Source organism: Thalassomonas sp. RHCl1 (assembly GCF_947387555.1).
In the GTDB taxonomy this organism is placed as follows: domain Bacteria; phylum Pseudomonadota; class Gammaproteobacteria; order Enterobacterales; family Alteromonadaceae; genus Thalassomonas.
The window spans coordinates 461194-518864 of record NZ_CANDNZ010000003.1 but is presented as its reverse complement, the minus strand read 5'-3'; the positions used below and the strand labels follow the sequence as shown (position 1 = coordinate 518864).

Sequence of the window (57671 nt, the reverse complement as noted above, 5' to 3'; positions counted from 1 at the left end):
ATCAACCGCTACTTCAAATGTTTATTCATTTCCCCGATCTAAAGTTTGCGCAGAGAATGGGAGTTGTTATGGTGACATAAGCGCTAATACTGGCAGATCAAAAACCGTGCATGTTAAAGGGTACTATAGGAAAGATGGAACTTATGTTCGAGGCCATTATAGAAGTAAGCCCAGGAATTAAATATTTTGTTTAATATATGATGTATCACAGGTATGAGTTGTTCCCTTATACAGTAGTATTTAGACTGAGAAAAACTTCTAAGTTGTTGTTTTCCTTAATTTCCACTTTTTCATAAAATTGCGATTTTTCCACAGGAGAAAACAACCAAATTTAAGCTTAAGTATATGTTTTATAGCATAAATATGTGCTGATGCGCCGGAATCTTGAGGGGGCAGTGCCGTCTTGAAAACTGAGCATCTGTTAACCCCGGGGAATCAGATTTTGGCTGTCCGCCTTTGTGCTGATGACGGTTGAAGGGTCGGTAATGTTGTTGGTATCAGCCGGATAAGGTTTGTGGCCAAGACCAGCATCGGGAGTGCTTGAATAAACTATATCTTTTGCAAAATTCGATAAAGCTGCTCCAACTCTTGCTTATCTATATCTAATGACATATTCATTAAATAGCTATCACCTTCATTGTGAGCTTTGCCGCCTTCTTCAGTGATAGTGATGAAGACCGTTCGTTGGTCTTTTTCACATCTATTTTTAATTATATAGCCTTTATCAGAGAGTTTATTGAGTGCCCTGGATACATTGGGGCTTTCATCAATCATTGTTTGTTTGAGCTGGTTTACTGTTAATGTTTTTTTAGGGGCATGCGCTAAAGAGTGTAGCAACATTAACTGCACCATTGATAAATCTGTAGGCTTTAACAACCTTGATACTTCTGCTTTTTGCTCTTGAGCAATACATGCCAATAACCCAAAGACTTTTTGTTCAACAGATAAATCTGAATTAATAATAAGTTCTTTTTTAGCCAAATTTTTCTCCTACAAAACGCTGACAAGTATACACACCAACAGAAATCCATAATAGTCCTTATGGTAATCAAACTCCTTTGGCGCCAATTCTCTCCCTGTTTTATTAGATCTGGAATATTAACGTCTAAATTATGTGTCTTGACATTATATTCCATGGATCATATATTCGCCTGAAATTAAATTTCATATCCTCAACGCAAGAAATATCTGGAGGTATAAATGATTGTTGTACATCATTTGGAAAATTCGCAGTCCATCAGAGTACTTTGGTTGTTAGAAGAACTAGGGATGGATTATAAAGTCCAGTATTACAAAAGGGATGCCGAAACATCGCTTGCTCCTATAGAGTTTAAGGGTCTTCACATTGTTGGCACAGCCCCATGTATAACAGATGGTGAATTAGTCTTACCTGAAACTAACGCCATTTTGGATTACATAATAGATAAATCCGGAGGCAGTCAACTTCGACCGAAACCGGGGTCGGAGCAAAGAGTGAGATACCTTTATTGGTTACATGCAGCACAAGGAAGTTTTATGCCCTTGTTGTTAGATGCGTTGATATTTAAACGTATGATTAATAAAGTCCCATTCTTTCTAAAGCCAATCATGAAGTTTGTTGTTGGCAAAGTTGAAGTAGCCTATTTAAAACCAAGACTAAAAAACATGCTTACTCATATTGAAAATGAGCTAGGTAAAAGCACTTGGTTTTCAGGAAGCGAATTCACCGCTGCTGATATCGTGATGGGGTACTGTATGGATGTGGCCGCAGTGAGAGTTGGCATGGATGACAGTTACCCCAATGCCCAGGCATTCTTAAAAAGAATGCGTGAACGCCCGGCCTTTAAACGGGCCATGAAAGAAAATGGCGACTTTAAACCGTTTAGCGAATAGATTGAGGGAGTCGCGAAAGTTGGACAGCCAAACGCGAAAGTTGGACAGCCAAAAATTGAATTATACCGATGACAATATCATGAATATCAGCCAAAGTAACAAGGGAATTATATTTATTTTACGAACGGATGTTTGTCTTTCAAAAAAGAGGTAATCGAAGAATTTAGAACAAGATAGACCTTCACTATCAATTAGCGGGCATCGTTACTGTTAAAGCTTGAAGATTAGTGAAAGATAGCTTCCTGCTCTCGCTGTCCAGCAATCCATTTTTTCCCCATATGTTGGGCATAAAGGGATAATTCCGCTAAAGAGCCCACTGCCCGGTGATATTTTTTGCCAAAGTGCTGCGCTAAGTCTATCCAGTCATCACCAGAAAACCCTAGTTGCTGTAATAGCGGATAAGCATTTTCATCAATATAACCCCGCTTATCTTCTCTAATGACTCTACCGGTAGCTTCCACCAGCTCGAAGTAATCAACAAGTGAAAAAGCTATACCGTAGGGTTGCTCTTGATGTTCATTGCCAATAAAACCGAGTAAGGGCTTAACTTTAAACGGAAGCGTTGATGGATTGTCTTGCTTACTTGCTTTATCATGTGCCCGCTCGTATGCTGAGGTGTATTCCGATTCTTGTACGGTACTTGCCATTTTAGCGCGAATGGGGTTTAAATCGACATAAGCCATACAAGCGAGTAGCGCTTTTTCATCCAGCAAGGCTTGAGATTTAAATCTGCCTTCCCAAAAGCGCCCCTGGCAGTTATCTTCTTTATTTGCTTTACGGGCAATATACTCATTAAGACTGCGCATCAACCAGGAAATATCGCTGAGTCTGCCGCGCCATTCTTCGATAATCTCCAATGCTGCAGCCTTCTCAGTACTTGTTTTCGCTTCTCCGGATAACCAGCGCTCGACTAAAGGTTTATTGGCATAGAGTTGTAACCAGCGACGACAAACTTCTTCATGGCTTCAGCTATTGGCTTCCTGTTCATTAACATATACCACTAAGTGATAGTGATTTGACATCACCGCATAAGCGGCCACTTCAATCGCAAATACCGAGGTAAGAAAACGGATACGGTCAACCATCCACTGCCGCCTGTGCTCATAATTCTTGTTGGTGTATTCATCGTCACCGCACAGGAAAGCGCGGCGAATACAGCGGGAAACCAAATGGTAATAACAGGTATCGGAAAGGGAAATTTGAGAACATCGTGCTTGAGTCATAGTGAACACCATTGCCAGTAGAAATAACTGTGACACAAAGGTAGTTCAGCTTTTCACATTTACCAAAGTTTGGGTGTCCAACTCTGCCCAACTCTGCCCAACTCTGCCCTTCAAAAAATCCCTGCTAATTTCTTAGCAGGGATTTATATATAAGAAACAGAGTTATAATCTCTTTTATTTAATTAAAATAATTAGTTACATCCATCGCTGGTTCGGCAAATTCCGTTTATCTTAACATTGGTTGAATCTGTGACAATAATTTCTTTATGCTTACTGCCAGTTAAACCTATAAAGGAAATGTTGGATGCATCAACATTTTCTGTATCGTTAATTTCAATCCCAACTACATCTTTGTTATCTGTAGTAGCTTTTCCAGCATTTATTTGCATTCCTCCGCATTCGTTAGTTTTTCCTACAGTTACATTTTTGACTTTATATCCACCAGCTAGCTTATCACGGGTAAATAAGCCAATAGATTTCGCCCCAAACGCTTCCCAATAAAGATCTGAAAATGTAATATTTGCATCACAAATATTAATGCCATTGATGTCTGAACGCGCATCCTCATTGGTTTCAGCAGCAATACCTGCGAAACGGACATTTGTTACAGTTAACCCATTAATTTGTGCTGAAGCTGGCTCTATATTTGTTGAACCTGAACGTACGGCTTGAATTACAACGCCTGAAAGAACATCATCGGCTTTAACCTGGTTAATACTATTATTACTTCCTCTGGCTTTAACAATAGAACCGGCAAAGGTGTGTCCAACTACGTTCTCTACCGAAATACCGTAACCGCTGGAAATATACACGCAGTTGTCATAGATACTCGGAATAGGATCGTCATTCGGATTCGGATTCGGTTTACTGTAGTCTAAAGGTTGTTCGCTGGCATATTGCTCATTAATGTTACAGCGAATAGCGTTAACGTTAATCTCTTTACTAGAACTGCCAATAACTACCGCTGAACCTGAGTTTTGACTCCAAATATCCGAGATATCTCTAACAAATGAATAACCTTCATCTCTTATTGTAACTCTGTCTATCCTGACAGCTGATGTCCAATTTCCACCTACAGGTTCTTCATTACTAGCTCCTTTATTCGCATTACAGAATTTTTTATCTTCTGGTAACTTTCTTAATTCATCAAAACCATGTCGGCAAGCATAGCCATGGTCAAATACTTTAGTAAATGCATCCTGCTCTCCGTCTAACGCTCCTATATTAAGTAGCTGGTCCATGAAACCTTCATTTTTGATTTTCTTGATATCAAAACCTCTAATGCCATGAACATTAATAGGGTGAGTAAAACCACTACTATGAATATTTGATACACGGACAAAGCCAGCACTCTTTATATATAACAATGAGTGGTAATAATTTTGTTTGCAACTGTTGTCTTTACTACAGACTTCTTCACAGACTTTTTCACCGTCTTCTTTACAGAGTTTATCTGCATGCGTTTCATTAAAAGGTAACTTAATCCAGTCTTCAAAGGCATCTTTGCTACTGTCAGCAAAATAACCTACAGCATTTAAATACTGAACATCAACAGCTAAACGAGAATTGTTAATGTTGCCATCAAATATTGAGCCGATATTATCAGAAGAGTAGTCACACACTTTGATGGTTGCCCATTCGGGGGCGGTTAATGTATCACCATCTTTAGTTCTTATGTACAGGCCTTTTTTCTCAAGTTGAATCGGGCTATTTATGCAGTAGGTTTTTTTGCTCGCCAATAAAAGTTTAGAGTCAATATCGGTATAAGGTATATTACTAGTTCGACCTAGAACTTTACCAGATGAGCAGGATAACGCGGCTTTAAAAGCACTAGTGTCATCTATTATACCATCACCGTTGGCCCCAAACTCTTCTGGTGTAAGTATTCCATTTCGGCCTTCTCCTGTGCACACATTAAAATGAATATCGCTGGCAATTGGCACCCTTGAACCTTCACTATCTATCGCAACAAGATCGATTTTGTAGTGTCCAGGAGTTGATTCTAAGTCTCTTAGGTTAACTTCCCATTTATCGCCTACCTCCCTGGCATTTTGGGTGTGGTTATTACCAGTTAATACTGCTTCGACATTCGCTACATCGCCGCTTGTGTTAATCACTAATTTATCGTTTTCGTCAAATTGTGCGATGACATTAGTGCCAGGATAGAAACCTGATTCCACAAAGCCACTGGGAGGTGTGGTATTTTTTGTTACTGTTAGCGACACAGCACCACTAACGGTAGAGCCGGCCTTTTTGTTAGAAGGAACAGTTTTGTCTTGAGCCACTGCTTTAACGGAATAGGTACCAAGACTCGGGACTGTCCAGCTGAATGAGTACTCACCTGTTTGGGGGTTAGTGAGAGTAGCATTACCTTTGTAAACATCATCAATATAGAACTTAACGAGTTCAATACCTGCCAGATCGCCCTCATCATGATCTTGCGCTTGTGCTGTTAAAGTAATATTGCGTGAATCAGGAAGGCTGACTTCACCAGATGATAATACTTCAACAGTAGGTGGCGCATTGTATCTTATTTGGTGATAGCCCAGATCCTTATAGCCGTCAGGCTGACCATTGCTATTATAATCCAGCACAATAACACGATAGTTATTCGTTGCTTTACCTTTGTATTCTTCAGGTATATGGAAAACAAATTTACTACCATCACTTTGATCACATATGGCCTCACCTAAAGACTTATCGCCTGCACCGCCAATGGCACCATTACCATCGGCATCTAACCAGACACGTACTTTATTAATATCAGAGTCAATATCCTTGCATTGACCCGAAATGATGCCATTGTCCATTTCATTGATAGGCTGAAGGCTACCTTCGGGCTCATCATTTATAGGGTGAATTGTGACACTAACAGTTGCAGAAGCTGAATATTCACTATCAGTTACAGAGTAAGTGAAGGAGTCCGTTCCTGTGGCGTTACCATCTGGTGTATAGATGCGGTTAGAGCCACTACCTGAAACCTGGCCTTTAGAAGGCGATGATGTAATGGAATAAAACAGTGAGTCACCATCAGGATCACTACCAGATAAACCGACGCCAACAGAGCTGTCTTCATTTACCGTAACGCTTACATTAGCAGCACTTGGGGCTCGATTTGGCGGTGGAGGAAGCACTATAGTGGTGGATGCAGTATTACTATTGCCACTACAGCCAAAACTATTGCAAGCCTGTACTGTATATCGATATGTACCTGCAGCATATAATCTTCGAGCTATTGGACTTGAATACTTGGTTGTCAGGTGGGAACCATTCTCAAATAATTTGTAACTGGTAGCCCCTGATACTGCACCAAAACTAATATTAAATATCTGGCCTGACTCAGACTGAGAGGGGGCTGAAATCGAAGGTACCGATGGTTTGGAACCAATGGTTACTGACACAGTATTACTGTTAGAGCTACAACCAAAACTGTTACAAGCTTGTAGATTATATTGATATGTGCCTAGCGCATATAATCTTCGACTTATTGGGCCTGAAGATCTGGTTGTCAGGTGGGAGCCATTTTCAAATAATTTGTAACTGGTTGCGCCAGATACTCCGCCAAAACCGATATTAAATATCTGGCCTGACTCAGATTGAGAGGGGGCAGAAATAGAAGGGGTGGAAGGTTTCGCGCCAATCCCCACATAAACTTTATTACTTTCAGGGCCACATCCGGAACTATTACAAGCCCTGACGGTGTAGTTATATGAGCCATGTACTGTTAAACGACGACCGATTGGACTGGATGTTCTAGTGGTTAGATGGGACCCATTTTCATATAACCTGTAACTGGTGGCCCCAGGTACAGTAGAAAAGGAAATATTAAATATAGTGCCAGATAAGGCTCTGGCAGGAGCTGAAATAGAAGGGCTGCCTGTTGGCGCAGCCGCAAAAGCCAGATGGCTAAATAAAAAAATGATAAAAGCAAATCCATGCTTTAAATTAAAAAGTTTCAAAATTGTTACCTCATAAATGATCCGTATTATTTAAGGTAGATCTCTAGAACCAGGGGAAAATAAGAAATTTCCATATTTCCAGAATTCTTCCTCGTAGCGAAATCTAACATGGGCACAATAGACCATCAATTGTAGTGGTCGATAATATCCGGACAAAAGTGACCGATCTGAAACAATTTTTTATGTTACTTAATAAAAAGGTGATATTTCATTTGTGGTAGTAGTTTGCTGACTTTTTGTAATATTACGATAGCTAAAACTTTCGTGGCGTGATGGTAAGTTTTTGGGTGTCCGAGTTTGCTACGCTCCCTTATACAGTAATTTTTTAATATTACTAAATTGATAAGTGATTGTTTTCCTTAATTTCCACTTTTTCATAAAATAGCTATTTTTCTATAGTTAAAAAGCGTTGATTATTAACGTAAGATTATGTTTTTGTTATTAAAGGTGTATTATTGTGCCGGAATCTTGAGGGGGCAGTGCCGTCTTGAAAACTGAGCATCTGCTAACCCCGGTGAATCAGATTTTGGCTGTCCGCCTTTGTGCTGTTAGCGGTTTGAAAGTTCAACTTTCTCGTTCCGTGGCGACAAGCGGACATTCAATTACCATATAATTTCAGGGCCTGATGGTATAATGCCTGTAGGATTGATATGGCTATGAGAAATATAGTAATGTGCTTTCATATAAGCTATATCAACGGTCTCACGAATGCTTTCATTGCTTACCAGGTTCAGCATGTATCTATATAAGTTCTTAAACGCTTTTAATGGCTTTAAATTAGCTTTGAAGTGAACCTCATATACAGCTTCCATTCTTACCAGAGTCGGCAATAGAAAGAAGTCAGATAAAGTTATTCTATCGCCAAAAAGATATAATGATCTTTCCAATTTTTTGTCCAAGTTCTCTAGGGCAGAAAAGTAGTCCGAACTCGCTGTATCATAGTCCGTTTGATTTTTGGCAAATCCCACGTGGTAGACATTACGATTAATATGTTGGTGCAACCAGATATTCATTTCTCTAATCTCATGTTCAAGCGATGTTGGAATAAGGTTGCGGGGTTCTTTGCCAGTGCCAGCCAATTGCAAGCTAAGTTTTCAGCGATTAACGAAGAGTCATTCTCGGCAATTGTATTATGAGCCTTATCCCACAGGACAGGCACAGATACTCTTCCCGAGTAATCATTCTTTGCCTCTAAATACAGATCAATCAAACGACTTTTCCCATTTACTTTGTCAGGAAATTGTTCGTTGAATAGCCAGCCATTGTCGTAACGTTTTGGAGCAACCGAGGATACCGAAATGGCATCATCAAGACCCAAGTATTTAATAACCAACAAGGGGCGATGAGCGAAAGGGCATGCAAGCGACATATACAAATGATACCTGTTTTCCTCACTAATGACTTCAGAAGAAAATCTATCTTCAAATGCCAGTTCAGTTGCTTCTTTATTAATTTTCCAAATATCTTTATCTAAAACAGCCATAAGTTACTCCCGTTTATAAAATCAATGTGGCTAATCAGAAAGCATTGAACGAAGCATCCAGGCCGTTTTTTCATGCTCACGCATTCGATCAGATACCAGTGATGCAGATGATTCATCTTCCGCGCTTTGAGCAAGATTTAGAGCAATTCGGCAGGTTTTAACTATTTGCTTATGACCCAAAGTTAAAATCTTGACCATCTCACTCGCACCTGGAATGTCTTCAACCTCTGCAATAGAACTCAATCTGGTAAATGCTTTGTATGATCCGGGGGCTACTTCACCAAGAGAACGTATGCGTTCAGCTATTTCATCAACAGCAGTTGCCAACTCGTTATATTGCTCCTCAAACATTAAGTGCAATTCCCTGAAGTGCACTCCCGTTACGTTCCAGTGGAAGTTATGAGTTTGCAAATAAAGCGTGTATGAGTCTGCTAGCAAGTGCTTGAGTGATTGTGCAATTTCCACTCGTTTTTCTGCGTTTATTCCGATATCTATATTCATTTTTGTGATCTCCAATGAAAGGTTTAAAAGATGAATTCACTATAAAACCTGACCTGTAGTAGATAAACATCACATTGGTGATAGAATAGTTTACTGAGAGTTGATAATTGAGAAGTTCAATGGATAAATTAAGGGCTATAGAAGTATTCAGGCGAGTAATAGAACTTGGCAGTTTTAGAGCAGCTGCTGAGGACTTAAACTTATCTAAAGCCGCCATCAGTAAAAATATTAATGAGTTAGAAGACTTTTTAAAAACAGCTCTTATCAATCGAACGACACGAAAGCTGCATATAACTGAAAGTGGCCAAGTCTATTATGATCAGATTAAAGTCATATTAGATAATTTAGCCAGTGCTGATCTGTCGATGATCGAATCCTCTAATGTACTAAGGGGTTCAGTCAAAATTAGTATCCCAATGACATTAGGTGTTTTAAAAATAAACCCCATTATTTGTGACTTTATGAAATTGCATCCTGAAATTTCGATTGAAGTCGTCATGAGTGATAGTTACATAGACTTAGTAGAACAAGGGATTGATATCGCTATCAGGGGAGGAGGGCTACTCAAAAATTCCAGTTTAAAATCACGTAAGTTATTAGATATTGAAAGGGTGGTATGTGCCGCTCCGGAATATTTAAAAAATGCTCCTGAACTGGAAGTTCCTGAAGATCTCACCTTGCATAACTGTTTAATTTACACTCTCTCATCTTCAAAACATTGGACTTTCAAAAAAGGCGAAGAAACTCAATCTGTTGATTTAAACCCTGGTTCTTATGCTGTAAATAATGGTTTGGGCTTAAAACAAGCGATTATATCCGGATTAGGTGTGACATTAACGCCTAGGATGTTTGTCGACGATGCTTTAGCTAATGGTGATGTCGTTGAGTTACTTCAGGATTGGCAAGCTGAAACACATGCTCTTTATGCTATTTATCCATTTCATAAAGAGCAATCACCAAAAATAAGAACTTTAATCGATTTTTTAGTTGAACACTTGCCTGGCTAAGTCGACTTAACTTTGTTTGTGCTAACTTTTTGTAGATAAAATGTCGCGATAACAGAAAGTATGATACCGGGGTATATCGGGCTATTAATTGACTGTCCTTTTAAAACGAATTGCAGCAACATGACTAGCGCTGGCGTCATGAATACATAAGCCATTACTTTCGTTGGACCAAGTTGAACAGTGACTTTTTGCATTATCAGCGTGGAGAATAAAGTAGCAAATAAGGCTAAGTAAAGGATATGAAAATAATCTGTTTCACGGACCTTCTCTATTTCTAGTGGCTGTCCGATAAAAATCAATACCAGCGTCATCCAAATAGCCCCGCCTATTAGTGTACAGAAAACCATGGCTGGCATACTTTCGCCTTTATACAAAGTTTTCATAGCAATGGAGAATCCTGCCATCGAGAAACAGCCCATTAAAAAGTATAAGTCGCCATTATTTAGCGATAGAGCAAAGATAGTGTTGATATCTCCTTTAAATATTACCCACATAGCTCCGACTGTTCCTATTGCATAGGCGTTCAACATATACCCGGAGATGGTTTCTCTGAAGAAAACAAAGCACAAGACAGCAGTAATAAATGGCACCAGGGTATACAGGGCGGTAGTGTTTAGTGCCGTTGTTGTTTCCAAAGATTTGAACATACACAGAAAAAATACCGAGTAAAAAAGGCTGATAATTAAGCTTTTAGGTAATACTTTTTTAATCGCGGACCTGTGTTTTGGAATCATTAGTATTACCGGGGAAAATGCTATTACGGCACCAATAAATCTTAGCAGTGTTAAAGCAACAGGATGAATGACACCTGATAATTCAGCCGCAGATAAAAAAGACCCGGCAATGAAAAGAGTCATTAAAATGGCTAACCCATGAGACGTTAGATTTGTCATAACTACCTCTAAAACTGGCATAGAAAACGAATACCTGAAATTCTAAATATCCAGCATCAGTAGATAAACATAGCTTCAGTAACAAAACTGTTTACTCTTGGTTAATAATTAAGTTGAGTGATAGTAAATAAATGTAGTTTATTGAACGATATAGTCTACCTTCGGTGAACAGTAAGTTGACTGAAATCGGGTTTTTCTTTGATGTCTCTGCTCCTAAACTGCTCACTGTTAACCGAATCGCATCATAGTGATGCATTGACAGGAGCAAATTATGAACAAGTTATTAAACATGGTTTTTATAGCCGTACTTTCAACTGTGAGTGTGTCATCAGCGCTTGCAAGCCAACCTTCAAGCAAAGGTCAGTTAACCTTGTCATTTAGTGATGGTAGAGCTGATATAAACGGGGTCGAAGCTGTTAACCAATATCTGTTAAAAGTAGGTGTGAGAGTCAGTACTTTACCCTTGCCAGAGGAAGCAAAACCAATTCTTAAAGCGTCTACTAAGCGAGCAGTAACGCAAGAGGAAAGCGAGAAGTTATTGTCTTTGTTCTCGCTTCACAGAGGCCAGTTATTGGATGAAATCGAGAAGGCCGGACGCAAGCCTGAAGCACACCGTGGCGGTTACCTGTCAACTTCGGAGGTTGGTGTCGCACCTTACCCTAAGGTGTATGATATGAATGCAATGACAACAGAAATTAAATACTACTTACAGAAAAAATTTGGCAAACTCCACGTAAATAGCTCTAATGCCGGTGTTGGCATTGATGAAGTAATGACAATCGTTTCTGGTGGTTCCTGGACTTGGTTTTTTGTCTTACCTGATAATGTCGTGGGTAAATTGACTTTAGGTTACGTAGGTTTGGATAGCAAAGCTTGGCGTATTAGTTACCCCGGCCTGGTACCACATGGCGGCTACTTAGACTCTGATTATGGTTTAGTCGTTGCCTATGCTCACGGACCAAAAAACTTCGTCATGCGATATGAAGAGCCAAGTGTAGAAGGTACAGAAACTTTGAACGATAATCCTTGGATTGATTTTTCAGGTGACAAACCTAAGCTATTGAAAATGGCTAAGTAAATTATTGAAGCCGTTGCAAATAGAGACGGGCTGTCAACAAGCCCGTTTCTATTGTTTAATAAGCCGCCAATGTCTGCTAATGGCACTGAGCCGATTCTCAGGTTTGGTCTGAACTAATCCATATTAATGCTGTTTAGTTTGATGAAGCCAATAGTGTTTCGTTAACTGCTTCTCTTAACAGCCTACGGTTTAAGCGGCTGTAACCGGACTCGGTAGAGCGGGTAATTCTCTTTAACTTCGTCTTTACTTTGCTGTAGAGGTTTGAAGAGCCCTGATCCAGCTTCAAAGCTTTACTCAGGTAAACTTTATTTTCCCCCAGTTGCCAGCCGTCCAGCCCCAGCTCGCCATGTTTAACCGAAGAGGCGGCAGTAACCAGTAATGGAATATTCTCTTGCTGATGAAAATCATCAACAAAGGCTTTCACCTGATCCGAAGTACTGGAAGTGATATCCAATATAATCATCTTAAGCTCTGAATACTGGCTGTCGGTGAGCTTGGATGCCTTGGTCATAATCGGCGCATCGGTCGTGTTGACGCAGGGATTATTATCTATATGCAGAATAAGAGGTTTTCGACACCACTCGACAAAGGGCTGTAAATCATTAGGTAAGGCACCGATTAAGAATTCCTTATCTTCATCATCATCCGGCTCAGTAACTGTGCTGGTTTTCTTAAGCTCATCGATCAGACTGGTAATCGTGGGACCATAGTGCTCATTTACATATTTATAGGTATCATCACGATCAGTCTCTTTCTGCAAAGCGGCTTTATACATCATGTTTTCCAGGTGATCGAATAATAAATCGGCACGGTTAAAGTACTCGTTATCTAAGGTGCGGTTCCAGGACATAGATGCTTCAAAGTAGGAATATTTTAAGCAGCTATAGGGAATAGGCATCTGATCTTCATTTAAGTCTAAAGAGTCCATTGCTTCTTTTAGCGCTACCATAGGGCCAAAGAGGGAGCTCATGCCTGAGGGGCTGTAAAAATTTTGCTGGCCGCTCTCATCATCAGAGGTATCTTCAACATCGAAAAAGGGATTTTCCTGTACCGTTTGTACGACCATGTCATCGGCCATACGTTTAAGCGCCTGCGACAGGTTTTTATAGTCCGGATAAGTACGTTTTTTCTCCGGTGCGTATTTTTTTAATGCCGTGGTAAAGATATTAATCAGCAGTTCAAACAGCGCCTTAGGTTCCTGCTCCACGTCTAACTGGGTGAAGTCGTTGTCGAGCGGACTGTCATGTAGCCCTACATCATCGTCATCCAAATTGCCGGTAGCGTAGGTATTATAAGCTAACATAAACTCATCTTTATTCGCTTTAACACCAAAGCATCTATTGATATCTTCTATCGAAAGTACCTGACCTTTACTGCTGGCTTTTTCCTCTATCTTGGCCCGTAAGATTTTATGGCCACAGGCACAGGCAAGTCCTCCCCTGAATTTATCTAACACCATGTGTTTATATAACCCCGGGTGTATTTCTATTTCTTTCTCTGATAAATCCAAAAAGCGCGCCTGATGCGGACAGGCAGGATTATAATCGTTAAAAGTGAGCGAGCCTAAGGCTTTATCTGCATCGACAATGCCCTGGATCACACAGTCGATAAACTTCTGGTTTGGCGTAATACCCAGCGACAATCTGACTCCTGAATGGACATCGGTAATGGTGGGCGTAAGAAAGCCAAAACTCTGCCTTCTGGTGATGATCGGCCAGGCTTGTTCTGCTTGCAGGCGAAGATTGATATGAGCCAAGATCCAATGGGTAGCAAACTCAGGGTAGCCTTCGGGAATGTCTTTGCCACTACCGGGAATGTCATCAAAAAGGATGATCAGGCAGGGATAATTCGCATTCAGCTGATTATTGTCGATTTTGAAGAAGCGGTTTTCGTCGTTTTTGGGCTGAAAGCCGTTCACTATCTTCTCCAAGGTCGCCAGTTTATGATTTAAAAGACGATCGATCACCCCACGGATACTGCTATTATCGGCGCGTTTTTTCCGTCGTTTCTTATTTGCCGTGTGGTATCTGAAAACATCATCCATGGCGCTGGCATTGGCGCCAACATTATAGGCATAAACCTGGTCGAAATAGCTCAGGGTACGCTCGCCAAAAGCATTTAATCCTTGTCCATGGAAGTCATGCTGTTTTTGTGAGCGCCGGTAAACACCTTCGCTAAAAGGCTTACTGGAAGCCGCCTGTAAATCATAGGCCTTTACATCCCGTTCTCTATCCTTTGTTTTTTCCAACTTAGAGGTTTTAACTTTATAAATTTGCGTTTGATCATCGAGCATATTAAAGCCTCTAAGGGCCTTAAAGCTATCTCTTAGTTTTCGGTATGTCACATAACTGCCGCATTTTTTGACCGCTGTTTGGATAACGGAATAGTCTGCTTTTAACTGTTGCCAGCTACGGGACTTAGGTGATTTCGGGTTTTTCTGTGTTTGCAGCAGCTCGCGCTTAAAATCCTCACATTTACCGTAGAGGTCATTGGTTTTAGAAAGTCTTTCTAAGGTTGCATTTGACGGGTACATAGGGAGTCTGTTGATATGATCGACAACAAAGTTTTTATATTGTTTTTCAACTTCTTCCAGGCATTTTATAAATTCAGCACTCATATGGCTCTTCCTTATATTGGCGGCAGTTAAGGTGATAACGACGAATATTTGTTGGAGCTGATATGGTAACGGTGACTAAAATGACGAACTCGGCGATTACTCTGCTAAACCCGGTTATTTCATGTATTGAGTAATTTATTGTTTAGCTTGGATAAAATTACGATATTCTTTTGTGGGTAGCTATTTTATATTTAAGCTTTTAATCCAACCTTCTGATTTGAATTGCAACATCTCTGATTTTTACAGATGTCTTACCTGGTTTCTGTTTTAGTGTTATATCAGGCTTCCCATACGCTGTTAGCCCCTTATTTCTTGGTTATCATAAAGACTCTGCTTTGAAGTTACTTAATCAGCAAGGTGTATTAATCATGCAAATTATATATAAGATTATCAAAAATTTAGCTATGGACATTCGAGACTATATTTCGTAGTGTATAAATAATACTCAAGATTTATATGGATCATAAATGTTGTTTGATTTAATGCCAAAATGGACTAGTGAGGAATATGAAGACTTACTTACTGGTTGCCTGTCTACTTTTAATCGAAATTTGTCTTTATTGGAATATTCTAATTATGAAGAGGGATTTTGGTTAAGACACGATGTTGAGCTGGATATCGATTCCGCATTACTTACAGCCGAAATAGAGTGTGACTTAGGAATAAAGGCCTCATATTTTATTTGTTTTGAATCTCCTTTTATTAAGTGTGAAGATCTTGCCAACAAATTAGAAGTTATTAAATGTTTTGGGCATCATTTATATTGTCATTTGTTGGATTCACCTTCAAGAGAACATAAGTTAAAACTATTCAAAAATAAATACCAAATAATTTCAGAAGATTACGTTACATATCACTCTCCTACTACTCCTGTTTCCGAATTGGTTAATCTGAAAGGAGCGGGTGATATATATAGAGGTTTGGTAAATAAGGATGTGAGCTATTTTTCTGACTCTACAGGGAAGTGGAGGTGGGGGAACCCTCTAATAGACGAAAAAGAATTTAAAACAGTTCAAATTCTGACTCATCCATTTTGGTGGTCTAAAGGTAAGCTTTATAACTCTAAGACATTTGATCCAAAAGAAATTATAGATTTTTTACCTCAACTTGCGAAAGCAAATTATTTCTAAAGTAAACAGAATGAAGGAATTATTGAATGACTAAAATGACTGGATTGGGAACCTTTCCATTTACAAGCGCATTTTCACCGGTAGATTTTGATAAGGCAGCGAGAATACTTGATGCATATTTTGAAGCTGGTGGTAGATATATTGATGTTGCACCAACTTATGGTTTTGGATCTATTGAAAGTTTTCTTGGTGAATATTTAGCTGATAAACCAAGGGAGTCTTTTATAGTATCAACAAGTTGTGGTTATGTTCGAGATGGAGATTCTTTTAAGGTTTCCGGAAAGTATGAAGATGTGATGAAAGATTTAGAAGAAAGTTTAGATAGACTGAAATTGGATTATCTTGATATCTATATCTCACATATACCTGATTTGAACACCCCTTTTGGAGAAACGGCTTCTGCGCTTCAGAAAGTTATGGAAAACGGTAGTGCTAAAAAAATAGGTGTTTCTAATGTGACTGATGAGCAATTGATAGAATACGCTGAACATGCAGATATAAAAGTAGTTCAAAATAGACTTAGTTATATTAACAGATCAGTATCTCAGAGAATGCAGACAACATTAGACGAGATAGGGGCCGAGTTTGTTGCATATCAAGTGATAGAAAGAGGGCTTTTGACTACTAGAGGGCCTCGACTGAAAGCTGATAATGACTTAAGGCATAGAAAGCCTGAATTTGAAAAATCAGCAATTGAAGAAATTAGAAGTTTTGTAGTCAATGAATTGAAAGGTTTGGTTGAACCTTATGGAATGAGCACAGAAGAAATAGTTGTGCGTTGGGCACTTTCGCAATCATACGTAGGTATTGCTCAAATGGGAGCTACTGAAGTTGAAGACGCAATTAAAATTGCAAAATGGTCAGAGCCATTACCTAGTAAATTACTTAATGAAGTTGATGAACTGTATAAAATAGCCAATGAAAATCTGCAATTAAATGAGAAATCTGGCTTTAGACAAGTAATGGGCTTGGATACCTATGACGTCAGAAGTGGCAGTGCGAGTGGAAAATAGCTCTCCGACGTTTTTGAGTGCTAACCGTAGAGCTGTAGCTGTATTTGCAGGGATTCGATCTCAATACATGAAATTGGCCTCATTACAAAAAGCTTATTTTCAGTCAAGTGATTTGTCTTTGATTTTTATAGATACGGGACAACATTATGACGATGTTTTGGCGAAACAGTACATTGAAGAGTATCAAATACATTTTGACTATTCATTAAACTGTGGAGACAAAACTATGAGTTCTACAGAAGTTTTTGCAAGAATGATAGTCGAATGTGAAAATATCTTAAGAAAAATAGAGCCTTCTGCAGCAATTGTATTTGGGGATGCTAATTCGACGTTATCGGCAGCTTTGGCTGCTAGACGATTAACTATTCCATTGATACACGTGGAAGCTGGGTTAAGAACTAATTCTAGTACTAGTGAAGAGTTAAATAGAGTTATCGTAGACAGAATTAGTCAACTCCACATAGCATCAACTAAAAAAGACTATGCCCGATTGGTACACGAAGGGTATGAAGCGACTTCTGAGTATTTAGGAGATTTAGTAAAAGATCTCGCGGCGAATTATACCACTCAAAACTTGGATAAAAAGGAAAATAAAGTTCTAGTATCTATACATCGCGACGAAAACACTCGTAATTGTAATTTAATACTAAGTATTCTTGGTGAATTACTAGATAGTAATTTTTTTATTCATTTGATTACACATCCTAAGGTAGCTAAACGGAAAGAATTTCAAAACGCACACATTTTAAAGCACGAAAAAGTAACAGTGACTCCTTCACTTCCACATCATAAGCTTTTGAAATTAATGTGGAAGTGTAAGTTTTGTGTTACTGACTCTGGAGCATTGCAAAGAGAAGGTTTTTATGTAGGTACTAGAAGTATTGTGATTCAAGAATCGCCGTTTTGGCCAACTTTAACTGATGCAAAGTATAACATTAAAGTTAATCCGGGGGACTGCTTTAAATCTAAAATTTCAGAGATTGAGAAACCGTTTGATGGATACATTGATGATTTTGGAAGTGGTAATGTGGCTGAGGAAATATTGAACTTTGTAAATTTATGGGTTAATAAAAATGTTGAAAGTTAATGAATCTTTGCAAGCTGTCAATCTAGCGATTTCAAATATCTTATTAAACAAGCTCTCCCAGTCCTTTTTCATAAAAGAGTTAGATGCGGGAAGGTTATTGTTCCCTACATATTTAAATGTCGACCTAAGGACTCGTAATAATCAGGTCAGTGAATGGCGAGTTGTTTTTGACCCAAAGTCTGAAAGGGTCAAATTGCGACAGAATTACCTTCCTATAATATCAATCCAATCTGAAGAAATAGAGCGTCTAGTAGCTTCTGGGGCATTGGATAATATCATTGAACAATACGGTTCAACAGGGCTAAGAAAGAATGAAGCGGGTAAGAATAATTACATTGAGGTAATTGAAAAGCCTGAGCATGAAAGTGGGTGGAGGCAAAATGCTCTAAGTATAACGGCTCAAGATCTAATGATAGGTGACTCATCACTTTTGGTTGTTGCACCCGTAGGTAGCGGTAAAACGACTTTACTTCGCAGCTATGCTCTACAAAAAACTAAAATGTTTGATGAAAACCTTGTTAGTGCGCCGCCTCTTTATATTGAGTTAAGAATGGTTTCACGAAGACTTCTTAATATTATCAATAATGAAGGCAAATTATCTTTAAACGATATCTTTGAACATGGAATAAATCAAAATTTAGGAAGTGAAAACCAAGAAAAAAATGAGCTTCTTGTTAAATGTTGGCTAGATCGTAAACCTGATATTGTACTAGATGGTTTTGACGAGATATTTGTAGAACTATGCATAGCTGATAGCAATGTTCTCGTTGAAGAACTGAATAGAATTCTAATAAACCTCACCCAGCTAGGCTGTAAAGTAATAATATCTTCTCGTCATGAATTAAAAGAAAAATTAGAAAAACTAGAACTTTTGGAAGTTGAGATAGCTCCAATGTTACTTGATGAAGCTAAGCAGACATTAGTCGATATGGGAGTTACTCTTGCTTCAGATAAATTGATTAACCAATTTCTAAACACTGTAGATACTGACTTACGAACTAGGCCTTTATTTATTGCCCTGATAGCTCAATCCTTAAACAATTGTGGTGGGCTGGATGTGACATCGAGAAACGAAATTATCCGATGTGGTATCAAAGGGCTAGTAGATTATTCGATTAGTAAAAGTAAGTCTTATAACGATATTAGTGAGATGCTAGGAGTGAATTTTAGCGAGTTTCTAACTGTCATTCAAAAGCTCAGTTTTGATAGCTTATTGGGTGAATTAAGTAATGCAGGCTCCGAGTTAGACTGTTATACCATTTCTATAGGCGATATTCTCGTCGCTTTTGATAATTTAGAAATAGACGTAAACCCTAAAACGTTAAAGAAATTTTTAATTTCTAACTCTGGATTAATGTGTAGCGACGACTGTACAGCTAATTTTTCCCATAGAATATTTCATGAATTACTAGCTGCCGATTATCTAGTCCAAGAATTTAAAACAAAAAATAATCATGAGTCGATGCTAAACGCTTTTGAAAAGCTTCCAAGTCGTTTTATTCCCGTAGTAGACTTATATGCTGAAACTATCATGAGTGAAAGTGGTCATCGGGTTTTAATTGACCTTGCTTGTTGCTCATTGGAAAGAGCTGAATTGATTGATCAAAATCACCCATCTTACTATCCTCTAATTTGGTTAGCCTCGGCGACTATTAAAACAGCTCTAGATTCCGGTTATACAGTATCAAAGCGTGACTATTGGCTCGTTAATGAATATAAAAAGCTATCGGCAATAGCTTTATCTAACAGTAAGTCTTTAGACAATAGAAAGCGTCAAAATTTATCTGAAGTTCTAGGAATTCTTGGAGATGATAGAGTAGGAGTTGGAGTTGATGAAAGCGGACTTCCAGATATTCGGTGGGTTGATATTCCAAAGGGGCAGTATGAAATTGGGTTAGGTGAATACCAATTTATGGCTCTAGATTCTAATCGTTGTGTCCAGCTTCAAAGAGAAAGCCCACTTACTATATGTGAATTAGACAGCTATTCTATTTCTTTATATCCAGTAACATGGATGCAGTATGTCGTATTTGTTAAAGATGAATTTGGTTATAGAAATGATGATAATTGGGAATACATCAAACTATCACCTACAGAGAAAGATGAAAGAATTGGAAAGTTACTTAATAGCCCTTCGATTTTAAATGCACCTGTCACATCCATAAATTGGTATGAAGCTAAAGCTTATGCAAAATGGTTATCTAAAAAGATCGGCAAAATAGTTGATTTACCATCAGAATATGAATGGGAAGTTGCAGCTAGAGGACCCAATAACTTTATGTTTCCTTGGGGGAACGACTTTGAAGATAAAAGTTGTAATTGGAGCGGCGCTGGAATTGGTAGAGTCATGCCTGTTGGGTGTTTTGGACATGTTCAATCACCGTGGAGGGAAGGGCCTCAAGATATGTTGGGTAATATTTGGGAATGGACCAATAGTTATGCTGGTGAATTAGATACTACTGACTTTTATGACTACAAAAAGTCTAACTCTAATGAAAGTTTAAATCACCCGTTGAGGTTTGTAGTGAGAGGGTGTTGCTTTCTAAATGGAGTAACTATGTTAAGAAACACGTATAGGGGAAATGATTCAAGTTTATCAAGATTTGATCGGCAGGGGTTCAGGTTGATAAAAAAGGAGCAAATATGAATCACTTTACTTGCGTTGTAAAAAAGGGAAATGGTGTCGAAGCTAAAGATGGAGATACCTTAAGTATTCACTACAGGTATGCCAATAATCCTGAAAAATTGCTCTCAGATACTGAATCAATACACTCTACCTATCTTTTTGGCAAAGCGATATCCGTATCATTGAGTAATGAATATTTAAGAAAATCAGTCTATGAGGCTTTAGTCCATCAAACAGTGGGGTCGACTATTCAGATTCGTGATACAGAAAGAAACTGTTATTTAGAAATCTGGATAGAAGATATTGTAGACAAAAGCTCTGAAAGACAAATAATTTCTTATAGGAGAGTTATGCCTAACTATGACGTAACAAGTGAAATAAAAGAGAAAATTGCTCGAGCATTACGTTCTGCCCATAAGCAAAAACAGGGGGTTTGTTTGAATATTGCAAAAGCATTAAAAAGCGAAGTGGCAGAGTGGTTCTATAAGCAAGATATCTCTTTTAAAGAGTTAGAAGGTGCAGATGACAGTATGTTCACTTTGCTACTAGATCAAGATTCACATAATCGTTTGAGCAGTATTGTAATAAAGTGAGGCAGGCATGGAAAATATTATGGAGTTTTTGAACTTGGAAATGGATGCAAGTATTGCACTTTCTATTATTGGGTCTTCATTATCAGCAGGTAGCATTGTCATGGTGTATATAATGTTCTCACTTCAACGGTGGACGGAAAAGGTAAACGCGCTTTTAGAACAATCTATAACGATGTCTACACATTCTGCTCCAAAAAGTGTGGATAGAAAATTAATGACAAAGCGCATTAGTGAAATGAAAGGTAGATATCCACTTGTATCTGTTTTGCTATTTGCTGCAATTATAATTACGCTTTTTACCGTTGGTATAGTAGCAGCAATAAAAGCAAACACCAATCTTAGTTTCTTATTAACGGGGACACCCCAAATAGTATTTTTATTAGCATATATTGCTTCTTGCTTGACTGCTTGGACAAAGGGGCATTCAGATTTGGAAGAAGCGAGTGAATATTTGGGAGTTAAAAAATGAGTAATATTGCTCTAATTGGTTGCGGAAGCTGGGGGAAAAATATTGCGCGGGTTCTTAAAAGTTTAGATTCATTGTACTCCATTACAGATACTGACCAGTTAGCTACTCAAAATTTGAGTTATAAATATAATGTCTGCGTCAAAGATTTCAAAGATGTCCTGTCAGATCCCTTGGTGGACGGAGTAGTTATAGCAACTTCAGCAACAACGCACTTTGAACTTGCATGCAAAGTGATAAATAGTGGTAAGCACGTATTTGTTGAAAAACCTATGACTATTTGCGAGAACGATGCTGAAAAGTTGAATAATTTGGCGAATAAGAAGAAGCGAATATTAATGATTGGTCACTTGATGCACTATCACCCTATTTATAGAAAAATAAAGGCTTTGATTTCAACTGATTATTTAGGTCAATTGAAGTACCTCTATTCAAATCGATTGTCTTTAGGTCGAATTCGAAGCGAGGAGAATGTGTTGTGGTCTCTTGCTCCACATGATGTTTCTATGATACTTGATTTAGTTAATGAATTTCCAACTTCTGTTGAAGCTACAGGCGTTGGTTTTTTATCAGGTGAAAATTTAGATAGTGCGATTATTAATTTGGGATTTGGAGAAGTGTTAGGTGCTCACGTTCACGTATCATGGGCCAATCCGTTTAAAGAACAGCGCCTAGTGATTGTTGGTGATAAGGGAATGTTGGTATTTGATGACTGCGAAAGCTCATGGCAAAAAAAACTTGTTTTTTATGAGCACAAATATCATGTCGAAAAAAACGGAATTCCTATGTTTAATAAGGCCTCCCCAGTGTTTATTGAGGTAAAGCGTGAGGAACCACTTTATGCTGAAATTAAACACTTTATTGATTGTATCAAGGATAATGTTGAACCTATATCTAACGGAGAAGAAGCGTTCAGTGTTGTGAAAGTGTTAGCACTAGCTGATAAGTCGATTTCTAAAGCTAGACATTATTCTGTGGATGCCACCTGAACAATTGATAAATAGATTGATGGATTATGAAAATTGCTTTAATAACCTATGACGCTCCACATCATAAAACTGAATTTGTAGCAAGAAAGCTAGCTAACTATAAAGAGCTAGATATTTCTTTTTATGCCTTACCATTTGTTCCCAGAAAGACACGAGAAGTATTGTTTAACCATAGGCCAAATCAATTTGAATCAAAAAGCTCCCTTGAGGTTGCTCAAGAGTTGGGGGAGAAATGGAACAAAGTACAAGACATTTCAAGCCTAGAAACGAAGTTTTTTGATTATTTTATAGTATTAGGTGCTGGTATTTTACCTATCGAGTTTATTAAGAAAACTGGCTATAGAGTTATTAATTGTCATCCGGGTCTAATTCCATTAGTTAGAGGTCTAGATTCATTTAAATGGGCAATCTATTCCATGTTGCCCATCGGAAATACTATTCACTTTATTGGAGATGAAGTGGATTTAGGTAAAATTATTGTTCAAGAAAAAACTCCTGTTTATATGCGTGATACTTTGGCAAGCTTTGCAGCAAGACACTATCACATGGAGTTAGAGCTTTTGTCACAATTCCACTTGTTTTTAGGACGAGAAAATAATCAATTAGTTGTGCAAGAAAAAAGTGACTTTGTGAGTAAAAGAATGCCAATTGAAATGGAAGCCTTATTAGAGGCAAAATTTAGAACATACAAAGACAAATATTCAATAGAAAATGATTTCTAAATAATACTCAAGGAGTAAGGGTGTTGAATTCCACTAATATGAGAGAGATAAATTTTGCTTATGTTGCAAAACAGAAAAATATTCTGGCTGAGAAGATCAAGAAACGAATAGAGAAGGTTTATGCTCACTGCAAGTTTATAATGGGTCCAGAAGTTGAAGAATTGGAAGCTAAACTAGGAGAGTATACAGGAGCTAATTATGTAATCTCATGCGGTAATGGAACGGATGCTTTGACTATTTCATTAAAAGCACTTGGTTGCACCGTTGGAGATGCCGTGTTTTGTCCCGCCTTTACGTTTTCTGCTTCTGCTGAGGCTATAGTTCAAACTGGCGCAACCCCCATTTTTGTTGATGTGTGTAGGGATACTTTTAATATTTGCCCAGATAGTCTAATAGAAACGTATAAAGTTATTGAAAAACAAAAGCTTAATCCGGTAGGTGTTTTAGTTGTAGATTTGTTTGGAATGCCCGCTAATTATGAAAAAATATCTAAATTATCTGAGCAATTAGGATTGTGGATATTAGGGGATTCAGCGCAGAGTTTTGGCTCACTATATAAAGGTAAAAGTACTAACTATTATACTAGCCTAACAACAACTTCCTTTTTTCCATCCAAACCTTTAGGCGCTTATGGTGACGGTGGAGCCATTTTTACAAATGATGAACATTTGGCTAGTTTATGTAGGAGTTTAAGGGCGCATGGCACTATTACTGTTAAATACCATAGTGAATTCGTAGGTTTTAATTCGCGACTTGATACTATCCAAGCAGCTATCTTATTGGAGAAATTAAGTGTATTCCCATATGAAAATATAAAAAGACAAAAAATAGCGATGGCCTATAATGCAAGATTATCAGCTGTAGTACAAGTTCCTGTGTTAGACGAAACCTGTATTAGCAGCTGGGGGCAATATACAATAAAAGTCGGGGATAGCTCGGTTAGAAAAAAGTTGCAAGGACATTTATTAAAATTGGGTATTCCATCTGTAGTTTATTATCCTAAATGTATTCATGAGCAAAAAGCATATTGTGACTTTCCAATAAGCCCATCAGGCCTAAAAAATTCAGTTCAACTATCTAAAGAGGTGTTGAGTTTACCTTGCCATTCATATCTAACAGACAAGGACGTTGCTTTTATTATTGAGGGTATTCTAAGTTTTTTTGATTATAGGTAGGACCCTGTCACAAATTCTGTGCAACTGCCCGTTGTTAAACATGGTCAGTGAGTCGCTCTTCAAATTCAATCATAAAACGACTCATTGCTGCCCGCCAGTCCCTAACCGGCATTGTCCATTTCTTCGAAGCATTTTTTATTGCAAGGTAGATAACCTTTTTGGCTGAGTCATCATTGGGGAACAGCTTTCGTTTTTTTATCGCTTTTCGGACCAACCTTGTGTTTAACGATACGATCATTAGTATGAAGCATGAGGGTTACCTCTTCAGTTTTGACTTTTCGATTTCGCCACCTTTAATTAAAATTGGTAACCCTCTCTTTTTCAAGGAAAGTTGTCAGATTTGGTCTGAACTAATCCATATTAGTGACCTAACCGTACAATCGGTCAGGTCGATTCTTGGTGCTTTTTTAGCTGTTTATTTTAATCCAACCTACTGATTTTAATCGCAATATCCCTGATTTGTACCGGTGTCTTACCTGGTTTCTGCTTTAGTGCTTCTGCCATTTGCTCAATATCCTGTGCGGATGCTTCTAAAATTGACAGCATCTCCTTTTTACTGTCAGTAGAGGCGATTGCCATTTGACAATATTGCAGTTTTTCAGCTTTCAGCGCGGTTAGTTCGGCATGGTTTGAACTAACAAAGGGGTTGATCTGATCCAACTCCAGATTTTTGATCTTTTGTGCGGCCAGTTCATTAAGCTGGCGGCTGGCAAAGTGTTTTATACTGAGCAAGTCATGCTCGCGCGCCAGTACCCGGCTTGATTCTTTGAGCTTTTGCATCGGTGTTGAATGTTCAACCAGTTGATCCAACGAGATACTTTCACTGATATGGCTATTCGCGCTATGCTTGATCTTGCCTTTACCAAACCAGGTGCCGTCTATGTCGACGAAATCTAAGTTGTCACAGGCACGGTAAAGGGCCATGATGCCGGCGTTATTGCCTTGCTCTCTAAATTGCTCCAGCTTTTTATTGAGGTTGTCGATTATGGCTTGCGGTGATCTGTCAACCAGACCCGGCTTTACCCGCGCTGCAGTGGTTCGGCCTTGACGCACGCTGATGTCGAACAAATCTCCCCAGGTCTCTTGTGCTTCTTGCTGTGCTTCACTGAAACGTTGCGGGTTGGCAAGATAATGCTCCATGGTATCCAGGGTATGGCTGCCAACGTCTCTTAGTTCATCTTTGACTGACACGCTGGTAACAGCCTCATAGCCTTGTTGCATGACATCAACCACTTTATTCGCGACAAACTGGCCGGTAACGCCACTTAAAGAACCGGCAATATTGCCCATCCAGGTCGGCAGCCTGCCGCCGCTTAAGTTGTTTAGGCCAACGGCAACATTACGTACCATGAGTGCTTTACTGGCGATGGATTTACTGGTGTCCAATACTTCTTCCAATGCCAGCTTGGTAATTTGTACCGGATCGCTGTCAACCACCTGTTGGCTGATGTCTGATATCGTGCTTGCGGTGGTATGGGTGATGGCTTGTACAAATTCCGGGCAGGCATCATCTATCCGTTGTCCGGTTGATTGTGCGTATTGCGCAAGCCCGTACCCTAAGGCATTGATATTTTGTCCTGTGTTGGTGGCAAGTTGGGCAAGCGCATCCATGTTTTGCTGGCCAACTAATCGGCTGATATCCAGGGTCAGCAGGGAGACCCCTAATTCAATGCCTTTGCCCACCACTGCCTGGGTGGTATTTTTGACCATGGTGCCCGCTAAGCCTTTAAATTGCGCGCTGATTTGCTGCGCTGACTCTTTTGAGGCCGTTAAAAAATATTGGATCGATTCCGGGCTGGAATCATAGGCATAATCACCGGCAATACTGAGGTATTCGCCAAATTTTTGCGCCATAAACTCGCTTGTCACGCCTGCTTTTTCAGCGTAATGGCGGAAGCTGTCCCAATCACCGGTATCGGCATAATCACCCATTTCATGTTTTAATGCACTTAACAAACGGTGGTTTTGCAGTTTGTTCAGGAATGGATCCCGTTGGCTAAAGGTATCCTCCATTTGACTGTGGATCTGCTGCTCAAGCTGTTTACGTTTTTCTGTGATGCCAGAAACTTCTTGTTCGGCTTTTTCTGTAAGCGTAACACTATAGCTGCTATTAGATTCACTCTTGCTGACTTTGATATACGGATTATCCTCACTCCCGGACAGTAATAACTTAAAAGCAAACTCAGCCTTAGGGTTGTCTTTAAGTTCATTTAATTTCGTTTGCACCAGCAGTGCCAACTCGGTCAGTGAATGACTGCGGGCGGATCCCGGGTTGGTTAATATTTCAAGTTCATCACCTGTTTCATTGAGTTTTGCGTTAACTATACCTTTGAGATGGGTGTCTATTTGGGCAAATTGCTCACGGGGGCTTAGATTTTGCTCCATATGGATGTTGACCAAAGACAAACCACTACTTAGCGTATTGAGTACTGTACTGGCCAGTTGATTTTGCCAATGTGGCTCACTTTGCTCCAATGTGCTCTGAGCATAATTATCAAGGAAACTCTGATTGGTCTGTGACATTTGAATAGATTCATCCAGGTCACCATTGTGCTCATTCTGGATACTTCTTAAATGCGGTAAGTAATGGTCAAAGCGCATACGACTCCAGCCTATTTTCAGCGCTTCTGATTGGGCAGCTTCAATTCGGGTGATGACTTTGCTGTCATCAATATGCTCCAACATTTGGTCCATATGTCTGGTGCCAAATGTGGAGACGAACTGACGTACTTCATTATTGACGGCAGAATTTAGCGATATTATGCCTGTGCCGGTCATTGAAATAGCACTGCTGGCAAGTCTGGACAGCGTTGGGTCTGAACTGCTTTTGTGTTGGCTTTGGGCTGCTTTGGAAAACTTAGCATGTAAATCAACAATGCGATCGAGTTGACGGCTTAGTTTATCTATTCTTTGTTGCTCATTGCCCTTTAGTTTGGCTTTGGGGTCCTTCATTACTTCCACTGCGGCATCGCGCATGGCTTGTAGCGTTTTTATATTGCCCTCGATTCGTGCCAATAATTTACCTGTTGATGAAGGAATGCTGGTGTTGCGCTGAATTTGAGACGATCTAGATACGCTTGATGATTCCGTGGAGTCAGGCAAGCGTATATGTTGGCCTTGAATTGGGTTGCTGTTGCTCGACTCTACTTCAGATACATCAATGCTGTCAGTAGCAAGTAAACTGGGTGATGGTAACGGGTAAGTTTGCATAATGATTCTCCTATACTGATAGCATTAAATCAGCTGATTGAAATGAAGCGGGTTCTTCTGTTGCAGCGCTAGATTCAAAAAGAAAATCATTGCTGTGAAGTAACTGGTGGATCTGCCTTGCGGCATCAATGTAATTGACCAGGGTATTGACTTTGTTTTCATTAGATAATTGTCCATTGTCAAAAAACAATTTAAATGAAATCCAGCCAGATTCAGCGTCAAATGCAAGACTGGTATTGAATGGCGCATGCTGAAAATTCCATGCGAGTGCTTGTTGGAAGGTGGTGGCATTCCCATCATATTCGATGATGGGAATAACACCAATTAAAGTTGAATCATCCAGATGTAAAAAAACATCAAACAAATCATCGTGATTAAAACAACTCGATCCTGAATCATCAAACTGTAATGTCGGATCGTACTCAGATAACCACTGAATGTTTTGTACTGCCACTGTAATTCTCCTTAAAGTTAAAAGTGCCTATTATTTGAGTGACAGAAATTGTTTAAAAGTTATACGCCTCTTTAATAATAAATTGGCTTTATGAGAGGTTTTTGGCTTTTAATTTATCTTATATATATGAAATTAATAGAATAAATAAGCACCTTGCTTTGTTTGAAAATTGTTCGTTTTATTTACGTCAGAAAGTCCAAAAAAGGAAAAGTGGCTCAGGAACAAGGTGAGCAGTTTGAATGAGAACGATGAGCAGCATCCATGCGAATATGCATTAACGGCGAATCAATAATATTGGTTATTGTATTAAATAAGAACGGCGCTTGATGAAGGTTTTTGTCGCGAGCGCCATCAGAGGTATGAGCAATAAGGGAAATACTTTCCGGCAAAGACAATTATGCTGCTAAAGAATAATTCTGTTCCTATATCGTCTAATAAACAGGAAAAATATCCAGACTAAAACTGAAACTAACGGACAAAAATCCGGTTTTATTTTAACCGTTTGTGGCCAGTCTTTTTATTTGATTTTGGACACTAATTGACGAACCTCTTCAACAGATAAGGGCCGTACCAGACGCGCCACTTCCTTACCATGATGCAACAAGATCAAAGTAGGCCAAAGCTTTACCTTGAATGCACGCCCCAAGGGTTTACCTTTGCCGTCATAGATTTTGATATGAGAGAATTCCGGGTATTCCGTCAGCACTTGCTGTACTGCAGGAGTTGCTGCTTGGCAGTGTTCGCACCAGGGGGCGCCAAATTCAAGAATAGTGTCGCCGACTAACTCACTTATTTGTTCAAAGCTAGGTGCGTCTTCTGCATAATCTGGATTAAAGCCCGGGTGATCGATTTTCATGTTATTTATTTCCGATAATAAGTGATTAAGATACTTACTGCAGAGTTGTTATATCTGCCTTTGCAGCTTGATTAGCTTTTTGTTGCACTTCGCGATAGACAATGCCAAGCAAAGATTGCTTGCCTATAAGTGTAAAGTGGTTACTCGAACTTTCATATTGCGCCTGGTCGATACAAATAAAAGAGGGCAGCAAGTCAGTTAACAGCTCTCCCTTGATTTTATAATTACATGATCGTCTGCTACTTGAATCAACTTTTTCAAACTTAGCAGAGATACTATAGCCTGAGCCGAAGAATATGGTATATACGGCGGGAAAACTGTAGACAAAAGACAACCAGCAAAAAATAAAAACAATCACCGGGATGGAGGCGAAGCCAAGTATCTTGTTGATGCGGCTCTGGTGCACAACCTGGTAATGTTTCATCAATTTCTCAATATTGAAGCACATTCTGGCGAGGGTGAACATTACTGGCAGTAACGCCACTATGCTGGCGCTAATAAAAGTTTCTTTAGTTGGGGCAAAATCAACCCAAATGGCGAAAGGGGCGCCTGCCATGGTGAGTATCATGCCATGAACCATCAATCGTCTTTTTAACGACGGATTTTCCTTTCCAAAGTAAAAAGTATTCCATGCCATGATATATACCTAGGCGCCTATACCGTATTTAGCCGTTTTTCTGCTGTAATAGTTTGTTATTTGGTACTTTGTTTGAATACATTATTATTTTTAAAATATTCATCCAGGTAATCTTCACTTGAGCCTTCATCTATAAGCAACTTTTTATCCCAGCCCTTACTTCTGGCGATTGCCGCGACTCTTCCCTGGCCGTTGAATAAAACATCGGGAACGGTAGAAGCAATGGGATCTTCATAGGCCTCTTGAGGAGAAATAATCTTCCAGCCCTGCAAGCGGATATACTCAATCAAATCATCGATAAATAAAGCTGCCAGATCATTTTCGTGAAGCAACAACACATGTTTTGGCGAGCGCTTTAGCGCTTTACGGCCGATGTTATCGTAAAAAACAATGGATTCCCAAAGGGTGGTAACATAAGCCTTCTTTAGTGCCTCGTAATCTATTTCTTTATCGTTTGCTAAAGCTCTTTGCAGTAAACTGTCCATATACCAATCGTAGTTATCGACAGTAACGTAACCGTTTTTATAATTCATGTCCTGCAGATGCTGGCGAATACGATCTCGTGTTTGTCTATCCTTGCCCTCGTGCAGATACGGGTATCTGTAAAGGGGAACAAGATTGTCAAAAGCTTGCAATTTATTATGGGCCAGTGTGATGTCGGCAAGGTAGGTTTCAAGATCTTTTTTATGTGCGGAAAAATGGCTATGGCTGTGATTGGCAAGGTGGAATCCGGCTTCAGTGTAGGCTTCAAGGCGTTTCTTTGATTTTTCCGTGATGTGATTTGTGGTTACAAAAAACAGCGCATCAGGTACCTTGGCTTTTTTAAGGTTTGCAATCAGCTTTTGTGTTCTCTCTTCCCCGGAGAATAATCTTGAATCAGCGCGTGGCGCGTCGTCAATGGTAATGGCTATTTCTTGAGCGTGTGCTGAAATAGCAGTGAAAAAGGTCATCAATAAAACTAAAAGCCGGTACATGCTGCCTATCTCCTACTGGCTGGTTAATATTTTAAAATATGCCGCAAGCATCGGAGACTTGCAGGTGTGTGTTTTTGCTTGTTCTTTGCGAAAAGCCGCGACAGTAAGCATTTTTGCGTACGCCGGGCATAGGGAACAACATATGAGGCGAAGTTCTCTGCTGGAAGAACAATGTCTATGTTAACTAATTGTTATTAGACGATAAATGTCAGTTAATGGCAAGGGCTTATCCGTAAGGAACGCCAGGAAATAAACTTCGGACTTACTATAGCCTTGTTATAGCTAATATATCAGCTTGTTTTTCTTTGATTAATTGACAGGTGTTAAAACCTGAACTATATATTTTCCCTCTGAAACTTTACTTCAGATCACCTTTCGAAGGCGGTATTTTCCTATTGGGAATAACGCATCGATTACTTTTTTTTAATATGTGTATAGATATAAATTTTTCATTTTAGCGGTTTGATTGCGTTCGGTTGGCAGTAGGAGGCTAGATTTTAGTTGGTATGAAATAAGCGTTGGCACGACATCCTGAATCTATTGATTTGAAAAATATATAATAATAAGGATGAATTCATGTACAAAGGAATATTGAAATATACCTCTATAATAATGGCACTGGCATCCAGCACAGTGTTTTCGGCAGAGCCTCCCACTTCACCCATGTCGTTAAGCAGCGGACACACACTGCAAGCCGCTCCCCAAGTGACCATGAGCGCTTTGGATAATGAAGTGCTTCGGGCCCGTGACGCGAAACGGGCAGCTTCGGCAAGTGAACCTGTGTTGCAGTTTGCTGAGCCGATAGCGGTTTCCATTAAAGCCGAATCTGATTGGACATCTCTACCGGCCATTAAGGGGCAGGCAGCATACTCCCTTTGGCGCACCAAGATCAGCTCTCCCGGCGCCTTGTCTTTAAACCTTGGCTTTAAAGAGTTTTATATGCCTGAAGGCGGGGCGCTGTTTGTTTATTCGGCAGACGGCGAGCAGATCATTCGCCCGTTTACCGCTAAGGATAATGAAGATCACGGACAACTGTGGACGCCGATGATTTCCGGCGATGCCGTGATCATTGAAGTGAATATCCCGTCCGATAAAGTGGAGTTTTTAAGGCTTGAACTCACTTCCGTCAATCACGGTTATATCGGCAAAGATATTTACAATGTCTTTCAGGAATCCCGGTTGTTATCCGGATCGTGTAACGTTGATGTCGTTTGCCCCGAGGGGGATGACTGGCGCCGGCAAATTCGCTCGGTTGCCGCCTACAGCACCGGTGGTTCGCTGTTTTGTACCGGCAGCGCACTCAATAATACCGCCAATGACGGTAAAGGTTATTTCCTGACTGCCGACCATTGCGGCATTTCTGCAAGCAATGCCGCATCTTTAGTGACCTACTGGAATTTTGAGAACAGTTATTGCCGCGAGCCCGGCAGCGGCGACAGCGGCGGCAACGGCGACGGTCAATTGAACCAGTTTAATACCGGCGCTATTTTCAGGGCGGGTAACAGTAGTTCCGACTTTACCCTGGTGGAATTGGATGACCCGTTTGATCAATCCCATAATGTTTACTTGTCCGGTTGGAATGCCAATGCGACCTTGAATACTTCGGCGGTGGGCATCCACCATCCCAATGTTGATGAGAAGCGTATCAGCTTTGAAAACGATAATGTGGTGCGCACCAACTACAGCAGCAGTACACCAAATGCCAACGGCACCCATGTTCAGGTTATCGACTGGGATTTGGGCACCACCGAACCCGGCTCTTCTGGTTCGCCTTTATTTGATCAAAACAAACGGGTAATTGGCCAGTTGCACGGCGGCAGTGCCGCCTGCGGTAATAACTCACCGGACTGGTATGGCGCTTTATCTGTAAGCTGGAACAATGGGGCCAGTAATTGGTTAGATGCCGCCAATACAGGCTCTTTGGCTATTGACGGCATGGAAGGTAGCGGCAGTGATCCCGGGGTACCCAATGCCAGCTTCAGCTTCAACTGTACTGACTTAAGCTGTAATTTCGATGGTTCGGGCTCAACCGACAGCGACGGCACCATTACCGGCTATGCCTGGAGCTTTGGCGATAACGGTAATGGTAACGGTACTAACCCAAGCCATACCTATGGCGCTTATGGCAGCTATACCGTAACGCTCACGGTTACCGACAATGACGGCCAGCAGGACTCCGTCAGCAAAACCGTTGCTTTGGCCGATCCGGACCAGGGTAAATTAACCAATGGTGTACCGGTTTCAGGACTGGCAGACTCAACCGGCAATGAACAGGAATTTCACCTTGCGGTACCGGCAGATGCTACCAATGTCAGCTTTAACATGTCGGGCGGCTCAGGCGATGCGGATTTGTATGTCAGGTTCGGCGCCAAGCCAACCGAAAATGACTATGACTGCCGTCCTTATGCCGGCGGCAATAATGAAGATTGCAGCTTTAGCGCACAACAGGGCACCTACTATGTCATGATCCGTGCCTATAGCAGTTATTCCGGTGTCTCTTTAGTGGGCAGCTATCAAACCGGAGGCAGTGGCGATAGCGGCAGTAATCTTGATATCAGTTTAAGCTCAAAGACTTGGTTTCGTCATACCATTGAAGTCCCCGCCGGGACGGCCAGATTGACGGTAGAAACCAGTGGCGGCTCAGGCGATGCTGATCTTTATCTAAGATCTGGCTCAGAGCCGGGCACGAGCTCATATGATTGCCGTTCGTGGACAAGTTCTAATACAGAGTCTTGTGTTATCAACAATCCAGCAGCAGGAACCTGGCATGTTGGTGTGCATGCCTACAGTGCGGTCTCGGGTGTCGATGAGCAGTGGAGTTATCAGTAAGTTACCTGGTCATCACTGAAGATGGCCTGGTAATAGCGTTAAACATTTAAGTTTGCCCCTTGTTTGAAATGGTGTTCAAGCAAGGGGTTTTGTTTGTATGAGCCTCGTCAGGTTCTCTTTGCCTAATATCTTTATTAGTGCATAGTTTCTAAAGACATAGCGCTTAAACATGGCCTGATGTACTTCACACATCCAGATAAACAGGCAAATTTGGCTATCCAAGCATTAATTACAATGAAAGCTCAATCTCATCGTTAGGGCATATTTACTAACGCCAATATTTAAAAACAACCATAAAATGCTGAACAATTCCTATTTACCCCTTGGTTGATTATGAATAATGGTGTTTTACTAACAGTGATTGTACCGCTGGCGATGTTTTTGATGATGCTGGGGTTAGGAACCACCCTCACTACCCAGGCGTTGACTACGGCACTGCGCAATAAAAAAGTGCTGGGGCTGGGGTTGCTGGCACAACTTGCCATCGTGCCGGTTTGTGCTGCGCTGGTGGTGCTAACGGTTGATATGCAGGCTGAGTTCAAGCTGGGGATTATGCTGCTTGCCTGTTGCCCCGGTGGCACAAGTTCTAACTTATTTTGTCACCTGGGTAAGGGGAACCTTGCCCTTTCTATTGCCCTGACCACATTTTCCAGCCTGGCGGTATTGCTTACCATGCCATTGATTCTGGAAATCAGCGCTCAGGCTATTTTCAGCACTGCGATGCCGCTTGATATACCGCAGCTGGAAATATTAAAAAGATTATTTTTTATGACCTTGTTGCCTGTCATGATAGGCATAGCGATCAGTCGTTATTTTCCTGTTTGGGGCGAGAAAATTGCTGAGAAAACCGGTCCGTTCGGTCTTGCTTTTTTGATCTTTTTAGCGGGTTTGATTGTTATTAAGGAATGGCAGAATCTACTTACCTATTTGCCTGTACTTGGGGCAACCATAATGGGCATGACCTTGTTTATTCTGGCTTGTGTGATGCTTATGCTGAAAATGCTCTCTCCCTCAATGAGAGACCGCTTTACCATTTATATTGAAGCCTGCATTCAAAGTTCTGCGCTGGCAATGTTTATTGCGCTGACGGTCATGGAAAACGGCAGTATGGTTGCAATTCCGGCGGGTATGTATTCGCTGACCATGTACCTGATCGGCTTTTCCCTGGTATTTTTCTATCGTCGAAACCAAAACTCCTTGATGGAAAAGGGGATTAACCGCAACAAGCAACAAGGAATATCCGAGCAATTGGCAACAAACACGGACAACTAAAAAATTATCCATAACATGGATAACAGGGGCTCATTACAGGTTTTACTGTTTACCTGAGTCCCTTCTCAAATATATCGCGCCCCCCAAAAAAACTTGTTGTTTATCTACCTGTGTCAGGCGAGTTCGCTCATCAGCCAGAAGGGCCATTTGCCCGCCAATGTATCCGGCAAGTTAGTTTTCGGGTATCTGATTTTTCCAAAGGTTGATTCCCGGCTGTTAAAATTCAATTCGGGATAAGGGCTGGCATGTTCAGGAGGAATACCATAGCTAACTTGTTACAATTTATAACATTTTATTTTTTTCCTTTATCTTAATGTTTATGTTGTTTTTGTAAATAAAATGTAAAATAAGTTTTGGTGTTGAGTAGCCTGGTTACTCTTTTTCCATATTATGGTCGAAAATTCAGGATTTGGAATACACCAAAGAACATGGTTATTAGTATTTTTCTTTATTATTTTTAAAAGGAACCCATATGAATCGATTATTTATGATGATTTTGATTTTCATCACTTTCCCAAGTTATGCATTGGTGTTAAATGAAGGCGATACCTGGCAGCAAGCTGACGGCCAGTTCAATTCACGTCTTAGTATTACCATGGAACCGGGCAGTACTATTTTGAAACGCACAGATGGCTTTAACTCCAGCTTCTACACCGGGGATTTTGTCTTTAACGGTGGTGAGGTCTACGGTGGTATTTTCCTGCGCTCCATTAAAGGGGTTTCCTTTTCCGGGACCGTTTTTCACGAAAAAGTCACTGTTATGTACCCGGGTGAAGCAATAACCGTTAATGGCGGCAGTTTTGCTGAATTTTACGTATCGCCTATTAATGATGGTTTGACTATCTCAAACGGAGAATTCAGTGAGCAGGCGCACCTTATCAATATCTACGATAATGTCACGATTGAAGGGGGAGTTTTTAATAAAGGCATCAGGCTTTCCCCGGCAAATTCTGCAGATAAGGTGGCTCATTTAAAACTAGTGGGCACCAACTGGAGCCTGAACGGTGAAGCTGTCAGTTTCGCAAACGGTGTTGCTGATATTTCCAACGGGTTGGAAAATGGCGCCCAGGAGCGCGGTTATGCTATTTTGCAAGGTACTTTGGCTGACGGTAATGATGCAGAGATTTGGATCGATTATTCTGAGGCCAGCAGCACAGTAACCTTACATGAAAGCACAAATATCATGGGGGCGATCAGCGGTCTTGACCCTATCACGGTAGAATGCAGCAATGTAACAACCGGGCAGGTGATCAGCTTTAATAGTTATGAAGGTGATAAATTCGACTGTAAAATTAATGGCCTGGATACCTCTTCGGGTGATGACGTTATGATCAAAATAACCGGCCAGTCTAAATAACGTTAGGTTTTCATACTTGATATAATGTACGGCATTTTTAATGGGTGTCGTACATATTAACAGGGAAGGGCTGACAGATAATCGGTTTGTGAAAGTTTCTGTCAGGCCTGTTTAATCCGCTAGCCTTATATTTAAAAAATATTTGCGCCTTTTAGCTATTCATCACTGGCTGCTCCACTGTCAGTAGCTAAACCTTATGTCATTCAGGCTTAAGTCCTTTTTCTACAGATAACATCGCTATGCGCTGCAAGTAGTTTGCATTGGTTTTATAAAATGTTACCCGCAGGCACCGGTACATTTTTTGGGTATGTGTACGTGAACAGTGCCAATTTCAGGCGTATCTCTTTTTAGAATATATGTGCTCTTATTTTCCCCGACTAAGGTGCCGGATAGCGGAATATTTAATGCTCTGCCAAAGATATCGCTTGGAATGATATCGAACTTTTTCCCCAGGTTCGGTGAAGAAGTCATTTCATCAGGAACCGATTGAGGAGTATGCTCTTTTGCGATTGTTAAAGCCGTTATCTCGTCAACCTTTTGGTCTGCGCTTTTAAGGTGAGAGGACATGAATTCAAACCATGAAATAAGATTCTTGTATGGCTGAATCACCTTAGAATTTGTCAGCATATTTTGATACCAAATCATAGTGAAAGCAGCAAAGTCTGGTGCGGACGGCGATGAATTTCTGCTCAGGTATGAAGCAGCACTCAAGCATTCATTGAGTTTGTGCAAATAACTTTGGGCAACAGGCAAACTTGCTTTTCGGTCTCTGAGTTTTTTCAGGCTTGGATCCGTTTTGAGCAGTTTTTTCCTATCACTAAAGAATGCTATAGCGTCTTTTAAAGGAAGGTTTTTGAAATAGCCCTTTAAAAAATCAAAAATGGTAAAAGAGCTTAGGATGGCATTGTTCCCGATAGTTTCAATGAATTGATAAAGCTCTTGAGTTTTACCGTCAAGGGTTTGAGGGTGTAGTTCCTGCATCCCACTTCTACTGGCAATTTCTGTCATTATTCCATAAGCGTCACAATAGATATCTGCGCCTATTTGCAGTACAGGTATTCGCCGACTATAGCCACCAGATAAAATTTCCAGGGTTGGCCTGGGGTAATTTTTAGTGGTAAAACAAGAATTCCAGTCAAGACCGGCATAATCAAGTAACAACCTCGCTCTCTCGGCGTAAGGAGAGCCTAAATTTCGATGCAGAATGATGTTTGATGTCACGGGAAACCTCTACTGGGCTAATGGTTCGAATATGCCGTTTTTATCCATTGCTCTTTTATAGGCAGGTCTTTGCCGCATTTGTGTTAAAAATCGTTGAGCATTAGGATATCTATCATCCATACCAACCCTGACGTTGGCGACCTCCATACAATAACCCATCACTATATCAGCGGCGGTAAAGCTATCCCCCGCGAACCATTTAGATTCAGCAAGCCTTGATTCAATCTGCGATAACATCTTACCTAGTCGCATATCCAGATAGTTTTCTTTAACTTTTTTGACAACCAAACGAATAATCGGGCGTATGATCGCAGGTGCTTTATTGACCATGCGTTTAAAAATTAGTGATTCTAATAAGAGGGGCATAAATGAAGCCTGAGCGGCATGGTACCAGTACAAATAATTTGTTCTGAGACTGGATTGACAATCCGGCCGTAAAGCTGTCTCATCAACTTTGTCCATGATGTAATCGAGGATTGCATTCGTTTCGGGTAAAACCAGGGCACCATCGGTAATACAGGGAGAAGTTCCCATTATATGCAATGCTTTATAGTTTTCAGGAGCAAGGGAGGTTGCTGAGTCGCGCTTATAGTGCTGAATTTGATAGTCATACTCTAACTCCTCTAAAAGCCAAAGCACTCTGATCGACTGTGAATTTTCTAAATGATGTAGTGTTAACATATTTGTTTGCTCAATAAGTTGTATTCCGCGATATTATATTCCATGGAATATAATATCAAGTGAATTAAATTTTTGTTCTGGTTAACCAGAACTCGGGAGGAGCAGTCACATCAAGGTTATTGCAGGCATATAGAGCAGAATGAGACGCAAGTGGCGTTTGAGCAATTTGCTACTGGTTTTATTAATGCTCACTTAACCGGTGAGCACATAGCAACTTACCGATGATTAATCTCTGAATGTATAAATGAGCCAGAGGTTATCAATCACTTTTTTGAACAAGGCCCAGATGATACCCGTAACAGCTTAATTGAGTTCTTTAAGAATAAACTATTAGTTGATCAACCTGAATCAAGTATTCAATTGTGGACAGCCATGCTCATTTCAATAAGAGATAACGCGTTATTAGGAAAAGAGAAGCCGTCTAAAAAAGAGATAAAGAATCATGTGAAAGAGTGCAATAGGTGGCTTTTGGCAAGCTTGTAGTTGCCGGGGGGATAAAGAACTCGTTGTTAGGCGTGTGCTGAAAGATGTCAGATTAAAATGACACCCGCACTTCTCTTTTGGCACTGATGAGGCTGCTAGATCTTATCGAATTAAGCTTGCGGTTATATCTTTTTTAATAAGTGAAGTAGTGCTTCCGAATCTTCCCGGGTCAAGGGAGAGGCCAGCGAAAGCAGTTCCTTATCAGCTTCCACATGGGCATTTTCACCGGCTTGAGTGATATGAATATGTACAATCCGCTGATCTTCACTGCTCCTGACTTTTTCAATAAAACCAGCTTCCATGAGTTTATTTAATGCGCGAGATACATTGGGGCTTTCATCTGTCATCACCGATTTTATCTGGTTTACGGTAAGACGTTTATCCTTGGTATGTGACAATGCGTGCAATATCTCGAGCTGAATTAAAGACAGGCCGGTGTTTTTGAGCTTGCGTGTCATTTCTGTTTTTATTTCTTGGCCTATACAAGCAATTAGCGCCATTACTTTTTTAGGAGTATCGATATCAGCGTTGATTATCGCTAGTTTATTTGCCATTGCTTCTGCCTTTATTTAAAACACTGGGCCTTATCATTGAATACCGGTTATATTATCAAAAATTTATCCGCCAATACTCAAATTTATATCGAAATGCTGGTATTTTTCGGGGCTGTCCTGCCCCGAGGCAATATCAGATCTTCGCTCCATATTTTTTAGCTGAGCATTTCACGCAAGTTCGCCGAGCTGGGCGCTTAACAAAAGACAGGTATTAAATCACCTGCTCTTGCTGTTTTTTATACATTTGCTTAACGTGTTGCTTGATTTGTGAATCGAAATTTTTATATAAGGCTTTGTATTTTGGCCCCAGTATAGCCTTGGCTTGTGACAAGATTTCATTTTGCTTTTTATCCTTGTTATAACCGTCTTTTACCAGCTTCCAGACACCGGCTAACAAGTCAGCATCCCGTTTAACCGACTTGACTGTGGTTGCACTGCCGTGTCCGGTTAAGACAACAGCGGGGGCCAGGTCTGCCACGGCATAAAGGGTATCAATCAGATTCGGGATATTGGCATGCGGCGTCATGATCGGCATCCAGTCAGAATTTAAGACATCACCGCCAAAGACGATTTTTTGCTCCGGCAGCCACATTAATACATCTCCAGGAGAATGGCCGTCATTGGAAAAGATAAATTCAACCTCCATTCCGCCCAGGTTGCGTTTTTCCCTTTGGGCCAATAGCGATATCGGATATGTCATATGGGTAGTGCCGGTTGCTCCTTTGGTCATGCGGGAAAATGCATCGATATCTTGCTGCCCATACTTCTTCATGGTCGTTGCCGCTTGGCTACTGGCGATGATCTCGGCGCCGCTATTGGTAAACGCGGCATTACCCAGCCAGTGATCGGCATGACTGTGAGAATTAACCACCCATAATACAGGTTTATCCGTGACTGACTTAATGGCCTTTTTAATTTCTTTACCAATGGCTTCGGAGGAGCCGGTGTCAAATACCAGCACGCCTTTGTCGGTAACCACAAAGTGACTATTGGAATTCCAGCCTTTGTTTTCAGGTGTCGGCAAGCCAAATGAGGGAGCAACTAAGCTATAAACATTTTTGGCAATGGGGGTCACCGAAAAATCAAAGGCGGCTCTGGTTGCCTGCGCGCTGTTGGCCAATAAGCCCGTCAAGGCGAGGGGGAGTAGAATTTGTTTAAAGATTTTCAACATAACTTCCTATATTTTTAACCGCTTAATTTTTGAATCATCAAGTTATGACGCATTGATGGGCTTGTTTTTTTTATAACAAAGCACTGGCTTTAAACGAATGTCTTTGAGATGAACCTGTGGTTTTTTACGTTGAAAAAACATGCTGGTGTTAGCGGTTCGATATCGGATTTAAGCCGAAGCTGCTTGTGTTATTGGTTGTTGCCTAAAACTCGCTATGGTCCTTGTCGGGAGTTTTGATTGCGGTGGTCAATAGCGGTGAGCCGGAAAGGCTTAACGTCTCTTTGGCAGCGCCCTGCCAAAGGGGACTATGGCCCGGGACAGGGTTTTAACTCTAATGCTGGTCAAGCGCGCCGGAGCCCTCAACCCTCGCGATTTCTGCCTTGGCTATGTCGGGTTTATTCTCACGAAGATATAAAAAGTTATAACGAAAAACAGATGTTATAAAGCATCGAAGGCACTTATCGGGTGCCTTTTTATTTTACCTGTTCATATAAAATAACCGGATGCATGAAAACCAAGGCAGTACACCTTGTTGAGCTGTACACTGGGCTAGTCGTCTGATGTTAGTGTTAACACCACTTTGCCGACAGTTTTTCCCGATCTTAGACATTCGAGCGCCTGGTGTGCCTGTGAAAAGGCAAAAGTGTGACCAACATAAGGGGCTGCTATATCAATACGGCCCATCTGTGACACTAGTTCAGCCATTAAACCGGTTTCCTGCCACAACCAGATCAAATTAAATGCCATCACGGATTTATTTTCGCTGATCATTTCCATCACATCGTACTTGGGTCGCTTCAGGTATTGCCAGGCGGCTTTAAGATAATTCGGGCGATTTTTGCCGGGAGTAAACTCGGCTGCGCCAAAGACCACCAGGCGTCCCATAGGCTTTAAGGCATTGAAACTGGCGTATTGTACTTCGCCGCCGATGGCATCCAGCACCAGATCTGGGGTGATGTTAAGTTGTATTAACTGGCCAGCAAAAGGCTGCTTGCGGACAAAACTTTGCTCAAAACCCAGGGATTTTAACAAAGCTGCTTTTTCTTCACTGGAGACAAACCCCACGGGGTGGGCACCTAATGCCTGGCAGATTTTCATTGCTTGCAAACCGACACCGCCAGCTGCGCTTTGCACCAGTACCTGCTGGCCTTTTTTAATATTGCCCAGTTCTGTCAGGGCATACCAGGCGGTTAAGGTTTGTACCAGGTAGGCGGCGCCCTGTTCGAAACTCCAGTTTTCAGGTAACAACTGCAGGTGTTCAGGTTTAGTATCGAGTTTGTCGACATAGCCCCCGAAACGCGTAACTCCCATGATGCGGTCGCCGACTTTAAAATCAGTGACTTTGTCGCCAAGTGCCGTGACAACCCCCGAATACTCCAAACCGGGAATAAAAGCACCTTTCGGGGTGGCGGAATAAAGGCCGGTTAAGGCGAAGATATCGGCGAAATTTAAGCCAACGGCTTTGACTTCTATCCGGACCGAATCCGGAGCCAGCTTAGCTAGCTCTTCTGTGCTCGGCTTTAAGCGCTTAATAGCTCCGGCGTGGCTGGTTTTCCATACATTTCTTGTTGTTACCATAAGAGGATTCTTATCATCTCAGTCGATTTACGTAAATAACGTTTGCCCATCGTTTATCTGCTTAAGCCTGAGGTTAACTTCCGGGTGTCTGTAAATTTGATTTCTGCATATTCAGTGCACATTTCTTTTTTATCATAGGGAAAAATCATAACGCCAATTATTTTATCTTTTTAGTAAAACGGTAATCATCATTGAAACCTGCCGTCCGGGCAGTCAAAAAAAAAAACCGCTGAACAAGCACTAAGGTTGAATATGCTTGCAAATAAAAACCATTAGGCATTACATGAATAAATTAGCATTCTCATCTATGGAAAGTCATTCTGACAATGATGTCAATGTAGAAGAACTCCAAGAAAAACAAACTGCTGCAAAAGTCATGGCGAAGCCCTTGATAAATGCTAAAAGAGAAGCCCGGGCGCAAGCCCTCTATGTTTTATTTAACCGCGATAAAGAATCAAGGTAATAAATACTGCCCCTGAATGCTGTTGAAGGTGGTTGATGATTAAGCAAACCAAGGCAAAGTAAGCAGGGGGATATTAATAATAACGCTATGTTTAACATTAAGATACGAAAGATTAACATGCTAAGGAGGGGCGTCACTTGATGCGGTTTTTTCCAGAAGATAAGCCATTGACTAAAAATAGCGGGTTTGTTTAAATCCGTTTTTTTCTTTCGATACAGCCCGATGAAACGTTTCTCTTTTGCCACCTTTATACTGTTAGCAAGTCTCTCTTCGTTTACTTTTGCTGAGCATAGCCAGGAAACTTTGCAGCAGGCGATCGCGAAAATTTCATTAAAAGACGATGATGCCGAGCAACAGGCACTTGCCTTGCTGTCTTCGGTGCAGCAACAGCAGCAACCGGCATTAACGGCGCAAGCTATGTTGTTTGTGATGCGGGCACAGCGGAAAAATAGAGATTTTGACGGTGTTAAAGCGAGCTATCAACAGCTGGCGTTGATTGCAGAAGAAAATCAGTTATATAAAGCCCATGCGCAGGGGTTACTGCTGCTAGCAAAAAGCGAGCGCATGGTAGATAAAAATGATGTGGCATTAAAAATCATTGAACAGCAGTTATTGCCGCTGGCAAAAGAGTATGTCCCTGAGTTGTTGGGGAATATATACACCGAAGCGGCCAATAATGTTGCGTTGATCCCCGATCTCGAAAAATTTGAACCTTATTTTCAATTGGCGATTGAGACCCTTAAAAAAGAAAAAAACTTCAAAAAATCAGCCCGGATGTTGGCGATTAAAGCCAGTCATCTTTCCTCGTACGGTAATATTAAAGCCGCCTTACCGGCATTGACGTCAGCGATTAAAGAGCAATTGTTGCTTGATGACAAGTCCGGGTTATTTTTATCTTACACCGCCCTTGGCACCCTCCATCATGAAATAGGGAACTATCAACAAGCACAGCAATATTTTAAAAAAGCTCAGGGTTTAGGTCATGAATCAGCAAGAAGCCTGGCTTCTTTAAACTATAAAATGGCCTTTAACTATTACCGGTTACAGCAATATGATGACGGCATAGCTTATATGGACAATGCGCTGGGCTATATGGCGAACCATTCGAGCAAAAAAGATTTAGCCACAGTGCATTTGGGAAAAGTCTTAATATTCATTGAACAGCAAAATTTTACTGCCAGCCTCAGCACCTTAAATAAAGTAAAAGCCCTGGTTAAAGATGTTGACTCTAAACGGATTCATGAAGATCTGCAGACTTCATTTGCCAACTATTACCTTGCCGTAGGAGATATTCCATCGGCGGTAAAAAGTATTCAGGCTTCACTCTCCTTCGAGACTAGCCATATCGCCATGAATATCGAAAAATATGAAACTGCCAGTGGTATTTACGAACAGGCGGGAGATTATGCTAAATCACTACTTTACCTGAAGAAGTTACGAGAATTCGAACGTGAAAAAGCGAAAGTTAAAGATGAACAAAGCGTGCAACAGCAGCAAAATGAAATAAATTTACTTAATGCCCAGAAAAACACCGCGCTGGTCAAGCAACAGCTATTGGAAAAGCAAAACCAGGTGCAATTGCAGCAAGCTGAGCAACAAAGGCTGTGGTTTTATGCCGGTATGAGCGCACTTTGTCTGTTTGCTTTGTTTAGTTTTTTCTATTTACGTCAAAGCCAGAAAAAGCATATTGCCCTGGAGCAGTCGAAGCTGGCTATGGCGCTGATGGAGCAAAAAAATCAGTTTATCGCCAATGTTGCCCATGATCTGAAAAACCCGATCACTGTGATCCAGATACATTTAGAAGCCCTGAAAGACGGCATGGTAAAAAACCCCGAACAGGCACATGATATTCTCAATCAGCGCCTGGCGGAGCTGACCACTAGTATTGAGGATTTACGCCAGGTATCGTTATTGGAAATGGGGGCTTTGAGCTTAAACCCTGAGGCGCTGTTGTTTAAGTCTTGGCTGCAACAGGAAATAAATGCCTACCGGCCGCTGGTGGAGTCCAAAGGGCTGTCTTTTAGAACCTCGATTAAGCTCGAAGGCACGGCAATCGTGATTGCCGATCCGGGTCGTTTATCGCAAGTGTTTGCCAATATTATTAAAAATTCGCTGCGTTATACGCATCAACCGGGAAAATTAACTATTATTGCCAGGCAGCACCAGCAAACGGTTGAATTGCTTATCAAAGACAGTGCCCCTGCGGTGGCAGAAAGTGAGTTGAGTGATTTGTTTAATCATAGTTATTGCAGTATAACGACACAAGCCATGTCAACGGAAAGCAGTGGTTTGGGGTTACATATATGTAAGCAAATAATCGAAGCTCACCAGGGGCAGATCGGTGCGTCACTTTCAAACTTGGGGGGCTTGTGTATTAACATAACAATGCCGCTGGCGGATGAATAAACATGAACGGACAAATGATATTAATTGTTGAAGATGATCTTGATATTGCAGATATTGTCGCCACTTATCTGCAGGCGGCGGGCTTTATCACCAAGCATTTGAGTGACGGCAACGAGGTTGTCGGCTGGGTGAAAAGTAATACGCCGACGCTGATCATTCTCGATATTCACCTGCCGGGGAAAGACGGCCTGGAAATTTGTCGGGAGGTGAGGGCATTTTCCGAAGTGCCGATTATTATGGCCACCGCCAAAATAGAAGAAGTTGACCGCCTCATCGGCCTGGAAATAGGGGCGGATGATTATGTCTGCAAGCCCTATAGCGTTAAAGAAGTGGTTGCCCGGGTAAAAGCCAATTTACGCCGCTTTGGCAAGCTCGCTAATGCGGCGGGAAAGTTAATCCTGGACAGCGACAGTTTTTGTCTGAACTACCAGGGGCAGGCGGTAGAATTGACGGCGATAGAATTTGCCTTGTTCCATTTGCTTTACGCCAACCCAAGCCGAATTTATTCCCGTGGGCAAATTATCGATCTGGTTTATCAGGATTACCGCGATGTTTCTGACCGGACCGTGGACAGCCATATCCGAAATTTACGTAAGAAATTAAGCCAATTGCCGCTAGAGCATGATTTTATTCGCTCCATTTATGGTGCCGGCTACAAGTTCGAAGCCATATAATTGGTCATTTTATGCTTTATTTTTCGGTCAACTAACTGAAATAGTTCCCTTTCTGCATATTCACTGCATATTTTAATTGTATCTTTTGTTTGCCCCCCTAAGACCAACTGGCGTTATGCCAGTTGGTGCCGTGCCTATTGGCTTTATTGCCATTGGCCCCATAGTTTCAATACAAAAATTAGCGAGTATTTTGTATTAAGTGCGTCAACACGCATCAGGGTGCTTAACAAGCTTGTTGAGTGCCATACATTTAAGGAAAGCAACCAATGAATATACACTTAACAGTCAAGCAAAGTTCTATTCATATACTTATTCGTCTATTTCTCCCGTTGCTGTTGCTTATGTCAGCAGCGGGGCAGGCTGGTGAGACCAGCCCGCAACAATTGATCGTCAACACCCATTCGGCAAGTGAAATACACTTGTCCTGGCAAGCTCCGCAAGATAGCAGCGACGTGAAGAGCTACCGGATTTATCGCGACGGTAAAAAGGTTGGCTCGACCAAAGAAACCACTTTTCTCGATAGCGGGCTGAGTGCTGATAGCCGCTACAGCTACCATGTTATCACCTTGGGCAGTAGCAAAAGCAGAAGTGAACCGAGCAATACCGATACCGCCAAAACCCTGGTCAGTGATGACAACGATGGCATGCAAAACGGCGCAGGTTTCAGTCTGGGCGGTATGAGGCTAACCGATGCCTGTGAAGGTTACACTGACCGCGATCGACCGGCGCTGGCGGACATTCCGACAGAAAAGCTCGATGAATGCCTGGCCACGGCAATTGAACATTACCAGCTTAAACCTGGGCTTGAGAATATCAGAGCCTATGTTGCCCGCTTAAGACGCCAGGAAGATCCCGCGCTGATCGAGCTGGGCATGCGCCTTTTTCACAGTAAAACTTTAAGCCAGAACGATGATACCTCCTGCTCTTCCTGTCATCATCCTGCCCTGGGCTGCGGCAGCGACGGCCTGTCACTGCCGATTGGGGTCAGTGCCGATAATCCTGAGCTGCTTGGACTTGGCCGCAGCGACGGTAATGTTGTGCCCGAAGTTGGCCGTAACTCGCCGCAAATCTGTAATTCGGCGTTATGGGTTGAGAGCATGTTCTGGGATCAGCGCATCAAGATCGACAAATCCAACGCTCCCGAGCTGGTCGGTGTGTCAACTCCTGACAGAATTGTCACACCGGAAAGCGATGTTAGCGACATGGTTAATAACGAGGTTGATAATACCGATCCGTTAAGGCTGTTGATCGCCCAGGCGCACTTCCCGGTGACTGCCCCGGCAGAAATGGGCGACAGCAGTGACTTTGAATCGCCCCAGAGCTACCGCGAGTACATAGCCACTAAGTTAGAGCCGAACTGGAAAGATGAATTCAACCAGGCCTTTGGCAGTGAAGATATCAACTTTACCCGTGTCGCCCGGGCGCTGGCGGCCTATGAAGCATCCTTCCTCTTTATCGACAACCCTTTCTTCGACTACCTTGACGGTGATCTCGACAGCCTGAACGAAGATGAAAAGCGCGGTGCGCTGTTTTTCTATGCCGGTGCCGGTTGTGCCAACTGTCATGATGGGGTGTTTTTCAGCCCGGAAAGAACCCGCGGGCCTTTCTATCCGCAAATCGGCATCAATGCTGTGGCCGACGGCAACAGAGATGGACTTCAGTTCCGTATGCCGAGCCTGCTAAATATCGGTATCACAGGGCCTTACGGGGATAAAGGCGTGTTTTCCACCCTGGAAGATGTGGTTGAACATTATAATGATGCCACCGGCTCGTTGACCGCATTTTATGGAGACAAGGAAACCTGTCAGCTGCCCCAGTTTGCCCATTTAACCGAGCAGGAATGCGATACGGTTGTCGGCGGCGGCGGTGAATATCTGCTGGCGGCCAATGCCGAATCCGTGGCCCGTTCCGGCCGTGGACCGGATGCGCTGATCCGGGGCTTTACCCAGGAAGAGGTGAGCCAACTGGCGGCATTTCTTCGCACCCTGACCGATAAGAGTGCGCTGCCGGGCAGCAATGAGATCAATGTTTTGATCCCGCCAAGAGACGGCGGCCCGGACGGCAATCAACTTGATGCGGTAGATAAGGACGGTAACGTCTTATAGAACACTCGAATCAGGACAGCTTGCCGGCTTTTTCCTGGTGTGATTTAAAGAGGCTTCAACACAAGGGGTTGAAGCCTCTTGTGATCTTTAAGCTGTAAGTGCTTGAATTTTGACGTTTAAGCTGGAATGCTTTTTGCCTTATGGTATTTGCTCTATGTAGTGAAAGTTACTAATAATTTTATTAAGGATGTAAAAATGAAAAACGCTTTTATTTCGTGCATAACCATATTCATGTTTGCTTTGGGGTTTCAGGCCAAGGCTACGCTGCTGACCTTTGATGACATTCCCGGCGGCAGTATTCAAAATTCATATACTGAAATTTATTCATACAAAGGCTTTGTCTTTAATTATACCTTGAACTGGATTGATGTTGTCGACTCCCCATGGAACCACGGTGCGCACTCCGGTGAGTTTGCCATGCTAAACGACCATAAGGGCATGGGCATTATTTCCCAGGAGAATGGCGATGATTTCATTTTTGACGGTTTATGGGCAAAACAATATCCTTCGCCGCCAAATTCAGGTGGTCCCGATGGACTTTTTGGTACGATGAAAGGTTACAACAACGGCAATCTTGTCTGGGAAGTAGATACCGCGTTAAATGGCAGCTACAAGTATTTTGAAGCCCAGCAAGGGGCCATCGATGAGCTGCATTTAGATTTTGGTATCTGGTTTTTAGTGGATGATTTGTCGTTAACCGGTACCGGCGATAATAATGACCCGCAAGCCGTCTCGGAGCCGGCGCCTGCTTTATTGTTTGGTATGTCGATGTTTGCGCTGTTACTGATGAGGCGCAGAGAGTTTTTCTCTTAGTCTGCTTCTGGTATTTAAGTCTTTTGAGAAAAGGATAACTCCAAATGAGACATTCTTGAGCTTTGCTGCTTTTTCCAAAAGCTGACAGAGATGGAGCTTAAAAGATTTATCTCCTCGAAAATAAGGCACTTTCAACCTGAAAGTGCCTGATAATAATTCATTGAATTATTGGATTTCCAACAGTTCTACTTCAAAAATAAGCATGGAACCGGGCGCTATTTTTCCGGCGGCCCTATTGCCGTAGCCTAACTCTGCCGGGATGAAAAACTTAAATTTATCACCAACCACCATTAACTGAACCCCTTCGGTCCAGCCGCGTATCACCTGGTTTAGACCAAAGCTGATGGGCGTGCCGCGCTCTACCGAGCTGTCAAAAACAGTGCCGTCTATTAAAGAGCCATGATAATGCACTTTTACTTTTGAACGGGCAGTGGGATGCTCAGTTCCTTCGCCTTTTTGCAAAACTTGATATTGCAACCCGGAAGCCGTTTCAGTAACCCCCTCAATCGCCTTGTTTTTTGCTAAAAAGTCTTTGCCGATAGCAATGTTTTCAACCGCGACTTTCTTATTATTTGCGCTTCTGGTGAAATAAAATACCACCAGTGCAATAACGACAGCTAAAACAACATATTTCATAACTCATCCTATTAATTTTTTTGATGTGCGCATTCTAGCACCTGTCGCTTTTGGCGATAAACAAAATTGCATTTTTACGATAAGAATAATCAGCTATAAATTTGAGTTTTTGATGTATCGGGTGTTTAAGGCGTAATCATACGACAAATATGGCTTTTTTCGTTTATGAGGGGATAACGGCTCTGTTGTGTTATTAAATTTAATGCAAAACCAGCATTTATCTTCTTTACTTGATCTTGTTAGCTGTTGGGGCTTTAGAGCGCTTATGTTGTTTATTTTGGCTGAAGGCATTTAGCAAATTCCATCTGAAGAAAAAGAACAACATAAGTTTCTGCTGGTACTATGATGCAGTGGTTAATGCCGCGCTAATCATAGCCGGAGTAAAAGCCTAAAATGAGGTTGTACGCATGCATGGTTTTTTCTTTGGCCGAGTCATCAATAACATTACTTCCATTCTTTTTGTCTGCACATCTTGTTGTTATGCCAAGGCCAACTTATCACAGCAGTCCAGTGATGATGACCTGTTTAGTTTGAGTCTTGAGCAGTTATTGGCAATACCGATCACTGTAGCCTCTACGCAGCCGGAATCTCTGTTAGATACCGGGTCTACGGTATCGGTGATTACTGCCAAGGATATCCAGACTTATGGTTACCAATCGATTTCAGGTGCCATCAGTAAGCTTGCCGGCGTAGAAGTGATCCACAGCTATTTTCAAAAGAATTTAACCACTATCAGGGGAGTGTTGCAGGACAATTATGCCAACAAGGTACTGGTGATGATCAATGATGTGCCCAGTTGGGATGGGACTTATAGCGATAATAAACTCAACCGCATCAATATTCGTGATGTTGAACGCATTGAGGTACTTAAAGGCCCGAGTTCGGTATTGTACGGCACTAATGCCTATAGCGGTGTTATCAATATTAAGCTTAAAGATCAACGTCCGGCATACGCCAATGCTAATTTTCAGCTTGGTAATCATAGTCATCATGTACTGAATTATTCGCAAAATTTTGATGTGTTTGAACAAAGTAAACTCTTTCTTGCGCTCTCAAAAAAACGGCAGGCTAAACAGCAAAGAGATTTTACCGCTGAAAACCAAGAAACCGCTCAAGTCACCGATTTCATCGATAACGACAATATCAGTGCAGTGTTGACACACGGCAAGCATAAAATACTGGCCAATGCCTATGAAATTGATGAAAACTTTTTTGCTTTTGTTCCTTTTTTCAGTAGAGCCGGCGGTCCGCTGAAAAATGAAGGCTATATGTTCAGTTATGGCTATGAAAACGAGTTTGGGGAGCAAGGCAAACTCAACTACCTTTTCGCCTACGACAGAACCGAAAAAAGCTATTACCGCTTTGCCGACAAAAGAGAATCAAGCCGTAGAAAAAGCAGGAGAATACATCATCAGCTCAGTTTTAATAAGGTGTTAACCGACAGCTATTCTTTAGAGCTAGGTGTAGACTATGACACGCGCAGGAGCCTGGATTTTTCTAATTATGACTTTGCCGGAAACTTTATACTGGGGCAGAACATAACCGGCAGAAGTCTTTCTTCTTATGCTTTTTGGAGTCAATTAGGCGTAAACCACAGTAAGCATCATTGGCTGTTTGGTGTTCGAAACACCGAAAATGAACTTTTCGGCAGCAACCTGTCCGGGCGACTAAGTTACCGTTATGATTTATCAGCAAAACAACGGATAAAATTTATTGCGGCTCAATCATATCGTTCACCCTCCATCTTCGAACTTTTCTTTATTGATATCGGCGCAGGTGTTCATGGTAACCGGGAGTTAAATCCCGAAACCAGTGATTCTTTTGAAGTTTCTTATCTGTCTGTCGCGCCAAACTGGTCCTTGCAGGCAACAGCTTATTATGCCTTTTATGATAATAAAATATTCAGGCGAATAGGCGATCTCATACTCGAAGACGGCACTGTTGCCCCCAACGTAAATATTTACAATAACGGCGAAGAGTTTACCGGTTATGGCATAGAAATAGAGACCCGCTACCAGAGCCTGAACAATTGGGGGGCCATGTTAAGTGCTAATTATCTGGACGGTGACGATGGAGATAAAGCAGGCAGGGATGAGCATTATAATTTTAAGTTTGTTCCTAACTATTACCTCTCCCTGGGTTTGAATAAGCCCTGGCATAATGTCACCCTGGCAGCCATGCTTAGCTATCGCAGCAGCAGTCGTGGGCCTGAGTTTCCCATCAACTCCTCAATCACGTTAGATATCAATGCCAGCTATACACAGCGCCTGGCTGGCTATCAGTTATCTCATAATATCAAAGTGAATAACCTGACCAAAGAGCAAGTCAATATGGCCGAATACGTCAGGCGCCGTGGTGTTAACCAGGTGCCAATTACCCAAGGACGTTCAATAAGTTACCAGCTGAGTATACTTTTTTAAGCTATGAGCTTTCAGGGCAGGGTAAGCTGCATCCAGGCATGATGTGATTGATGCGCTTACACTAAGCTGTATTCCCTACTTATTTCTGTACGCTGAAAGTTAACGAGTAAAGTTCAGCATGCCTGTCCACAACTGCTACTATGAAGTGCCCGGCTTTTCTGCCTACGCTTTCAGTTCCTGCCTTGACGCTATGCGGTTTGTTGTTATACTGCGCGGCTCTTTTTACTCGCGATCTGCTATTAGCACAAGCAGGCAGAGCAATCCGTTGATAATTATATGCCCGAGGTTCTAAATGCCATTCTCAAAACTTGGATTATGTGATCCTATTTTAAAGGCCGTATCTGAGCTGGGCTATAAAGCGCCCACGGCCATTCAGGAACAAGCAATACCTGTTATCTTATCGGGGAAAGACTTAGTCGCCGCCGCACAAACAGGTACCGGCAAAACCGGCAGTTTTGTCTTGCCTGTGCTGGAGAAACTGAATACCGAGCGCAAGCTGCGCGGCAAGCGTATTCGGGCACTTATTCTTACTCCCACGCGTGAGCTGGCGGTACAGGTCGAGGCCAGTATTAGCCATTACGGTAAGCATCTGGAGCTGAGTTCAATGGCAATGTATGGCGGCGTAGATGCCCAACCTCAAAAACAGAGGTTGATCTGGGGCATAGACATTCTCGTTGCCACCCCGGGCAGGCTATTGGATATGGCGCATCAACGAGCGTTGCATTTTGATGAACTTGAAGTTTTGGTGCTCGATGAAGCTGACAGAATGCTGGATATGGGTTTTATCGACGATATTAATAAAATTATTGATCGCCTGCCTGAGCAGCGTCAAAACCTGTTATTTTCTGCGACTATTTCTGACGATGTTCGCCGGTTGGCGAAAACCGCCATCAGGGAGGCTGTTGAAATATCGATTTCTCCCGAACGTGCGACCACAGCAAAAATTGACCAGTGGCTGATCACGGTAGATAAGGGCAATAAATCTGCCTTGTTGAGTCATTTGATTAAGGAGCAGCAGTGGGATCAGGCGCTTATCTTTATTGAAACTCAACACGGCGCCGCCAAGCTGGCGAGCCAATTGGAAAAGCGCGGCATTAGAGCCGAGGCCATTCACGGCGGCAGAACCCAGGCGGTTCGTGAAAAATTACTGGCCGACTTTAAATCGGGGGAGTTACGCTTTCTAGTGGCTACCGGTGTTGCTGCCCGCGGCATTGATATCGATGAACTTCCTCGTGTGGTGAATTATGATTTGCCGGATCAGGCAGACGATTACATTCATCGCATTGGCCGTACCGGACGTGCAGGTGCATCCGGTGAAGCCATCTCTTTTGTGTCAAAAGATAATTTTAGAAACCTTTGTGCGATAGAAAGCCGTTTGGGACACATTATTGAGCGCAAAGAAATTGAGGGCTTTCCCGTGAAAAAGGTGGTGCCGGTTTCTATTTTAAATTACGTGCCTAAGCATAAGCGTAATAACCAGGAGCGGTGATTATTGCAGTGGTCAGTTTAATTTGGCCACGATTTTTAATAAAACAAAACCGGGACAGTTAAAGCCTGACTCAATTTTTATGTGCTAGTTACACGATATCCCGCCCCGTAACAATTTGATTATGAAACCTGCAAGTTTGTTTATATGGAATTAATATTTTTTGTATGGTTGCCAGTTTTGGTATTCCTGAGCCCATCCGGATATCAGTGACAGGTAAATTTGCTGTTTTTTCAGTTTATCAATACCTTTTTGCAGTGCCAGATCTATTTCGCCTCCGGCCCCGCCTGCGGGAAATGCGGCTTTAACATTCAGCCGGGCAAAAAAAGTTCGTCTGATATTATTTAATTTAAGTTTATCAATAACAGGGTCAACGGTTGCCGCCGCAAAAATAAAGCCATCAACCCTGGCATGCTGGATCATTTTGATCGCCCCTTCAATTTTAGGGACTCCTATCGTTGGAAAATCAAAAAGGTTTTGATGGGCCAGGCTGACAATAATTTTGTATTGTTTTAAATTATCCATTGCTAACGGCGGCCGGTCTGCAGCCGTGTACAAGACAAAAGGCAATTGCCAAAGCACGGTATTTGACAGCTCGTATTTTAAAGCCTTTTTATCGACAAATGGACTTTCAATGATAGGGACTTGCATATCATAGTTATCCATAGCGACCTGATTAAGGGATTGGGGAAAAGGGAATAAGTCCATCTGATAACTTATTCCACCGGCATCGAGTATGCTGGCTATGACATCGGGTAAAGGTCCGGACAGGGTTTCGGAAACGAAAGGAAGTTTTGCAACGGCGACTTTTATCGTTTTTTCATTTGCATTTATTTGCCCGGCTAATAATAACAGAAAAATAAAAGCATAGAGTTTCATGTTTACCGGCTGGTTTTTACGCAGATGAAGGGACTTTCAGTAAGTATAAGGCAATTCTGAAAAACAAGTTGCAGCCTGTGCCGGCAAATTAAGGTCCATTAACGGTAGTCTATAACAGGTATAAGCCTGATATGTGCGGGCTACCCATACCGTTATGCTTTTGAAAACAGCAAAACTGCAACAAGGCTCCTTTTCGCGATTCACCTACGCAGTATTATATGAGTTACCTGTCCGGGATTTCATCAAGGTATTTTTGCAATTCTTGCGGTATTGGCATCTTTTTCAATGGATTGACATTGGCCCCTCCGGTGTTGCCGACAGGCACCCAAACCCGGGAAAAAATAAGGGAGGCAATAATTCGGGTAACTTGTCCGAAAATTTCTTTATAATCGCCTGTTTTCCAGCCAAGCTTAAGCATCCACCAGTGAGATCTTGTGTGAGGGATAATGTATGACTGTCCAAGGATATGGGCCCTTTCCAGGTGGTGAAAACTCTGAGGGTAGTTACTCTTCTTATACGCCTCTTTTGCCAGTTGCATTTCCTGCTCGAATGCATTTTTGAGTTTACTTTTCATATTCAAACCTCTTTAACTGTTCAAGCTCATTAGCATTAACGATAACTTTGTGTGTGTCTGCTTATAATATTCAAGATATCTAAAGGTAACTTGAATAAACCGGCTAAATTTATTCCAGCCTGTGTTGATTTGAAGTCAGATCACACCTGCAACGGAGAATGAAGTCCGAATGAATCCGGGATAAGATAGTGGTTCATCTATAAACCTGTGGTCAATCCTGCTTGTCTGTTACACACGCTATAAAAGCCATTTGTAAAGATATCTGCGGGGGAAGTTGTGTGATCATGGAGCACTTTTTATATGGTGATTCAACAGGTTTTAACCAAAGTGTCATGCTAGGGAAAGACTTATTAAGTTTATGGAAATAGTATCGTGTAAAGCCGCTTTGTTCAGATTTTGATTGCAATGAGCTATTGCTGCTGTTTTTGCTCACGTCGCCAGGCCGCGGGTGTTTGCTGATGGAATTTTTTGAATTGCCGAATAAAATGAGTCACGTCTTGCCAGCCTAAGCTAAGCCCTATCTGCTCAACCTTTTCATCGGTATTTGCCAATAGTTCCATAGCCCGTTTTAACCTGTGCCTGATAATCCATTGACCCACAGTGTATCCGGTTGACTGCTTAACTTTAGTTGCCAGATAGGCCGGACTGATATGGAGTGCCGATGCGACGTCTTTCAGGCTAATGCCTTCGCAGCTATGTGACTGAATATATTGTATCGCTTTGCTGACTTTGGTTTCTGCCCCTAAATCCACAAGGGTAAGTTTCGATGCTTTTCCTGCTTCGTTTAATATCAGACAAACTAAACTCTCTAAAACCTTGCTTGATTTTCCTGCCGCCAATTCATTTTGGACTTCATTAAACAGGCTAACCACGTAATCGAGCCTTGCTGAGGGTAACTTGAAGATAGGCAAAGCACCTTTGCGTACCTGGGCAAAAGGGCGCATCAGTGCATGCTTCTCATCTAAGTGAACGGCATAGGGGGCAAAACTTAACCAGTGCACCTGCATATTTTTACCTTTAACTAAGGCGTGCGGCATACCTGACGGCACTAAGGTAAGCATGCCCGGCTTAATATTCACGCTTTGTTCGCCTTCAAAGGTAACGTAACCTGCTAGCATCAGGGTGATCACATATTCTTCATGAGCATGATGTTTTTCACTGTGCAGTTCGTCAATATGAGCGAAGCCGGAGTCAATAGGGAGATAAGAGTTCAAACCAATAAAAGCCAAAAATAAGCCGATTATAGCTAAAGTTTAGCACTGTGACGGTGTCTAAACCTAGGAGAAAATAAGCTCATCAAAACGAAACAGGTTAAATAACAGATGAATCACTGGAATGACGAGCACGCTTTATCTTATGACGAAAAATGGGGGGAGCTGGAGTTTCACCAACAAATACCTGCTCTGGCAAAGGTTTCTGCCGATTGTCGCATTGTCGAAGTCGGCTGCGGCGGGGGCTACTTAAGCTTATGTCTGGCTCAACATGCTGCCGGGGTTAAAGTGCTGGCCATTGACCCGACAGAAAAAATGATTGAGTTGGCCAGACTAAGGCAACAAAAAGCCGATTTATCGGAATCTCAGCTTCAATTTATTAAGTCGGGAGCTGAAGAGCTGGCAGTGGAAGATGCCTCGGTGGATTTAACACTGGCAGCTTTTTCGGTTCATCATTGGCGGGATTCCAAGTTAGCCATGTCGCTCATTTTTCAAGGATTAAAACCCGGCGGGCGTATTTGGCTGTGTGAAGATCTGAACACACCTGTTGACGGAGATATGCAAGTGGATAACTCATTAAAATCATTTAACGGCATTAAAACCTTGCTTGAACTGTCTGGCTTTACGGGAATTGACAAAAGTTTGCATACTTCATCCGAAGGTGAGTTTTTGGTCGTTGAGGCAGTTAAATCGTCTAGTTAAGTGCAGTATCTAGCTGGAGAAAATTTCGGCTCATTGGGTAACTCTGGGGGCGAACGCTATCAATATGGGGGGAGTATGCTGACGTGGGCTATTGCGTCTTTTGGCAAAAAGCGCGGTAGTGTATTCAACCCGGTTTGTTTGACCTTGAGACTGTGGTGAAACTTGTGTAACTGCCTATCTCGATTACTCGTTATAAGCGTTAAGGACAGGCAGATGCACAGCAATTTTTTGTTGTATAACGTTAATCAACGATACTTTGCTGATGTAATAAATTCACCGAAAGTTTCGCACCAAACAATAACAGTGTTGTATTTAGACGGATTAATATCGGGGGATACTTTCACTACAAAATTTTCAAAGGTCTTAACATCACCTACCTGTACCATAGTGCCCTTTAAGCGATTAAAGTCATCTTCTGTTTCTACGAACTTTGATGACAGATAGAGCTTATAGTCTGGACCAGGTGCAAGCTCCCCCATGAGAGTGATGAACTCTGAGCCAATAGAAACCTTACCCATACCCCAGTGAAGTGAATCACTGTCTTTAAGATCTCTTTTGAACTCCGCAGAATATTGCGCTTTAGAGGAAATGACTGATATTTCTGATGCCGTAGGAGAGGTGGGGGCCGTGATAATAGGAAGGACATAAATCCCCGCCGCAAATCCAATTGCTCCTACGGATAGGTGTGTCACAATAAGTGTTATTAAAGTTTTTGCTTTCATTACCATCTCAATATAGCACTCATCGAATGCTTTGCTACTAAGGCTTGTGCGCAGGTCCAGCCAGCTTTGCCTGCCATCGCGGTTCGACTTATCAGGCACATAAAAATGCTATCATTTGCCTAAACTTCTTTTTTCATTACTCCAGCGAATTCTAACCCGCCCTCGAGTTCACGAAAATCAACGTTTACAAGTTCCCAGCCTTCATTTCCTAAAGCGTTAAGATAATTTTCTACATCTTCTCGTTTTCTGCCTTTAAACAAGCCAGCAGTTTCTACATCTTTTGAATCGACAATCTTATATTCAAATTTTTTCATCATTTATCCATTGGTAATTTTCGTCGGATGCCTAACAGCTTTTATTCACTGAAAAGTGCCACATTAAATCCAATTCTTCGGATATTCATTTTTTTAATACTCGGGCTTGCTCCCGGATATTAAACATCTAATGTTCGCCTGAACCGAGGAACAAGTTGAATTTAATGCGTTTGTTAGATTACATTAGTCTTCAACCAGTGGCTAATTGATTTTGTCGTTGACTCAATTGATGCCACCTTTTGAATGATAAAATCGCTATCTTCACGGACTTGATTAGTGGACTCTATATATATTTCCCGAAAATACCCGTCATACATGGATAAATAGCCGGGAATGGAGTTTAACGGATCACCCGAGGGGTGTTTAATATGCCGCATAATCACACGCGACAGACAAACTTCCATAGGTTGATCTAGTAAAATCACGTAATCTACCAATGAAGAAATTGAGCCTCTGCATCTACCGAATGGTTCTTCGATAAAAATAAACTCGTTATCGCACTCTGCTTTTAAATGACGAAGAGAATCTATAAATTTCGGCGTTTTTATCTCTGAT

General features: G+C 41.6%; 50 protein-coding genes and 1 pseudogene (2 of these 51 only partly in view). 24 read left to right on the top strand and 27 right to left on the bottom strand.

The annotated features are described in order from the left end of the window. On the top strand, window positions 1-181 hold the 3' end of the coding sequence (locus tag QL234_RS12620) for a hypothetical protein (RefSeq protein ID WP_281558195.1). It extends 674 nt beyond the left edge of the window; 181 of the gene's 855 nt are visible here — the last part of the coding sequence; its start codon lies off the left edge, out of view; its stop codon occupies window positions 179-181. Between the two features lie 368 nt (window positions 182-549). Here the strand turns inward: QL234_RS12620 and QL234_RS12615 are convergent, their stop codons facing one another. Then, window positions 550-981 carry a MarR family transcriptional regulator gene (locus QL234_RS12615; protein ID WP_281558194.1) on the bottom strand — a complete coding sequence of 144 codons (432 nt, stop codon included), beginning with the start codon at window positions 979-981 and terminating at the stop codon, window positions 550-552. A gap of 219 nt (window positions 982-1200) precedes the next feature. Between QL234_RS12615 and QL234_RS12610 the strand changes: the two genes are divergently transcribed. Then, window positions 1201-1872 carry a glutathione S-transferase gene (locus QL234_RS12610; RefSeq protein WP_281558193.1) on the top strand — a complete coding sequence of 224 codons (672 nt, stop codon included), beginning with the start codon at window positions 1201-1203 and terminating at the stop codon, window positions 1870-1872. A 224-nt stretch (window positions 1873-2096) separates the two neighbouring features. Here the strand turns inward: QL234_RS12610 and QL234_RS31900 are convergent, their stop codons facing one another. The 6 genes from QL234_RS31900 to QL234_RS12585 form a co-directional block, all read right to left on the bottom strand. Further along, window positions 2097-2729 (bottom strand): hypothetical protein, encoded by a 633-nt coding sequence (locus QL234_RS31900; protein WP_348650712.1) that lies wholly within the window; start codon window positions 2727-2729, stop codon window positions 2097-2099. Window positions 2730-2837: 108 nt separating this feature from the next. Further along, entirely contained in the window at window positions 2838-3095 is a 258-nt protein-coding gene (locus QL234_RS31895; RefSeq protein ID WP_348650711.1) for a hypothetical protein, read from the bottom strand. A 191-nt stretch (window positions 3096-3286) separates the two neighbouring features. Next, on the bottom strand, window positions 3287-7054 hold the full coding sequence (locus QL234_RS12600) for an Ig-like domain-containing protein (RefSeq protein WP_281558192.1): 3768 nt from the start codon (window positions 7052-7054) through the stop codon (window positions 3287-3289). 602 nt (window positions 7055-7656) lie between these two features. Further along, entirely contained in the window at window positions 7657-8067 is a 411-nt protein-coding gene (locus QL234_RS12595; protein ID WP_281558191.1) for a glutathione S-transferase family protein, read from the bottom strand. Beyond that, on the bottom strand, window positions 8064-8537 hold the full coding sequence (locus QL234_RS12590; RefSeq protein ID WP_281558190.1) for a hypothetical protein: 474 nt from the start codon (window positions 8535-8537) through the stop codon (window positions 8064-8066). Before QL234_RS12590 ends, QL234_RS12595 begins: the two co-directional genes overlap by 4 nt. A gap of 30 nt (window positions 8538-8567) precedes the next feature. After that, a complete protein-coding gene (locus QL234_RS12585; protein ID WP_281558189.1) occupies window positions 8568-9038 on the bottom strand; it encodes a Dps family protein in 471 nt (156 codons plus the stop codon). Between the two features lie 119 nt (window positions 9039-9157). Here QL234_RS12585 and QL234_RS12580 point away from each other — a divergent pair, with 119 nt between their 5' ends. Continuing rightward, window positions 9158-10045 (top strand): LysR family transcriptional regulator, encoded by an 888-nt coding sequence (locus tag QL234_RS12580; protein WP_281558188.1) that lies wholly within the window; start codon window positions 9158-9160, stop codon window positions 10043-10045. On the opposite strand, the gene QL234_RS12575 is transcribed toward QL234_RS12580, so the two are convergent. After that, complete coding sequence (locus tag QL234_RS12575; RefSeq protein ID WP_281558187.1) at window positions 10042-10959, bottom strand: DMT family transporter; 918 nt, start codon at window positions 10957-10959, stop codon at window positions 10042-10044. The genes QL234_RS12580 and QL234_RS12575 overlap by 4 nt on opposite strands. A gap of 250 nt (window positions 10960-11209) precedes the next feature. Here QL234_RS12575 and QL234_RS12570 point away from each other — a divergent pair, with 250 nt between their 5' ends. Beyond that, the gene (locus tag QL234_RS12570) at window positions 11210-12016 is read left to right on the top strand and encodes a hypothetical protein (RefSeq protein ID WP_281558186.1); all 807 of its coding nucleotides are present in this window, start codon (window positions 11210-11212) and stop codon (window positions 12014-12016) included. Window positions 12017-12149: 133 nt separating this feature from the next. On the opposite strand, the gene QL234_RS12565 is transcribed toward QL234_RS12570, so the two are convergent. After that, window positions 12150-14633, bottom strand: a complete 2484-nt coding sequence (locus QL234_RS12565) for a hypothetical protein (RefSeq protein WP_281558185.1) — start codon at window positions 14631-14633, stop codon at window positions 12150-12152. Window positions 14634-15100: 467 nt separating this feature from the next. Here QL234_RS12565 and QL234_RS12560 point away from each other — a divergent pair, with 467 nt between their 5' ends. From QL234_RS12560 to QL234_RS12520, 9 genes are read left to right on the top strand one after another with little or no spacing between them, the layout of a single operon-like run. Next, complete coding sequence (locus QL234_RS12560; protein WP_281558184.1) at window positions 15101-15763, top strand: hypothetical protein; 663 nt, start codon at window positions 15101-15103, stop codon at window positions 15761-15763. Window positions 15764-15789: 26 nt separating this feature from the next. Next, on the top strand, window positions 15790-16776 hold the full coding sequence (locus QL234_RS12555; protein ID WP_281558183.1) for an aldo/keto reductase: 987 nt from the start codon (window positions 15790-15792) through the stop codon (window positions 16774-16776). Then, a complete protein-coding gene (locus QL234_RS12550; RefSeq protein ID WP_281558182.1) occupies window positions 16742-17863 on the top strand; it encodes a UDP-N-acetylglucosamine 2-epimerase in 1122 nt (373 codons plus the stop codon). The genes QL234_RS12555 and QL234_RS12550 overlap by 35 nt, the downstream gene beginning before the upstream one ends. Further along, window positions 17850-20510, top strand: coding sequence for an SUMF1/EgtB/PvdO family nonheme iron enzyme (locus QL234_RS12545; RefSeq protein ID WP_281558181.1), 2661 nt, complete (start codon window positions 17850-17852; stop codon window positions 20508-20510). The genes QL234_RS12550 and QL234_RS12545 overlap by 14 nt, the downstream gene beginning before the upstream one ends. Further along, window positions 20507-21082 carry a hypothetical protein gene (locus QL234_RS12540; RefSeq protein ID WP_281558180.1) on the top strand — a complete coding sequence of 192 codons (576 nt, stop codon included), beginning with the start codon at window positions 20507-20509 and terminating at the stop codon, window positions 21080-21082. Before QL234_RS12545 ends, QL234_RS12540 begins: the two co-directional genes overlap by 4 nt. A 7-nt stretch (window positions 21083-21089) precedes the next feature. Next, on the top strand, window positions 21090-21551 hold the full coding sequence (locus QL234_RS12535) for a hypothetical protein (RefSeq protein WP_281558179.1): 462 nt from the start codon (window positions 21090-21092) through the stop codon (window positions 21549-21551). Then, window positions 21548-22537, top strand: coding sequence for a Gfo/Idh/MocA family oxidoreductase (locus tag QL234_RS12530; protein WP_281558178.1), 990 nt, complete (start codon window positions 21548-21550; stop codon window positions 22535-22537). The genes QL234_RS12535 and QL234_RS12530 overlap by 4 nt, the downstream gene beginning before the upstream one ends. Before the next feature lie 26 nt (window positions 22538-22563). Further along, complete coding sequence (locus QL234_RS12525) at window positions 22564-23259, top strand: formyltransferase family protein (protein WP_281558177.1); 696 nt, start codon at window positions 22564-22566, stop codon at window positions 23257-23259. A 20-nt stretch (window positions 23260-23279) separates the two neighbouring features. After that, window positions 23280-24434: a DegT/DnrJ/EryC1/StrS family aminotransferase gene (locus QL234_RS12520; protein WP_281558176.1), complete on the top strand. Its 1155-nt coding sequence runs from the start codon at window positions 23280-23282 to the stop codon at window positions 24432-24434. Window positions 24435-24468: 34 nt separating this feature from the next. On the opposite strand, the pseudogene QL234_RS12515 reads toward QL234_RS12520, so the two are convergent. The 6 genes and pseudogenes from QL234_RS12515 to QL234_RS12490 form a co-directional block, all read right to left on the bottom strand. After that, window positions 24469-24663 (bottom strand): annotated as a pseudogene (locus tag QL234_RS12515) (IS256 family transposase); the annotation flags it as partial. A gap of 191 nt (window positions 24664-24854) precedes the next feature. After that, window positions 24855-27644, bottom strand: coding sequence for a hypothetical protein (locus QL234_RS12510; protein ID WP_281558175.1), 2790 nt, complete (start codon window positions 27642-27644; stop codon window positions 24855-24857). A 10-nt stretch (window positions 27645-27654) separates the two neighbouring features. Beyond that, the gene (locus QL234_RS12505; RefSeq protein WP_281558174.1) at window positions 27655-28098 is read right to left on the bottom strand and encodes a hypothetical protein; all 444 of its coding nucleotides are present in this window, start codon (window positions 28096-28098) and stop codon (window positions 27655-27657) included. 517 nt (window positions 28099-28615) lie between these two features. Next, window positions 28616-28954, bottom strand: a complete 339-nt coding sequence (locus tag QL234_RS12500) for a thioredoxin family protein (protein ID WP_281558173.1) — start codon at window positions 28952-28954, stop codon at window positions 28616-28618. A 34-nt stretch (window positions 28955-28988) separates the two neighbouring features. Further along, window positions 28989-29591, bottom strand: coding sequence for a hypothetical protein (locus tag QL234_RS12495; RefSeq protein WP_281558172.1), 603 nt, complete (start codon window positions 29589-29591; stop codon window positions 28989-28991). A gap of 56 nt (window positions 29592-29647) precedes the next feature. Beyond that, window positions 29648-30565 (bottom strand): polysaccharide deacetylase family protein, encoded by a 918-nt coding sequence (locus QL234_RS12490; protein ID WP_281558171.1) that lies wholly within the window; start codon window positions 30563-30565, stop codon window positions 29648-29650. Between the two features lie 576 nt (window positions 30566-31141). Here QL234_RS12490 and QL234_RS12485 point away from each other — a divergent pair. The 3 genes from QL234_RS12485 to QL234_RS12475 all read left to right on the top strand — a co-directional run bounded on the left by QL234_RS12485 (window position 31142) and on the right by QL234_RS12475 (window position 36023). Continuing rightward, window positions 31142-33394, top strand: a complete 2253-nt coding sequence (locus QL234_RS12485; protein WP_281558170.1) for a pre-peptidase C-terminal domain-containing protein — start codon at window positions 31142-31144, stop codon at window positions 33392-33394. Window positions 33395-33727: 333 nt separating this feature from the next. Next, complete coding sequence (locus QL234_RS12480) at window positions 33728-34666, top strand: hypothetical protein (protein ID WP_281558169.1); 939 nt, start codon at window positions 33728-33730, stop codon at window positions 34664-34666. A gap of 472 nt (window positions 34667-35138) precedes the next feature. Further along, window positions 35139-36023 (top strand): hypothetical protein, encoded by an 885-nt coding sequence (locus QL234_RS12475; protein ID WP_281558168.1) that lies wholly within the window; start codon window positions 35139-35141, stop codon window positions 36021-36023. Between the two features lie 276 nt (window positions 36024-36299). Here QL234_RS12475 and QL234_RS12470 read toward each other — a convergent pair whose 3' ends face one another. From QL234_RS12470 to QL234_RS12450, 5 genes are all read right to left on the bottom strand, one after another. Then, window positions 36300-37244 carry a glutathione S-transferase N-terminal domain-containing protein gene (locus QL234_RS12470; protein ID WP_281558167.1) on the bottom strand — a complete coding sequence of 315 codons (945 nt, stop codon included), beginning with the start codon at window positions 37242-37244 and terminating at the stop codon, window positions 36300-36302. A gap of 9 nt (window positions 37245-37253) precedes the next feature. Next, on the bottom strand, window positions 37254-37925 hold the full coding sequence (locus QL234_RS12465; protein ID WP_281558166.1) for a glutathione S-transferase: 672 nt from the start codon (window positions 37923-37925) through the stop codon (window positions 37254-37256). Between the two features lie 605 nt (window positions 37926-38530). Beyond that, window positions 38531-38962, bottom strand: coding sequence for a MarR family transcriptional regulator (locus tag QL234_RS12460; RefSeq protein ID WP_281558165.1), 432 nt, complete (start codon window positions 38960-38962; stop codon window positions 38531-38533). Between the two features lie 211 nt (window positions 38963-39173). Next, a complete protein-coding gene (locus QL234_RS12455) occupies window positions 39174-40133 on the bottom strand; it encodes an MBL fold metallo-hydrolase (protein WP_281558164.1) in 960 nt (319 codons plus the stop codon). Between the two features lie 549 nt (window positions 40134-40682). Then, a complete protein-coding gene (locus tag QL234_RS12450) occupies window positions 40683-41711 on the bottom strand; it encodes a zinc-binding dehydrogenase (protein ID WP_281558163.1) in 1029 nt (342 codons plus the stop codon). Between the two features lie 283 nt (window positions 41712-41994). Between QL234_RS12450 and QL234_RS12445 the strand changes: the two genes are divergently transcribed. The 5 genes from QL234_RS12445 (at window position 41995) to QL234_RS12425 (ending at window position 48172) form a co-directional block, all read left to right on the top strand. Beyond that, window positions 41995-42174: a hypothetical protein gene (locus QL234_RS12445; protein WP_281558162.1), complete on the top strand. Its 180-nt coding sequence runs from the start codon at window positions 41995-41997 to the stop codon at window positions 42172-42174. Window positions 42175-42396: 222 nt separating this feature from the next. Next, window positions 42397-44580 (top strand): ATP-binding protein, encoded by a 2184-nt coding sequence (locus QL234_RS12440; protein ID WP_281558161.1) that lies wholly within the window; start codon window positions 42397-42399, stop codon window positions 44578-44580. A gap of 2 nt (window positions 44581-44582) precedes the next feature. Continuing rightward, entirely contained in the window at window positions 44583-45254 is a 672-nt protein-coding gene (locus QL234_RS12435) for a response regulator (protein ID WP_281558160.1), read from the top strand. A 266-nt stretch (window positions 45255-45520) separates the two neighbouring features. Beyond that, window positions 45521-47359, top strand: coding sequence for a cytochrome c peroxidase (locus tag QL234_RS12430; protein WP_281558159.1), 1839 nt, complete (start codon window positions 45521-45523; stop codon window positions 47357-47359). Between the two features lie 195 nt (window positions 47360-47554). Next, a complete protein-coding gene (locus QL234_RS12425; protein WP_281558158.1) occupies window positions 47555-48172 on the top strand; it encodes a hypothetical protein in 618 nt (205 codons plus the stop codon). 165 nt (window positions 48173-48337) lie between these two features. On the opposite strand, the gene QL234_RS12420 is transcribed toward QL234_RS12425, so the two are convergent. Further along, the gene (locus QL234_RS12420; RefSeq protein WP_281558157.1) at window positions 48338-48808 is read right to left on the bottom strand and encodes an FKBP-type peptidyl-prolyl cis-trans isomerase; all 471 of its coding nucleotides are present in this window, start codon (window positions 48806-48808) and stop codon (window positions 48338-48340) included. A gap of 407 nt (window positions 48809-49215) precedes the next feature. Here QL234_RS12420 and QL234_RS12415 point away from each other — a divergent pair, with 407 nt between their 5' ends. Together QL234_RS12415 and QL234_RS12410 are read left to right on the top strand one after the other, a co-directional pair. Next, window positions 49216-51228: a TonB-dependent receptor gene (locus QL234_RS12415; protein ID WP_281558156.1), complete on the top strand. Its 2013-nt coding sequence runs from the start codon at window positions 49216-49218 to the stop codon at window positions 51226-51228. A 292-nt stretch (window positions 51229-51520) separates the two neighbouring features. After that, a complete protein-coding gene (locus QL234_RS12410) occupies window positions 51521-52717 on the top strand; it encodes a DEAD/DEAH box helicase (protein WP_281558155.1) in 1197 nt (398 codons plus the stop codon). A gap of 150 nt (window positions 52718-52867) precedes the next feature. Here the strand turns inward: QL234_RS12410 and QL234_RS12405 are convergent, their stop codons facing one another. The 3 genes from QL234_RS12405 to QL234_RS12395 form a co-directional block, all read right to left on the bottom strand. Continuing rightward, window positions 52868-53593, bottom strand: a complete 726-nt coding sequence (locus QL234_RS12405) for a hypothetical protein (RefSeq protein WP_281558154.1) — start codon at window positions 53591-53593, stop codon at window positions 52868-52870. A gap of 223 nt (window positions 53594-53816) precedes the next feature. Further along, window positions 53817-54167: a DUF3703 domain-containing protein gene (locus tag QL234_RS12400; RefSeq protein WP_281558153.1), complete on the bottom strand. Its 351-nt coding sequence runs from the start codon at window positions 54165-54167 to the stop codon at window positions 53817-53819. A 410-nt stretch (window positions 54168-54577) separates the two neighbouring features. Further along, the gene (locus tag QL234_RS12395) at window positions 54578-55381 is read right to left on the bottom strand and encodes an AraC family transcriptional regulator (protein ID WP_281558152.1); all 804 of its coding nucleotides are present in this window, start codon (window positions 55379-55381) and stop codon (window positions 54578-54580) included. A 108-nt stretch (window positions 55382-55489) separates the two neighbouring features. On the opposite strand from QL234_RS12395, the gene QL234_RS12390 reads away from it, so the two are divergent. Continuing rightward, window positions 55490-56080 (top strand): class I SAM-dependent methyltransferase, encoded by a 591-nt coding sequence (locus QL234_RS12390; RefSeq protein ID WP_281558151.1) that lies wholly within the window; start codon window positions 55490-55492, stop codon window positions 56078-56080. Between the two features lie 245 nt (window positions 56081-56325). Here the strand turns inward: QL234_RS12390 and QL234_RS12385 are convergent, their stop codons facing one another. The 3 genes from QL234_RS12385 to QL234_RS12375 form a co-directional block, all read right to left on the bottom strand. Continuing rightward, window positions 56326-56802, bottom strand: coding sequence for a DM13 domain-containing protein (locus QL234_RS12385; RefSeq protein ID WP_281558150.1), 477 nt, complete (start codon window positions 56800-56802; stop codon window positions 56326-56328). A 119-nt stretch (window positions 56803-56921) separates the two neighbouring features. Continuing rightward, window positions 56922-57119 carry a DUF4177 domain-containing protein gene (locus tag QL234_RS12380; protein WP_281558149.1) on the bottom strand — a complete coding sequence of 66 codons (198 nt, stop codon included), beginning with the start codon at window positions 57117-57119 and terminating at the stop codon, window positions 56922-56924. A 170-nt stretch (window positions 57120-57289) separates the two neighbouring features. Then, window positions 57290-57671: the 3' portion of an AAA family ATPase gene (locus QL234_RS12375; protein ID WP_281558148.1), read on the bottom strand. Its footprint extends 173 nt past the window's final position; the window shows 382 of its 555 coding nt (coding positions 174-555); its start codon lies off the right edge, out of view; its stop codon occupies window positions 57290-57292.

What these genes read in the sequence shown, in the direction of transcription:
- QL234_RS12570 (WP_281558186.1), top strand. Translation starts at nt 11,210, where the DNA reads ATGAACAAGTTATTAAACATGGTTTTTATAGCCGTACTTTCAACTGTG.
- QL234_RS12530 (WP_281558178.1), top strand. Translation starts at nt 21,548, where the DNA reads ATGAGTAATATTGCTCTAATTGGTTGCGGAAGCTGGGGGAAAAATATT.
- QL234_RS12390 (WP_281558151.1), top strand. Translation starts at nt 55,490, where the DNA reads ATGAATCACTGGAATGACGAGCACGCTTTATCTTATGACGAAAAATGG.
- QL234_RS12545 (WP_281558181.1), top strand. Translation starts at nt 17,850, where the DNA reads ATGTTGAAAGTTAATGAATCTTTGCAAGCTGTCAATCTAGCGATTTCA.
- QL234_RS31895 (WP_348650711.1), bottom strand. Translation starts at nt 3,095, where the DNA reads ATGACTCAAGCACGATGTTCTCAAATTTCCCTTTCCGATACCTGTTAT.
- QL234_RS12465 (WP_281558166.1), bottom strand. Translation starts at nt 37,925, where the DNA reads ATGTTAACACTACATCATTTAGAAAATTCACAGTCGATCAGAGTGCTT.
- QL234_RS12575 (WP_281558187.1), bottom strand. Translation starts at nt 10,959, where the DNA reads ATGCCAGTTTTAGAGGTAGTTATGACAAATCTAACGTCTCATGGGTTA.
- QL234_RS12565 (WP_281558185.1), bottom strand. Translation starts at nt 14,633, where the DNA reads ATGAGTGCTGAATTTATAAAATGCCTGGAAGAAGTTGAAAAACAATAT.
- QL234_RS12435 (WP_281558160.1), top strand. Translation starts at nt 44,583, where the DNA reads ATGAACGGACAAATGATATTAATTGTTGAAGATGATCTTGATATTGCA.
- QL234_RS12430 (WP_281558159.1), top strand. Translation starts at nt 45,521, where the DNA reads ATGAATATACACTTAACAGTCAAGCAAAGTTCTATTCATATACTTATT.
- QL234_RS12500 (WP_281558173.1), bottom strand. Translation starts at nt 28,954, where the DNA reads ATGAAAATCGATCACCCGGGCTTTAATCCAGATTATGCAGAAGACGCA.
- QL234_RS12585 (WP_281558189.1), bottom strand. Translation starts at nt 9,038, where the DNA reads ATGAATATAGATATCGGAATAAACGCAGAAAAACGAGTGGAAATTGCA.
- QL234_RS12560 (WP_281558184.1), top strand. Translation starts at nt 15,101, where the DNA reads ATGTTGTTTGATTTAATGCCAAAATGGACTAGTGAGGAATATGAAGAC.
- QL234_RS12380 (WP_281558149.1), bottom strand. Translation starts at nt 57,119, where the DNA reads ATGATGAAAAAATTTGAATATAAGATTGTCGATTCAAAAGATGTAGAA.
- QL234_RS12610 (WP_281558193.1), top strand. Translation starts at nt 1,201, where the DNA reads ATGATTGTTGTACATCATTTGGAAAATTCGCAGTCCATCAGAGTACTT.
- QL234_RS12450 (WP_281558163.1), bottom strand. Translation starts at nt 41,711, where the DNA reads ATGGTAACAACAAGAAATGTATGGAAAACCAGCCACGCCGGAGCTATT.
- QL234_RS12540 (WP_281558180.1), top strand. Translation starts at nt 20,507, where the DNA reads ATGAATCACTTTACTTGCGTTGTAAAAAAGGGAAATGGTGTCGAAGCT.
- QL234_RS12510 (WP_281558175.1), bottom strand. Translation starts at nt 27,644, where the DNA reads ATGCAAACTTACCCGTTACCATCACCCAGTTTACTTGCTACTGACAGC.
- QL234_RS12590 (WP_281558190.1), bottom strand. Translation starts at nt 8,537, where the DNA reads ATGGCTGTTTTAGATAAAGATATTTGGAAAATTAATAAAGAAGCAACT.
- QL234_RS12410 (WP_281558155.1), top strand. Translation starts at nt 51,521, where the DNA reads ATGCCATTCTCAAAACTTGGATTATGTGATCCTATTTTAAAGGCCGTA.
- QL234_RS12445 (WP_281558162.1), top strand. Translation starts at nt 41,995, where the DNA reads ATGAATAAATTAGCATTCTCATCTATGGAAAGTCATTCTGACAATGAT.
- QL234_RS12455 (WP_281558164.1), bottom strand. Translation starts at nt 40,133, where the DNA reads ATGTTGAAAATCTTTAAACAAATTCTACTCCCCCTCGCCTTGACGGGC.
- QL234_RS12415 (WP_281558156.1), top strand. Translation starts at nt 49,216, where the DNA reads ATGCATGGTTTTTTCTTTGGCCGAGTCATCAATAACATTACTTCCATT.
- QL234_RS12460 (WP_281558165.1), bottom strand. Translation starts at nt 38,962, where the DNA reads ATGGCAAATAAACTAGCGATAATCAACGCTGATATCGATACTCCTAAA.
- QL234_RS12535 (WP_281558179.1), top strand. Translation starts at nt 21,090, where the DNA reads ATGGAAAATATTATGGAGTTTTTGAACTTGGAAATGGATGCAAGTATT.
- QL234_RS12420 (WP_281558157.1), bottom strand. Translation starts at nt 48,808, where the DNA reads ATGAAATATGTTGTTTTAGCTGTCGTTATTGCACTGGTGGTATTTTAT.
- QL234_RS12385 (WP_281558150.1), bottom strand. Translation starts at nt 56,802, where the DNA reads ATGAAAGCAAAAACTTTAATAACACTTATTGTGACACACCTATCCGTA.
- QL234_RS12405 (WP_281558154.1), bottom strand. Translation starts at nt 53,593, where the DNA reads ATGAAACTCTATGCTTTTATTTTTCTGTTATTATTAGCCGGGCAAATA.
- QL234_RS12425 (WP_281558158.1), top strand. Translation starts at nt 47,555, where the DNA reads ATGAAAAACGCTTTTATTTCGTGCATAACCATATTCATGTTTGCTTTG.
- QL234_RS12490 (WP_281558171.1), bottom strand. Translation starts at nt 30,565, where the DNA reads ATGTACCGGCTTTTAGTTTTATTGATGACCTTTTTCACTGCTATTTCA.
- QL234_RS12400 (WP_281558153.1), bottom strand. Translation starts at nt 54,167, where the DNA reads ATGAAAAGTAAACTCAAAAATGCATTCGAGCAGGAAATGCAACTGGCA.
- QL234_RS12440 (WP_281558161.1), top strand. Translation starts at nt 42,397, where the DNA reads ATGAAACGTTTCTCTTTTGCCACCTTTATACTGTTAGCAAGTCTCTCT.
- QL234_RS12525 (WP_281558177.1), top strand. Translation starts at nt 22,564, where the DNA reads ATGAAAATTGCTTTAATAACCTATGACGCTCCACATCATAAAACTGAA.
- QL234_RS12485 (WP_281558170.1), top strand. Translation starts at nt 31,142, where the DNA reads ATGTACAAAGGAATATTGAAATATACCTCTATAATAATGGCACTGGCA.
- QL234_RS12580 (WP_281558188.1), top strand. Translation starts at nt 9,158, where the DNA reads ATGGATAAATTAAGGGCTATAGAAGTATTCAGGCGAGTAATAGAACTT.
- QL234_RS12555 (WP_281558183.1), top strand. Translation starts at nt 15,790, where the DNA reads ATGACTAAAATGACTGGATTGGGAACCTTTCCATTTACAAGCGCATTT.
- QL234_RS12475 (WP_281558168.1), top strand. Translation starts at nt 35,139, where the DNA reads ATGAATCGATTATTTATGATGATTTTGATTTTCATCACTTTCCCAAGT.
- QL234_RS12595 (WP_281558191.1), bottom strand. Translation starts at nt 8,067, where the DNA reads ATGAATATCTGGTTGCACCAACATATTAATCGTAATGTCTACCACGTG.
- QL234_RS12495 (WP_281558172.1), bottom strand. Translation starts at nt 29,591, where the DNA reads ATGGCATGGAATACTTTTTACTTTGGAAAGGAAAATCCGTCGTTAAAA.
- QL234_RS12480 (WP_281558169.1), top strand. Translation starts at nt 33,728, where the DNA reads ATGAATAATGGTGTTTTACTAACAGTGATTGTACCGCTGGCGATGTTT.
- QL234_RS12550 (WP_281558182.1), top strand. Translation starts at nt 16,742, where the DNA reads ATGACGTCAGAAGTGGCAGTGCGAGTGGAAAATAGCTCTCCGACGTTT.